Source organism: Streptomyces sp. NPDC004721, from assembly GCF_053601495.1.
This window is the reverse complement of sequence record NZ_JBSGBZ010000057.1, coordinates 1-48,869: the sequence shown is the minus strand read 5'-3', so window position 1 is coordinate 48,869 and position 48,869 is coordinate 1. Positions and strand designations below refer to the sequence as shown.

At 72.5% G+C, this 48,869-nt stretch carries 51 protein-coding genes and 3 pseudogenes; 27 read left to right on the top strand and 27 right to left on the bottom strand.

The window, feature by feature from the left end; translation table 11 throughout:
* Window positions 1-810, top strand: an 810-nt coding sequence (locus ACWEK3_RS34630) for a FadR/GntR family transcriptional regulator (RefSeq protein ID WP_453251469.1), incomplete at its 5' end; no start/stop codon positions are given.
* 245 nt (window positions 811-1,055) lie between these two features.
* A complete protein-coding gene (locus tag ACWEK3_RS34625) occupies window positions 1,056-3,479 on the top strand; it encodes a SpoIIE family protein phosphatase (protein WP_453251468.1) in 2,424 nt (807 codons plus the stop codon).
* Window positions 3,480-3,486: 7 nt separating this feature from the next.
* On the opposite strand, the gene ACWEK3_RS34620 is transcribed toward ACWEK3_RS34625, so the two are convergent.
* Window positions 3,487-4,164 (bottom strand): FadR/GntR family transcriptional regulator, encoded by a 678-nt coding sequence (locus ACWEK3_RS34620; protein WP_450542512.1) that lies wholly within the window; start codon window positions 4,162-4,164, stop codon window positions 3,487-3,489.
* A 275-nt stretch (window positions 4,165-4,439) separates the two neighbouring features.
* Here ACWEK3_RS34620 and ACWEK3_RS34615 point away from each other — a divergent pair, with 275 nt between their 5' ends.
* The 3 genes and pseudogenes from ACWEK3_RS34615 (at window position 4,440) to ACWEK3_RS34605 (ending at window position 6,870) form a co-directional block, all read left to right on the top strand.
* Entirely contained in the window at window positions 4,440-5,453 is a 1,014-nt protein-coding gene (locus tag ACWEK3_RS34615) for an ornithine cyclodeaminase family protein (protein ID WP_450542511.1), read from the top strand.
* A gap of 83 nt (window positions 5,454-5,536) precedes the next feature.
* A pseudogene (locus tag ACWEK3_RS34610) lies at window positions 5,537-6,151 on the top strand (aspartate/glutamate racemase family protein); the annotation flags it as partial.
* Window positions 6,152-6,246: 95 nt separating this feature from the next.
* Window positions 6,247-6,870, top strand: coding sequence for a DedA family protein (locus ACWEK3_RS34605; RefSeq protein ID WP_450542509.1), 624 nt, complete (start codon window positions 6,247-6,249; stop codon window positions 6,868-6,870).
* Window positions 6,871-6,983: 113 nt separating this feature from the next.
* Here ACWEK3_RS34605 and ACWEK3_RS34600 read toward each other — a convergent pair whose 3' ends face one another.
* The 4 genes from ACWEK3_RS34600 to ACWEK3_RS34585 form a co-directional block, all read right to left on the bottom strand.
* Window positions 6,984-7,286, bottom strand: coding sequence for a hypothetical protein (locus ACWEK3_RS34600; RefSeq protein WP_450542507.1), 303 nt, complete (start codon window positions 7,284-7,286; stop codon window positions 6,984-6,986).
* 204 nt (window positions 7,287-7,490) lie between these two features.
* Window positions 7,491-8,711: an ornithine--oxo-acid transaminase gene (gene rocD / locus ACWEK3_RS34595; protein WP_453251467.1), complete on the bottom strand. Its 1,221-nt coding sequence runs from the start codon at window positions 8,709-8,711 to the stop codon at window positions 7,491-7,493.
* Complete coding sequence (gene ddaH, locus ACWEK3_RS34590) at window positions 8,711-9,529, bottom strand: dimethylargininase (protein ID WP_376606687.1); 819 nt, start codon at window positions 9,527-9,529, stop codon at window positions 8,711-8,713. Before ddaH ends, rocD begins: the two co-directional genes overlap by 1 nt.
* Before the next feature lie 121 nt (window positions 9,530-9,650).
* The gene (locus ACWEK3_RS34585; protein ID WP_361414694.1) at window positions 9,651-10,154 is read right to left on the bottom strand and encodes an Lrp/AsnC family transcriptional regulator; all 504 of its coding nucleotides are present in this window, start codon (window positions 10,152-10,154) and stop codon (window positions 9,651-9,653) included.
* Window positions 10,155-10,231: 77 nt separating this feature from the next.
* Here ACWEK3_RS34585 and ACWEK3_RS34580 point away from each other — a divergent pair, with 77 nt between their 5' ends.
* The 4 genes from ACWEK3_RS34580 to ACWEK3_RS34565 are packed head-to-tail and all read left to right on the top strand — an operon-like array spanning window position 10,232 to window position 14,280.
* Window positions 10,232-10,987 (top strand): LytR/AlgR family response regulator transcription factor, encoded by a 756-nt coding sequence (locus ACWEK3_RS34580; protein WP_361414692.1) that lies wholly within the window; start codon window positions 10,232-10,234, stop codon window positions 10,985-10,987.
* 13 nt (window positions 10,988-11,000) lie between these two features.
* Window positions 11,001-11,360, top strand: a complete 360-nt coding sequence (locus ACWEK3_RS34575) for a hypothetical protein (protein WP_361414690.1) — start codon at window positions 11,001-11,003, stop codon at window positions 11,358-11,360.
* 5 nt (window positions 11,361-11,365) lie between these two features.
* A complete protein-coding gene (locus ACWEK3_RS34570) occupies window positions 11,366-13,078 on the top strand; it encodes a sodium/solute symporter (protein ID WP_453251466.1) in 1,713 nt (570 codons plus the stop codon).
* Window positions 13,075-14,280, top strand: coding sequence for a sensor histidine kinase (locus tag ACWEK3_RS34565; protein ID WP_384428149.1), 1,206 nt, complete (start codon window positions 13,075-13,077; stop codon window positions 14,278-14,280). Before ACWEK3_RS34570 ends, ACWEK3_RS34565 begins: the two co-directional genes overlap by 4 nt.
* Window positions 14,281-14,286: 6 nt before the next feature.
* Here the strand turns inward: ACWEK3_RS34565 and ACWEK3_RS34560 are convergent, their stop codons facing one another.
* The 5 genes from ACWEK3_RS34560 to ACWEK3_RS34540 all read right to left on the bottom strand — a co-directional run bounded on the left by ACWEK3_RS34560 (window position 14,287) and on the right by ACWEK3_RS34540 (window position 19,224).
* On the bottom strand, window positions 14,287-14,457 hold the full coding sequence (locus ACWEK3_RS34560; protein ID WP_450542500.1) for a hypothetical protein: 171 nt from the start codon (window positions 14,455-14,457) through the stop codon (window positions 14,287-14,289).
* A 403-nt stretch (window positions 14,458-14,860) separates the two neighbouring features.
* Window positions 14,861-15,811, bottom strand: a complete 951-nt coding sequence (locus tag ACWEK3_RS34555) for a cytochrome c oxidase assembly protein (RefSeq protein WP_390726525.1) — start codon at window positions 15,809-15,811, stop codon at window positions 14,861-14,863.
* Window positions 15,812-15,932: 121 nt separating this feature from the next.
* Window positions 15,933-16,958, bottom strand: a complete 1,026-nt coding sequence (locus ACWEK3_RS34550; RefSeq protein WP_384428144.1) for a 6-phosphofructokinase — start codon at window positions 16,956-16,958, stop codon at window positions 15,933-15,935.
* Between the two features lie 278 nt (window positions 16,959-17,236).
* Complete coding sequence (locus ACWEK3_RS34545) at window positions 17,237-17,965, bottom strand: type 1 glutamine amidotransferase (protein ID WP_376549830.1); 729 nt, start codon at window positions 17,963-17,965, stop codon at window positions 17,237-17,239.
* Between the two features lie 20 nt (window positions 17,966-17,985).
* Window positions 17,986-19,224, bottom strand: a complete 1,239-nt coding sequence (locus tag ACWEK3_RS34540; RefSeq protein WP_450542498.1) for a MurT ligase domain-containing protein — start codon at window positions 19,222-19,224, stop codon at window positions 17,986-17,988.
* A gap of 150 nt (window positions 19,225-19,374) precedes the next feature.
* Between ACWEK3_RS34540 and def the strand changes: the two genes are divergently transcribed.
* Window positions 19,375-19,914: a peptide deformylase gene (gene def, locus ACWEK3_RS34535; RefSeq protein ID WP_376409837.1), complete on the top strand. Its 540-nt coding sequence runs from the start codon at window positions 19,375-19,377 to the stop codon at window positions 19,912-19,914.
* Between the two features lie 90 nt (window positions 19,915-20,004).
* Here the strand turns inward: def and ACWEK3_RS34530 are convergent, their stop codons facing one another.
* The gene (locus tag ACWEK3_RS34530; protein WP_361414673.1) at window positions 20,005-20,649 is read right to left on the bottom strand and encodes a TetR family transcriptional regulator; all 645 of its coding nucleotides are present in this window, start codon (window positions 20,647-20,649) and stop codon (window positions 20,005-20,007) included.
* A 169-nt stretch (window positions 20,650-20,818) separates the two neighbouring features.
* Between ACWEK3_RS34530 and ACWEK3_RS34525 the strand changes: the two genes are divergently transcribed.
* Window positions 20,819-22,045 (top strand): acyl-CoA dehydrogenase family protein, encoded by a 1,227-nt coding sequence (locus ACWEK3_RS34525; protein WP_450542495.1) that lies wholly within the window; start codon window positions 20,819-20,821, stop codon window positions 22,043-22,045.
* Here the strand turns inward: ACWEK3_RS34525 and ACWEK3_RS34520 are convergent.
* The 8 genes and pseudogenes from ACWEK3_RS34520 to ACWEK3_RS34485 form a co-directional block, all read right to left on the bottom strand.
* The gene (locus tag ACWEK3_RS34520; RefSeq protein WP_376549838.1) at window positions 22,042-22,560 is read right to left on the bottom strand and encodes a cupin domain-containing protein; all 519 of its coding nucleotides are present in this window, start codon (window positions 22,558-22,560) and stop codon (window positions 22,042-22,044) included. The two genes, ACWEK3_RS34525 and ACWEK3_RS34520, sit on opposite strands and share 4 nt — an antisense overlap.
* A 7-nt stretch (window positions 22,561-22,567) precedes the next feature.
* Window positions 22,568-23,797, bottom strand: a complete 1,230-nt coding sequence (locus ACWEK3_RS34515; RefSeq protein WP_450542493.1) for a cytochrome P450 — start codon at window positions 23,795-23,797, stop codon at window positions 22,568-22,570.
* Window positions 23,794-24,861 (bottom strand): annotated as a pseudogene (locus tag ACWEK3_RS34510) (type III polyketide synthase); the annotation flags it as partial. The gene ACWEK3_RS34515 and the pseudogene ACWEK3_RS34510, both read right to left, overlap by 4 nt.
* Before the next feature lie 608 nt (window positions 24,862-25,469).
* Window positions 25,470-25,709: a DUF6213 family protein gene (locus tag ACWEK3_RS34505; protein WP_141363213.1), complete on the bottom strand. Its 240-nt coding sequence runs from the start codon at window positions 25,707-25,709 to the stop codon at window positions 25,470-25,472.
* A 25-nt stretch (window positions 25,710-25,734) separates the two neighbouring features.
* Entirely contained in the window at window positions 25,735-27,120 is a 1,386-nt protein-coding gene (locus ACWEK3_RS34500; RefSeq protein ID WP_450542491.1) for an NADP-dependent succinic semialdehyde dehydrogenase, read from the bottom strand.
* A 77-nt stretch (window positions 27,121-27,197) separates the two neighbouring features.
* Window positions 27,198-27,671, bottom strand: coding sequence for an NUDIX domain-containing protein (locus tag ACWEK3_RS34495; RefSeq protein WP_450542489.1), 474 nt, complete (start codon window positions 27,669-27,671; stop codon window positions 27,198-27,200).
* Window positions 27,668-29,206, bottom strand: coding sequence for an ATP-dependent DNA ligase (locus ACWEK3_RS34490; protein WP_450542487.1), 1,539 nt, complete (start codon window positions 29,204-29,206; stop codon window positions 27,668-27,670). Before ACWEK3_RS34490 ends, ACWEK3_RS34495 begins: the two co-directional genes overlap by 4 nt.
* Before the next feature lie 81 nt (window positions 29,207-29,287).
* Window positions 29,288-30,283, bottom strand: a complete 996-nt coding sequence (locus ACWEK3_RS34485; protein WP_450542485.1) for an NAD(P)/FAD-dependent oxidoreductase — start codon at window positions 30,281-30,283, stop codon at window positions 29,288-29,290.
* Between the two features lie 76 nt (window positions 30,284-30,359).
* On the opposite strand from ACWEK3_RS34485, the gene ACWEK3_RS34480 reads away from it, so the two are divergent.
* The 4 genes from ACWEK3_RS34480 (at window position 30,360) to ACWEK3_RS34465 (ending at window position 33,246) form a co-directional block, all read left to right on the top strand.
* Complete coding sequence (locus ACWEK3_RS34480; RefSeq protein WP_361414656.1) at window positions 30,360-30,944, top strand: helix-turn-helix domain-containing protein; 585 nt, start codon at window positions 30,360-30,362, stop codon at window positions 30,942-30,944.
* A gap of 93 nt (window positions 30,945-31,037) precedes the next feature.
* Window positions 31,038-32,015, top strand: a complete 978-nt coding sequence (locus ACWEK3_RS34475; RefSeq protein WP_450542481.1) for an NADPH:quinone oxidoreductase family protein — start codon at window positions 31,038-31,040, stop codon at window positions 32,013-32,015.
* Window positions 32,012-32,152 carry a hypothetical protein gene (locus ACWEK3_RS34470; protein WP_453251472.1) on the top strand — a complete coding sequence of 47 codons (141 nt, stop codon included), beginning with the start codon at window positions 32,012-32,014 and terminating at the stop codon, window positions 32,150-32,152. Before ACWEK3_RS34475 ends, ACWEK3_RS34470 begins: the two co-directional genes overlap by 4 nt.
* On the top strand, window positions 32,149-33,246 hold the full coding sequence (locus tag ACWEK3_RS34465; RefSeq protein ID WP_453251465.1) for an acyl-CoA dehydrogenase family protein: 1,098 nt from the start codon (window positions 32,149-32,151) through the stop codon (window positions 33,244-33,246). Before ACWEK3_RS34470 ends, ACWEK3_RS34465 begins: the two co-directional genes overlap by 4 nt.
* A gap of 15 nt (window positions 33,247-33,261) precedes the next feature.
* On the opposite strand, the gene ACWEK3_RS34460 is transcribed toward ACWEK3_RS34465, so the two are convergent.
* Entirely contained in the window at window positions 33,262-33,456 is a 195-nt protein-coding gene (locus tag ACWEK3_RS34460; protein WP_361414650.1) for a hypothetical protein, read from the bottom strand.
* A 159-nt stretch (window positions 33,457-33,615) separates the two neighbouring features.
* Window positions 33,616-33,975, bottom strand: coding sequence for a DUF779 domain-containing protein (locus tag ACWEK3_RS34455; protein ID WP_361414648.1), 360 nt, complete (start codon window positions 33,973-33,975; stop codon window positions 33,616-33,618).
* A gap of 194 nt (window positions 33,976-34,169) precedes the next feature.
* On the opposite strand from ACWEK3_RS34455, the gene ACWEK3_RS34450 reads away from it, so the two are divergent.
* The 3 genes from ACWEK3_RS34450 (at window position 34,170) to ACWEK3_RS34440 (ending at window position 37,636) form a co-directional block, all read left to right on the top strand.
* Entirely contained in the window at window positions 34,170-36,836 is a 2,667-nt protein-coding gene (locus ACWEK3_RS34450) for a LuxR C-terminal-related transcriptional regulator (RefSeq protein ID WP_453251464.1), read from the top strand.
* 50 nt (window positions 36,837-36,886) lie between these two features.
* Entirely contained in the window at window positions 36,887-37,318 is a 432-nt protein-coding gene (locus tag ACWEK3_RS34445; RefSeq protein WP_450542539.1) for a hypothetical protein, read from the top strand.
* Window positions 37,319-37,438: 120 nt separating this feature from the next.
* On the top strand, window positions 37,439-37,636 hold the full coding sequence (locus tag ACWEK3_RS34440; protein WP_358731557.1) for a hypothetical protein: 198 nt from the start codon (window positions 37,439-37,441) through the stop codon (window positions 37,634-37,636).
* A 1-nt stretch (window position 37,637) separates the two neighbouring features.
* Here ACWEK3_RS34440 and ACWEK3_RS34435 read toward each other — a convergent pair whose 3' ends face one another.
* A complete protein-coding gene (locus ACWEK3_RS34435) occupies window positions 37,638-38,228 on the bottom strand; it encodes a potassium channel family protein (protein ID WP_453251463.1) in 591 nt (196 codons plus the stop codon).
* A 197-nt stretch (window positions 38,229-38,425) separates the two neighbouring features.
* Between ACWEK3_RS34435 and ACWEK3_RS34430 the strand changes: the two genes are divergently transcribed.
* The 7 genes from ACWEK3_RS34430 to ACWEK3_RS34400 all read left to right on the top strand — a co-directional run bounded on the left by ACWEK3_RS34430 (window position 38,426) and on the right by ACWEK3_RS34400 (window position 43,568).
* On the top strand, window positions 38,426-39,088 hold the full coding sequence (locus tag ACWEK3_RS34430) for an HdeD family acid-resistance protein (protein WP_453251462.1): 663 nt from the start codon (window positions 38,426-38,428) through the stop codon (window positions 39,086-39,088).
* 145 nt (window positions 39,089-39,233) lie between these two features.
* Window positions 39,234-40,592, top strand: a complete 1,359-nt coding sequence (locus ACWEK3_RS34425) for a hypothetical protein (RefSeq protein WP_453251461.1) — start codon at window positions 39,234-39,236, stop codon at window positions 40,590-40,592.
* Window positions 40,593-40,739: 147 nt separating this feature from the next.
* Window positions 40,740-41,243: an SHOCT domain-containing protein gene (locus ACWEK3_RS34420; protein ID WP_376409883.1), complete on the top strand. Its 504-nt coding sequence runs from the start codon at window positions 40,740-40,742 to the stop codon at window positions 41,241-41,243.
* A 31-nt stretch (window positions 41,244-41,274) separates the two neighbouring features.
* A complete protein-coding gene (locus ACWEK3_RS34415; RefSeq protein WP_450542467.1) occupies window positions 41,275-41,778 on the top strand; it encodes a DUF7144 family membrane protein in 504 nt (167 codons plus the stop codon).
* 355 nt (window positions 41,779-42,133) lie between these two features.
* Window positions 42,134-42,316, top strand: a complete 183-nt coding sequence (locus tag ACWEK3_RS34410; protein WP_450542466.1) for a hypothetical protein — start codon at window positions 42,134-42,136, stop codon at window positions 42,314-42,316.
* A gap of 131 nt (window positions 42,317-42,447) precedes the next feature.
* Complete coding sequence (locus ACWEK3_RS34405; protein WP_450542464.1) at window positions 42,448-42,627, top strand: hypothetical protein; 180 nt, start codon at window positions 42,448-42,450, stop codon at window positions 42,625-42,627.
* Window positions 42,624-43,568 carry a HesA/MoeB/ThiF family protein gene (locus ACWEK3_RS34400; RefSeq protein WP_453251460.1) on the top strand — a complete coding sequence of 315 codons (945 nt, stop codon included), beginning with the start codon at window positions 42,624-42,626 and terminating at the stop codon, window positions 43,566-43,568. Before ACWEK3_RS34405 ends, ACWEK3_RS34400 begins: the two co-directional genes overlap by 4 nt.
* A 34-nt stretch (window positions 43,569-43,602) precedes the next feature.
* On the opposite strand, the gene ACWEK3_RS34395 is transcribed toward ACWEK3_RS34400, so the two are convergent.
* Complete coding sequence (locus tag ACWEK3_RS34395; RefSeq protein ID WP_450542460.1) at window positions 43,603-44,193, bottom strand: YceI family protein; 591 nt, start codon at window positions 44,191-44,193, stop codon at window positions 43,603-43,605.
* Window positions 44,194-44,361: 168 nt separating this feature from the next.
* On the opposite strand from ACWEK3_RS34395, the gene ACWEK3_RS34390 reads away from it, so the two are divergent.
* The gene (locus tag ACWEK3_RS34390) at window positions 44,362-45,498 is read left to right on the top strand and encodes an enolase C-terminal domain-like protein (RefSeq protein WP_453251459.1); all 1,137 of its coding nucleotides are present in this window, start codon (window positions 44,362-44,364) and stop codon (window positions 45,496-45,498) included.
* A gap of 76 nt (window positions 45,499-45,574) precedes the next feature.
* Here the strand turns inward: ACWEK3_RS34390 and ACWEK3_RS34385 are convergent, their stop codons facing one another.
* On the bottom strand, window positions 45,575-46,243 hold the full coding sequence (locus ACWEK3_RS34385) for an endonuclease (RefSeq protein WP_453251458.1): 669 nt from the start codon (window positions 46,241-46,243) through the stop codon (window positions 45,575-45,577).
* A 977-nt stretch (window positions 46,244-47,220) separates the two neighbouring features.
* Between ACWEK3_RS34385 and ACWEK3_RS34380 the strand changes: the two genes are divergently transcribed.
* Entirely contained in the window at window positions 47,221-47,451 is a 231-nt protein-coding gene (locus ACWEK3_RS34380; protein ID WP_141365842.1) for a response regulator transcription factor, read from the top strand.
* Between the two features lie 354 nt (window positions 47,452-47,805).
* On the opposite strand, the gene ACWEK3_RS34375 is transcribed toward ACWEK3_RS34380, so the two are convergent.
* From ACWEK3_RS34375 to ACWEK3_RS34365, 3 genes and pseudogenes are all read right to left on the bottom strand, one after another.
* Window positions 47,806-48,192 (bottom strand): hypothetical protein, encoded by a 387-nt coding sequence (locus tag ACWEK3_RS34375; RefSeq protein WP_453251471.1) that lies wholly within the window; start codon window positions 48,190-48,192, stop codon window positions 47,806-47,808.
* Window positions 48,192-48,602: pseudogene (locus ACWEK3_RS34370) on the bottom strand (IS110 family transposase); the annotation flags it as partial. The pseudogene ACWEK3_RS34370 and the gene ACWEK3_RS34375, both read right to left, overlap by 1 nt.
* Window positions 48,603-48,730: 128 nt before the next feature.
* Window positions 48,731-48,869: GvpL/GvpF family gas vesicle protein (locus tag ACWEK3_RS34365; protein ID WP_453251470.1), on the bottom strand; the 139-nt coding region annotated here is incomplete at its 5' end.

Here is a 48,869-nt window from a genome sequence, read left to right as displayed (position 1 = left end):
GAGGCATGGGTGGCGGTCGCGCTGCGCCTCGACGTGCCGCTCACCCACGGCCGCATGTACACCTTCCTGCCGATGGCCGAAGGCGGCTGGGCTCTGGGGCTTCCTAGGGTTCTGACGTCGTCGGATGACGGAGAAGGGGGCCGGATGGAAGCGGTGGGGCGCGTGTCGATCGTCGACACCGTGATCAGTGAGCTACGCGCGGAGATCGCCCAGGGCGCGTGGCAGGTCGGCGAACGGATCCCGCCGGAGGGCCAGCTGGCCGAGTCCCTCGGCGTGAGCCGGCTCTCGGTCCGCGAAGCCGTCCGCGTGCTGGTGCACTCCGGACTGCTGAGCACCCGCCAGGGCGCCGGCACCTACGTGACCGCCACCGACGAGGGCCAGATCGCGCTCCGTCGGCACCTCGGCGGCGTGACGGCCGGCGACATCCTCGACGTGCGGCGAGGCCTGGACATCGTCGCGGCCCGGTTGGCCGCCACCGCGCGGACCGAGGAGGACCTCACGGCGCTCCGCCAGGCCATGGACCGGCGCACCGCCGCGGGGCGGGCCGCCGACCTGGACGCGTTCACCGACGCCGACGTCGACTTCCACCTGTGTGTCGCGGAGGCCGCGCACAACCCGCTGCTCCGGGACCTGTACCGGAACATGAGCGACGCCCTGCGGGAGACCGTCAAGGCCGGCCGGTGCATGGACGAGGCCGGCCAGGACCCGTTCCACAGCGCTCTGTTCGAGGCGGTGAGCGCCGGCGACCCGGTCGCCGCGACCAGCGCCGCGCTGGCGATCCTCGAAGGCGGCGACGAAGAGGACGCGTGAGCGCCGCGGCGGCGATCTGAGGGCGGCTCCCGACGGCCCGCTGGACGGCGGCGGCCGGGGCGGCGAGGGGCGTGCACCCCGGCCGGCCCGGCCGTCGCCGTGTGCGGGGCCTGCGGGGCCGACGACCCCGTTCCGGACCAGGGACGCCGGGCGGGCCCGGCGGGGGAGCGGAGGCGCGGGCTGCCCGAAATCGCCGATAATGGGGACGAGCCTGTCGGGCGGCTCGACCGCCAGCGAGGAGCGAGATGAACGGGTTCGACCCCGCCGGCGCCCTTGCCCTCGGCGCCGTGGCAGCCGCCGTGCTCGACGAAGCCGGGACCGTCGTGCGGTGGTCCCGCGCGGCGGCCGACCTCCTGGGCCACCCGGCCGAGCACGTCTGCGGCCGCCCGGTCGGGGAGCTTCTCGCCGATGCCCCCGACGAGCCGCACCACTGCGCGCTCGCGGCGGACGGGTTTCCGGCCGCCGGCCGGACCCTGCTGCGGCACCGCTCAGGCCGTGCCGTGGAGGTCGCCTTCCGGATCGTGCGCCTGGAGGGATCCTCCGAACTGCTGGCCCTGGCCGCCCCCGCGGCCGACGCGACCGAGCGGGAACAGGGCCTGTCGCTGCTGCGCGCGCTCTTCGCCCAGGCCCGGATGGGGGTCACCCTCCGCGATACGGACCTGGCCCTCGTACGGACCAACATCACCCTCGAGACGCTCGGCGGAACTCCCGGCGCCGCCGGCGTGGAGATGAGGGAGGTGGCCAACGCCAGGAACGCCGAAGCCGCGGAGGCGGCCCTGCGCCGGGTGCTGGAGACGGGCACGCCGCTGATCGGGGAGGCGCAGGACGTGTGCTCGCCGCTCCTTCCCGGGCGGCACCGGACGCTCTCCCTGTCCGCCTTCCGGCTGGAGGACGCGCAGGGGGAGCCCGCGGGCGTCGTCACGCTGGTCACCGACATCACCGAGCAGCAGCGGACGCGCGACCACCTGGACCTGCTGCGCGACGCCTCCACCCGCATCGGCGGCTCACTGGACGTCGCGTGCACCGCGCAGGACCTGGTCGACGTCCTCGTCCCCGCGCTCGGAGACCTCGCCTGGGTGGAGCTGGCGGACCCCGTCATCGAGGGGGACGAGCCCGCCAACGTGCTCGGCGGCGCCTGGCTGAGCTGGCGACGGGTCGCGGTCGCCTCGGCCGACGGGACGTGGCCCTCTCGTCTGCTCCAGAAGGGCGCGGCGGCGCCCCGGCAACCGGACATTCCCACCCTGCTCGCGGTCCAGCGCGGCGACGTCGTCGTCGTCGACAGCGAGACGATCAGCGCCATGTTCGGCGAGCCGCAGCTGATCGAGTTGCTGGTGCCGGAGAACGCGCGTTGGCTCGCCGTGGCACCGCTGTTCGCGCGCGGCACGGTGCTCGGAGTCGTCGGGATCAGCCGCAACGAGCAGGGGGAGTCCTTCGACGAGGACGAGGCGGACCTGCTGAAGAAGATCGCGTCCAGGGCCGCGCTCAGCGTCGACAACGCCCGCCGCTACACACGGGAGCACCGTGCCGCCGTCGCGCTCCAAAGGCGCCTCCTCCCTCGCGCGACCACCGCGACCCCGGCCGCCGAGACCATCGGCGTCTACCGGCCCGCGGGCGGCGGAGCGGAGATCAGCGGCGACTGGTTCGACGTCCTCTCGCTGCCCTCGCTGCGGGCCGCGTTCGTCGTCGGCGACGTCATCGGTCACGGCCTGCACGCCACCGCCACCATGGGCCGGCTGCGCACCGCCGTGCAGACCCTGGCCGACCTGGAACTCGACTGCGACGAACTGCTCACCCACCTCGACGACCTGGTGCAGCGACTCGCGGGCGAGGCCGCCCCCGAGAACCGGGACACCGTCGGCGCCACCTGCCTGTACGCCCTCTACGATCCGGTCGCCCGCCGCTGCGCCCTCGCCAGCGCCGGACATCCGATGCCCGTCGTCTCCCCCTGCGACGGCACGGCCCGACCCGTGGACCTCTCTCCCGGCCCGCCCCTGGGCGTCGGCGGGATGCCCTTCGAGACCGCCACGCTCGATCTGGCGCCCGGCAGCGTCCTCGCCCTGTACACCGACGGACTGATCAAGGGCGACGACGGCGACACCGACGCCGGACTGCGACGGCTGACCGACCGCCTCGCCGCCCACTGCCGCCCCGACCGGCCGCTGGACGAGATCGGCCGCGCGCTCCTCGCCGGCCTCGACGACCATCCGCCCAGGGACGACATCACGCTGCTGCTCGTCCGCACCCGCGCGGTCCCCGCGAAGTCCGTCGCCCACTGGGAGTTCCCCGCGGACCCCGCCAGCGTGTCCGACGCCCGGGATGCCACCACCCGCCAGCTGGCCGCGTGGGGGCTCGACGACATCGCCTTCAGCACCGAGCTCGTGGTCAGCGAACTGGTCACCAACGCCGTTCGCTACGCCGGCGGCCCCATCGGACTGCGGCTGATCCACGAGGACGTCCTGGTCTGCGAGGTCAGCGACCCGAGCAACACCCAGCCCCGCCTGCGCCGCGCCCACACCACCGACGAAGGAGGCCGGGGCCTGTTCCTCGTGGCCCAGCTCAGCACCCGCTGGGGCAGCCGCTACAGCCAGCGAGGGAAGACCATCTGGGCCGAGCAGGCGGTCAGCCCTGGCGCGGATCGGCTCATGTTCTCCTCGGTGATACCGATGTGACGCGCCATCAGCGATCCCGGGTCGCCGCCGGGCCGTTCCGCAGCAGGGCCAGTGAGGCGGTGGTGGCCTTGTCGGCGTCGCCTTCGGCGATGGCCGTGGCGAGGGTGTTGTGCCAGGTGTCCCGTCCCTGGGTGAAGACCTTCAGGCAGCGGTCGTCGCGGATGCTGTCGGCCAGTGCCCTGGTGAAGGTCGAGTAGAGCTCGACGAGGAGTTCGTTGTGGGACGCGCGGGCGACGTGGAGGTGGAAGTCGACGTCGGCGGCGACGAAGGCGGCTTCGTCGCCCGCGGTTCCGGCCGCGGCACGCCGGGCGAGCGCGTCGTCGAGGGCGGTGATGTCGTGCTGGGTGCGGCGGGTGGCGGCGAGTCCGGCGGCGCGGATGTCCAGGCCGCGGCGGACTTCGAGGACGTCGCCGTCGTCGGCGTCGTCGAGCCGGCGACGTATCGCCACGTCGGTCGCGTCCCTGGCGGCCACGTAGGTGCCGTCGCCCTGGCGGGTGGTGAGCAGTCCCATCTGGGCCAGGCCGTGGACGGCGGCGCGTATCGACACGCGGCTGAGGCCGAGGCGTTCGGCCAGCTCACCCTCCGACGGCAGCCGCCGGCCGACCTCCCAGTGGCCGCTCTCGATCTGCGCCCGCAATTGCCTGCTCGCGGCTTCGACCAGAGAGACTCGCTCGATCTTCTTCATCCCGCCTCTTCACGAAGTCATCAGATGACTGCTAATTGTGTCACCAGAGGCCTTCAGGTGGCCTCTCAGCAGCCCGGCCCCTCGCGTCCTCCCGGGCTGTCTCGTGCCTGGGCTCCTCTCCGGAGCCCGAGCGTCCCCTGAAGGAGATCGGCTCCATTGCACAGATCGGATTCCCCCACTCCGGACACCGGTGGCTCCGGTTCCGGCGACACGTCCATCAACTCAGCCGGCGCTGCGGCGGTTGATGTACTGCGCATCCCCGCCGAGGTGACGCCGTGACGGACCAGACGGGTACCGGCCGGGCACCCCTGCTGGTGCTGGACCGCGCGCAGGTCGCGAGCCTGCTGGACCTGGGCGAGGTGATGCACGTCGTCGAGCAGGCCCACGCGGCCCTCTCGACCGGCACGGCACGCCAGCCCGACCGGTCCGCGATGGAACTGCCCGGCGGGGCCGGACTGCTGGTGCCGATGGTCGCAGCGGTCGACCCGCTGTCCAGTGCCGGGGTCAAACTCCTCACCGACACCCCGCCCAACGCCGACCGGGGACTGCCGGTCCAGCAGTCGGTGATCACACTCATCGACCCCGACACCGGCACCTGCGAAGCGGTCCTCAACGGCGCCCCGATCACCCTGCTGCGCACCGCGGCGGCGTCGGCCGTCGCCACCCGGCACCTGGCCCGCCAGGGCGCGGGCACCCTCGGCCTGATCGGCGCCGGAGCCCAGGCCCGCGCCCATCTCGCCGCGCTTGCCCGGGTGATGGACATCGACCAGGTGCTGGTGTGGAGCAGGAGCCGCGCCACCGTCGAGGCGTTCGCCGAGCACGCCCGCGGGCAGGGGTACGCGGTCAAGGTCGTCGACGATCCGGAGCAGGTGGTGCGCGCGGCGGAGGTGCTGTGCACGCTGACGCCGTCGCGCAAGCCGGTGGTGCGGGGGGAGTGGTTCGGCCAAGGTCTGCACGTCAACGCGGTCGGCGCGCCGCCGCGGCCGGACCACCGGGAGATCGACACGGCGGGCATCGTGCGCAGCCGTGTCGTGGTCGACAGTTTCTCGGTGTCCTCCCACGAGTCCGGTGAGGTGCTGATCCCGATGAGGGAAGGGGCGATCACCCCGGAGCACTTCCGTACCGAACTCGGCGACGTCATCACCGGCAGGGCCCCCGGACGGCGTTCCGAGGACGACGTCACGCTCTACAACTCGGTCGGGGTCGGCATCCAGGACGTGGTGGCGGCCCGGCTCGTCGTCGACGCCGCCCGACGTCACGGCATCGGCACCGAAGTACACCTGTCCTGACCGGCTGGGGTCCGACGAGAACCCACCCAGGCCCGCAGCCCATCCGGCCCGTTGATCGACGAGCCGGCCGGCGCCGCGGTCACCCCGTCGTCGGACCGGAGTCGGTGGAGGGCAACTTCCTGAGCTACCTGGCCGCCGTCGCCGCGATGGACCGGATCGTCCGCTACGACGAGCCCTACGACGCGGTGATCCAGGCCGGGTTCGGCGAGCACGGCCGTGAGGGCCTCCAGGAACTGCTGGACGTCCCGGTGGTGGACATCACCGAGGCGGCGGCGCAGGTGGCGATGCTGATCGGCCGCACGTACTCGGTGGTCACCACCCTGGACCGGGCCGTGCCGCAGATCCAGGACCGGCTGCCGCTCGCCGGGCTGAACGAGCGGTGCGCCTCGGTGCGGGCCTCCGGGCTGCCGGTGCTGGAGCTGGAGGCGGATCCGGCGCGCGCGGCCGACGCGATCGTGACGGAGGCCCGCAGGGCCGTCGACGAGGACCGGGCGGAGGTGATCTGCCTGGGCTGCGGCGGTATGGCCGGGCTCGACCAGAAGATCAGTGCCGCCACCGGCGTTCCCGTCGTCGACGGCGTCGCCGCCGCGGTCACCCTCGCCGAAGGGCTCGTCCGGCTCGGCCTCAGCACCAGCAAGGTGCGCAGCTACGCACCGCCGAGGCCCAAGACCGTGACGGGCCGGCCGATCGTGCCGTGACGGGGTCGCGGGGCGCCGTCCGAGTTCCGGAAGTACGCGGCGGCGCGTTGCCGTGCCTGCCGGTGACCGCTCGCGCGCCGTCGTACGGTGTGGGCATGGCCCCTCCGCTTCCGGGTCCGCTGGCGCACCTGGCACCGCTGCTCAGCCACTACGGCTACTGGGCCGTCGGCGCCGTGGTCCTGGTGGAGGACTTCGGCGTCCCGGCCCCGGGCGAGACGATCCTGATCGCGGCCGGGGTGTATGCCGGGGCCGGGCAGCTCGACGTCGTGGCCGTGGCCCTGATCGCGTTCGCCGCGGCCGTCGTCGGGGACAACATCGGCTACCTCGTCGGCCATCTCGGCGGACGCCCCTTCGTGCACCGCTGGGGCCGGTACATCTTCCTGACGCCCGAGCGGTTCGCGACGGCCGAGCGGTTCTTCGGCCGGCACGGCGGCAAGGTCGTCGTGGTGGCCCGGTTCATCGAGGGACTGCGCCAGGCCAACGGCATCATCGCCGGCACCACGGGCATGCACTGGCTCCGGTTCCTCGCCTTCAACGCGCTCGGCGCGGCGCTGTGGGTGGGCCTGTGGGTGACCCTCGCCTACGCCGCGGGCACGCACATCGGCACCGTCTACGACGAGATCCGCCGCTACGAGGTGTACGTGCTCGTGGCACTCGGGGTCCTCGTCGTCGCGCTGATCGTGTGGCACCTGCTGCGGCGCAGGCGACGCGAGGACTGACGGCGTCACGCGCGCTGTCCACGAGGCCCACCTGCCGGCCCCTGGACACACGTGCTCCCCACGGGCACGCGCGCTCACCACCGGCACCGGTCTTACGGATGCGGCCGTGGGCGTCAGCGGCCGTCCCGGCCCGTGGGCTCGTTCAGCGAGCCGGTGTCCCGCCCGCCGCCGTAGCGGCGCGGGGCCCGGTGCGCGTGCCGGTGGTGCGTCGCGGCACCGGTCAGGAGGCTCGCGCCCAGGCAGAAGAGCAGGGCGAGGGCGAGGCCCGCGCTGAAGACCTCGAGCGTGTTCATGGTGGCGATGTGGTTGCCGAGCATCGACACCGGGTACTGCGGGCCGCCGGACAGGTTGTCGGCGATGGCCAGGCCGGTGAAGGCGGCCGTCGCCGCGAGGAGGAGCAGGCCGATGAGCAGCATGGGAGTCATCTCCTCGAAGAGTCACTCATCGAAGCGGGTACCCAGCCCGTCGGCGACCAGCCCACGACCGACCAGCCCGGCACCAGCCGGTCCACCACCGGCCAGGCGATCCGGCCGGCGCCCTCGGCTGCGACGGAGCCCGAACCGGGACGCCGCACACCGCCGGAAGGCTCCGGCGGTGTGCGTCCGGCGCCGGTGTGCGCCTCAGTCGGCCAGCACCTTCTCCAGGGAGGCGAGCGCCGAGCGCAGCTCCGCCTCGGTGATGGTCAGCGGCGGCGCCAGCCGGATCGTGGAACCGTGGGTGTCCTTGACCAGGACGCCCTCGCGCATCAGGCGCTCGCTGATCTCCCGCCCGGTGCCGATCGCCGGATCCACGTCCACGCCCGCCCACAGGCCCCGTGAGCGGAAGCCGACGACACCCCGGCCGACCAGCTGGACGAGCCCCTCGTGCAGTACCTTGCCCAGCTCCGCCGCCCGGAGCTGGAACTCGCCCGTCTCCAGGAGCCCGACCACCGCCGTGCCGACCGCCGCGGCCAGCGGGTTGCCGCCGAACGTCGACCCGTGCTCACCGGGCCGCAGCACCCCGAGCACCTCCCGGGACCCGACGACCGCGGACACCGGCACGATGCCGCCGCCGAGGGCCTTGCCCAGCAGCAGGACGTCCGGGACGACGTCCTCGTGCTCGACGGCGAGGGTGCGCCCGGTGCGGCCGAGGCCCGACTGGATCTCGTCCGCGACGAACAGGCAGCCCGCCCGGCGGGTCAGCTCCCGCACGCCGGCGAGGTAGCCGTCGTCGGGGATGAGCACGCCGGCCTCGCCCTGGATCGGCTCGATCAGCACCGCCGCCGTCGTCTCGTCGATCGCGGCCTCCATGGCCGCCAGATCGTTGTACGGGACGATCTTGAAGCCCGGAGTGAACGGCCCGAAGCCCGACCGCGCCGTCTCGTCCGTCGAGAAACTGACGATCGTCGTCGTACGGCCGTGGAAGTTGTCCGCCGCGACCACGATCGTCGCCCGGTCGGCCGGGACGCCCTTGACCTCGTACGCCCACTTGCGGGCGACCTTGATGCCGCTCTCCACCGCCTCGGCGCCGGTGTTCATCGGCAGCACCATGTCCTGCCCCGTCAGCGGCGCCAGCCGCTCGGCGAACTCGGCGAGGCGGTCGTTGTGGAACGCCCGCGAGGTCAGGGTGAGCCGGTCGAGCTGGCGGTGGGCCGCCTCGGTCAGCACGGGATGGCGGTGACCGAAGTTGAGCGCCGAGTAACCGGCCAGCATGTCGAGGTAGCGGCGCCCCTCGACGTCCTCCACCCAGGCGCCCTCGGCGCCGGCCACGACCACGGGCAGCGGGTGGTAGTTGTGCGCGAGGACCGGCTCCTCGGCCTGGATCAGCTCTGCGGAGGTACGGGTACGGGCAGGTGCGGTCATCAGCGGATCTCCTGGGTGCAGCACTTGATTCCCCCGCCGGCCTTGTGGAACTCGGACAGGTCGACGGGGACGGGGACGTAGCCGCGGTCGGCGAGCTGTTCGGCCAGGGCCGTGGCCCCGGGCGAGATGAAGACGTGGTGTCCGTCCGAGACGGAGTTCAGGCCGAAGGACATGGCGTCCTCGCGGGTGGCGATCAGCGCGTCCGGGTACAACCGGGCGAGCACCTCGCGGCTGCCCGGCGAGAACGCGTCCGGGTAGTACGCGATGTTCCCCTCGCCCTCGTCGTCGAGGACGAACAGCGCCGTGTCCAGGTGGTAGAAGTACGGGTCCACCAGGGTCAGGCCGATCACCGGGGCGCCGAGGAACTCCTGCGCCTCCCGATGGGCCTCACGGGTGGTGCGGAAACCGGTGCCGGCGAGGATCCAGCGGCCGGCCGGAACGAAGTCGCCCTCGCCCTCGCACACCGCCTCGGGACGGTAGACGTCGAAGCCGGCCGACTTGAACCACGTGTCGTAGGGAAGGGACTCCGGACGGCGCTCCGGCGCGTGGAAGAGGGAGCCGAAGACGCGGCCGTCCACGACCACCGCCGCGTTGGCGGCGAAGACCATGTCGGGCAGGCCGGGCACGGGCTCCACGGTGTCGACGCTGTGGCCGTGGGCGCGGTAGACGCGCGTCAGCTCGTGCCACTGCGCCTGGGCCAGGGACACGTCCACGGGGACGTCGGGACGCATCCAGGGGTTGATCGCGTACTGCACGGCGAAGTGTCTGGGTTCGCAGACGAGGAAGCGCCGCCGGCGCGGCACACGGGTCTCGGGCACAGAGGGGTCCCTCCGCTTCCTGGGGGTCGACTGGGGTGACTCAAAGGTAGGAAGTGGCGAAGACGGACGACAAGAAACAAAAGCTGCGCGTTCAAGCAGGAATGCTGCGTGTGTCGACGGCTCAGCGCACGTCTGCTGCGTCCGGCGGAGCGGGCTGACTGGCGCCCGCCTCAGGACTGTCCGGCAGCAGGTGGGACAGCACCATCACGCTGATCGTCTTGCGGATGAACGGCTCGGTACGGATGCGTTCCAGCACCTCCTCGAAGTGCTCCACGTCCCGCGCCCGCACGTGCAGCAGCGCGTCCGCGCCGCCCGTCACCGTCATCGCCGCCGTGATCTCCGGATGGTGGCGCACCACCTCGGCCAGCCGCCGCGGCGGGGCCGCGCCCTCGCAGTACACCTCGACGTACGCCTCCGTGCGCCAGCCCAGCGCCGCCGGCTTCACCGTGGCCGTGAACCCGGTGATCACGTCGCTCTCGCGAAGCCGGTCCACGCGCCGCTTGACGGCCGTCGCGGACAGGCCGATGGCGGCGCCGATCTCGGCGAAACTGCTCCGTGCGTTCGCCATCAGAGCGGTGAGGATCTTCCGGTCGAGTTCGTCGAACGGGGCCTGCCTGCTGTTCATGGCGGCACTGTATCCAGCGCGGACGTCGGTGCCCGGCACATGTCACAGCGTGCTTTTCGCCCCTACACTCCACGTTCATGCTGCGCGCCCTCGCCGTCGACGACGAACGCCCCTCGCTCGAGGAACTGCTGTACCTCCTGAACGCCGATCCCCGGATCGCCGGCGTGGAGGGCGCCGGCGACGCGACCGAGGCGTTGCGCCGCATCAACCGGGCGCTGGAGTCCGGCCCGGACGGACCCGACGCGATCGACGTCGTCTTCCTCGACATCCACATGCCGGGCCTCGACGGCCTCGACCTGGCCCGGCTGCTGAACGGGTTCGCCCAGCCGCCGCTGATCGTGTTCGTCACCGCCCACGAGGACTTCGCCGTGCAGGCCTTCGACCTCAAGGCCGTCGACTACGTGCTCAAGCCCGTCCGCACGGAACGCCTCGCCGAGGCCGTCCGCCGCGCCGCCCAACTACGCGGCACCGCCCCGCGAATACCCGTCAGCGAGCCCGATCCCGACCATCTGCCCGTCGAACTCGGCGGGGTGACCCGGTTCGTGGCCGTCGAGGACATCACCCACGTCGAGGCGCACGGCGACTACGCCCGGCTGCACACCGGCAAGGGCAGCCACCTCGTGCGCATCCCGCTGTCCACCCTGGAGGAGCGCTGGCGCTCCCGCGGCTTCGTCCGCATCCACCGCCGGTACCTGGTGGCCCTGCGCCACATCGGTGAACTCCGCCTGGACGCGGGCACCGTGAGCGTCCTGGTCGGCACCGAGGAACTCCAGGTCAGCCGACGGCACGCGCGGGAACTGCGCGAGCTGCTGATACGCCGGACCGCGCGCTAGGGAGCCGTACGCCATGCCGCAGGACCCGACCGAACGCCGTGTCGTCGTCACCGGGCCGCCCCGCCGCACCCGCCGGGCCCCGGTCCACTACCGTCCGCGCACGGAGATCGACGAGCAGACCACCCTCGGCCACACTTACGTCCGCTCCCTGATGCGCAGCCAACTGCGGGCCGCCCTCACGGTGTTCGCGGTGCTCGTGCTTCTTGTCGGCCCCCTGCCGCTGGTGTTCGCCGCGGCCCCCGACGCCCGCCGGCTGAAGTGGGCGGTCCTCGGCTTCGGCCTCTACGCCCCGCTGGTGCTGCTCGCCCGCTGGTACGTGCGCCGCGCCGAGCGCAACGAACGCGACTTCGTACGGCTCGTCGGAGACCGCTGACCGCCGTGAACTCCGCCTACACCGTCCCCGCCGTCGCCCTCGTCGTGGTGGCCACCATCCTCGTCGGCGCCTTCGGCCTGCGCATCTCCCGCACCACCTCCGACTTCTACGTCGCCTCCCGCACCGTGGGCCCGCGCCTGAACGCGGCCGCCATCAGCGGGGAGTACCTCTCCGCGGCCTCGTTCCTGGGCATAGCCGGACTGGTCCTCGTCCAGGGCGCCGACATGCTGTGGTACCCGGTCGGCTACACGGCCGGCTACCTGGTCCTGCTCCTGTTCGTCGCCGCCCCGCTGCGCCGGTCCGGGGCCTACACGCTGCCCGACTTCGCCGAGGCCCGGCTCGCCTCCCAGGGCGTGCGGCGGCTCGCGGGCGCCTTCGTCGTCGGCGTCGGATGGCTGTACCTGCTGCCGCAGCTCCAGGGAGCCGGACTCACCCTGGCGGTACTGACCGGGGCGCCCGCCGCGCTCGGCGCAGTGATCGTCTCCGTCGTCGTGGTGGCCATCGTCGCCGCGGGCGGGATGCGCAGCATCACCTTCGTCCAGGCCTTCCAGTACTGGCTGAAACTGACCGCACTGCTCGTCCCCGCCCTCTTCCTCGTCCTGGCCTGGCATGGCGACGGGGCACCACACCGTGCCTACGACGAGCCGACCGCCTTCCGCGAGCAGCGCACCGTACGCGTCGCGGAAACCCTCGACCTCAGGCTGGAGCGCCCGCTCACCGTCACCGTGACCGGCACCGTCGACCGCCGCGCCCACCACGAGCGGCGGGTGAGCCTGCCGGCCGGGACGCACCGCGTCGAGGGCGGCACCCGGCTCACCTTCGCCCGGGGCGCCGAAGTCCCGGTGGCCGAGCGCGGCGGCAGCGGCGGCATGTCCACCTCACTGGCCGCGGGCCGTGAGGAACGCCCGCTGTACGCCACCTACGGGCTGATCCTCGCCACCTTCCTCGGCACCATGGGCCTGCCGCACGTCGTCGTCCGCTTCTACACCAGCCCGCACGGCGTGGCCGCCCGCCGCACCACGGTGGCCGTGCTCGGCCTGATCGGCGCCTTCTACCTGCTGCCCCCGGTGTACGGCGCCCTCGGCCGCCTCTACGCCCCCGAACTCACCCTCACCGGGAGCGCGGACGCCGCCGTACTGCTGCTGCCCGACCGGGTGATCGGCGGCCTCGGCGGGGACCTGCTGGGCGCGCTGGTCGCGGGCGGCGCGTTCGCGGCGTTCCTGTCGACCGCCTCCGGCCTGACCATGGCGGTGGCCGGGGTGCTCACCCAGGACGTGCTGCCCTCGCGCGGCGTACGCCACTTCCGGCTGGGCACGGTGCTCGCCATGGCCGTACCGCTCGCGGCGAGCGTCCTGGTCGGCGGGCTGCCCGTCGCCGACGCCGTCGGGCTCGCCTTCGCGGTGTCCGCCTCCTCCTTCTGCCCGCTGCTCGTCCTCGGCATCTGGTGGCGGCGGCTCACCCCGCCCGGCGCGGCCGCCGGCATGCTGGCGGGCGGCGGCGCCGCGCTCGTCGCCGTCGCCGTGACCATGGCCGGCTTCCCGGGCACCGGGCCGCTGCACGCGCTGCTCGCCTGGCCCGCCCTGTGGTCGGTGCCGCTGGGCTTCCTCACGATGATGCTGGTGTCCCTGGCCACGCCCGGCCGGGTGCCGGCCGGCACCGCGGCCGTCCTGGCCCGGTTCCACCTGCCGGAGCAGCTGCGGGCGGAGGTGAAGGCATGAGCGGCTTCCTGGCCGGGCTGTGCGTGGCCGCGCTGCCGCTGCTCGCCGCCGGGTACTGGCTCGGCCGGCGCACCGCCCGCCCGCAGACCCTCGGCGGGCTCGGCACCCCCGTGGAGCACGCCACCTTCCAGACCCTGCACGCCGCCTCGCTCGCGGCACCCCCGCTGCGGGCCGGGCTGACGGAGGAGACCGCCCGCAAGTCGGCCCGCCGACTGCGCTCCCTGCTCGGCACCGACGCCCTGTGCCTCACGGACGACGCGCGGGTCCTCGCCTGGGACGGTGTGGGCGGCCACCACCGCACCGAGATCATGGAACGCCTCGCCGGGCCCCTGGAGACCGGCCGCGGCGAGGCCTTCCGGCTCACCTGCCGGACTCCGGACTGCCCGGTGCGCTGGGCCGTCGTCACCCCGCTCACCGTCGACGACCGCGTCCACGGCGCCCTCGTCGCCTGCGCGCCCCGCGAGTCGGCCGTGCTGGCCCGCGCCGCGGCCGAGGTCGCCCGCTGGGTCTCCGTGCAACTGGAGCTCGCGGACCTCGACCGGTCCCGCACCCGGCTCATCGAGGCCGAGATCAAGGCCCTGCGCGCGCAGATCTCCCCGCACTTCATCTTCAACTCGCTCGCGGTGATCGCCTCGTTCGTCCGCACCGACCCCGAGCGGGCGCGGGACCTGCTGCTGGAGTTCGCCGACTTCACCCGCTACTCGTTCCGCAGGCACGGCGACTTCACCACGCTCGCCGACGAACTCCACGCCATCGAGCACTACCTGGCGCTCGTACGGGCCCGATTCGGCGACCGCCTGTCGGTCACCCTCCAGATCGCGCCCGAGGTGCTCCCCATCGCCCTGCCGTTCCTGTGCCTGCAACCGCTGGTGGAGAACGCCGTCAAGCACGGCCTCGAGGGCAAGACCGGCACCTGCCACATCAGGATCACCGCGCGCGACGAGGGCGCCGAGGCGGTGGTCGTCATCGAGGACGACGGCGCCGGCATGGACCCCGGCCTGCTGCGCCGCATCCTCGCGGGAGAGGACAGCCCCTCCGGCGGCATCGGCCTGTCCAACGTCGACGACCGGCTCCGGCAGGTCTACGGCGACGACCACGGACTGGTCATCGAGACCGCGCAGGGCGCGGGCATGAAGATCAGCGCCCGGCTGCCGAAGTACCAGCCGGGCGTCCACTCGGCGACGCGGCTCACCGGGGAGTGACCCTCCTCAGGTGCCGCGGGTGACGACCATGCCCAGCGTGACCAGGCCCAGCACGACCCAGCCGAACCACAGCCAGCCGTTGCCGCCGAGCGCCACCGTGTAGGCCGTCACCGCGACGAGCGCGCCGACGGTGAGCACCCCCATCGCCTTCGTGGAACCGTCCGTGGATTCGTGCATCCCGGCACCCTCCTCATGGTCCGTAACCTCCATGGTGCCCCGATTCGGCCCATCGGCATCCCCCCACGACAAGCCGCTTTCATCCTCACCCCCACCACAAGGCGGCGCCCCGGGCCGGGTAACCCGGGCCCGGCAGCGCCGGGGGCCGTGCGACGACGGTCGGTCGCGGGGCACCGGCGGGGGCGCGGGGAGGCGATGCGGGATGGCCGGCCGGGAGCGAAGGGCCCGACGGGGACCGCCACGGGCGACGGCGGCGAGCGGTGCTCTCGCGGCTGATGGTCCGCTGCGCCGGGCGGCGGGCCGGATGGGGGTACCGGCCCGCACCGCTGGGCCGCGTGGACGCGAACGGTCCGGGGACGCGGCGGTGATGCCGCGCCCCCGGACCGTCCGGATGAGGATGGGCTCAGTTGCCCCGTGCGTTCAGGGACGCCAGGTATGCGTTGTACGCCTCGAGTTCCTTGTCGCCGTCGCGGTCCGCGGCGCGGTCCTTGCGGCGGGCCTGTCGTTGTTCGGATTTGTACCACTGGAAGAGCAGGGCGAGCAGCACCAGGACCGAGGGGATCTCACTGAACGCCCAGGCGATGCCGCCGGCCGCGTTCTGGTCGGTCAGGGCGTCGATGCCGAGCGAGGCGGGCGGGTTCACGAAGGTGTCGACCATGGGCGTGGTCGCCATCATCAGCGCGATGCCGAAGAACGCGTGGAACGGCATGCCCGCGAACAGCTCCAGCATCCGCATGAGGTGACCCGGCCGGTTCGGGCCCGGGTCCACGCCCATGATCGGCCAGAAGAACACCAGGCCCACCGCGAGGAAGTGCACCATCATCGCGATGTGCCCGGCCCTCGAGCCCATCAGGAAGTCGAAGAGCGGAGTGAAGTACAGGGCGTACAGGCTCGCGACGAACATCGGGATGGTGAAGGCGGGGTGCGTGACGACCCGCAGGTACCGGCTGTGCAGCAGGGCCAGCAGCAGCTCACGCGGACCCTTGCGGCCCCTTCCGGCCACCGGCAGCGCGCGCAGCGCCAGCGTGATCGGGCCGCCGAGCAGGATCAGGATCGGCGACAGCATGCTGATGATCATGTGCTGGACCATGTGCACGCTGAACATGACCATGCCGTAGTCGTTCAGCTTGGTGCACATCACCAGGGCCACGGTCAGCACACCGATGACGTACGCCACCGTCCGCCCCACCGGCCAGGCGTCGCCGCGCCGCCGCAGCCGCACCACACCCCAGCCGTACAGGCCGAGCCCCAGCAGGCAGGCGACGAGGAAGAACGGGTCCGCGGACCACTCGAGACCGCGTCCCAGCGTGAACGGCGGCAGATCGTGCATCGTGCCGTGCCCGCTGTGATCCATCCGCCGGCTCCTGATTCGTGGGGATTGTGCGCTGTCTGTCCACAGCTGTCTGTCCGCACCCAGAGTAGAACCGCCCCCGGCCGCGTCCGCGACCGGGGGCGGTGGGGACGCGCGGCGTGTTCTACAGCACGCACTCCGCCTCGGCGTACCGCTCCGCGGGGACCGTCTTGAGGGTCGCCACCGCCTCGGCCAGGGACACCATCACGATGTCCGTGCCGCGCAGCGCCGTCATCCGGCCGAACTCCCCGCGGTGCACCGCCTCCACGGCGTGCCAGCCGAACCGGGTGGCCAGCACCCGGTCGTACGCCGTCGGCGTGCCGCCGCGCTGGACGTGCCCGAGGATCACCGGCCGGGCCTCCTTGCCGAGCCGCTGCTCCAGTTCGAGGGAGAGCTGCCGGGCGACGCCGGCGAACCGCTCGTGGCCGTAGACGTCCTTGCCGCCCTCGTCGAAGTCCATGGTGCCCGCACGGGGCTTGGCGCCCTCCGCGGCCACGACGATCGCGAACCGCTTGCCCGCCGCGAAACGTTCGCCGACCTTCGCCGCCAACTCCTCGATGTCGAAGGGGCGTTCGGGGACGACGATGGCGTGGGCGCCGGCCGCCATGCCGGACTGGAGCGCGATCCAGCCAGTGTGACGGCCCATCACCTCCACGATCAGCACCCGCTGGTGGGACTCGGCGGTGGTCTTCAGCCGGTCCAGGGCCTCGGTGGCGACGGTCACGGCGGTGTCGAAGCCGAAGGTGAGGTCCGTGACCGCGATGTCGTTGTCGATGGTCTTGGGCACGCCGACGATCGGCAGGCCGTTGTCCGACAGCAGCCGGGCCGCCTTGAGCGTGCCCTCACCGCCGATCGGGATGATCGCGTCGAGCCCCAGCTCCTCGACATGGCCCTTGGCCCGCCGCACGCCGTCCCGCAGGTGCTCGGGACGGACCCGGGAGGAGCCGAGGATGGTCCCGCCGCGGGCGAGGATGCCGCTCACCGCGTCGAGATCGAGCTTGAGGTAGTCGCACTCCAGGAGGCCCTTCCAGCCGTCGCGGAAGCCGATGACCTCGTCGCCGTGGTCGACGACGGCACGGTGCACGACGGACCGGATGACGGCGTTCAGGCCGGGACAGTCGCCGCCGGAGGTGAGGACGCCAATGCGCATAGCCCGGATAACCTTCTCAACGTGGGCGTGGGGACCGGACCACACTGTCCGGTCGGTCCCCGCCACCCTAGCGGCACCGGGCGGTCGGGCCGAACCGTGCGTCCGCCTGCTGGACGGGCCCGCTCACCTGTGCGGACACCGTGCCAGACGGGCTCCCGCCGGGGCCGCCCAGGCGGCCTGCGCAGCCTGCGCAACTGTCACTATGCAGGCTGCTGCGCAGCTGTTCCTACGCAGGCTGCTGCGCAACTGTTCCTACGCAGGCTGCTGCGCAACTGTTCCTACGCAGGCTGCTGCGCAGCCGCGATGCGCTCGTTGCGCAGTGCCTCGTACCAGTGGTCCTCGATCGGCGGCAGCGCGTTCACGTCCAGCGCCAGCTTCAGCAGCAGGTCCGCGATCAGCGGGTTGCGGGCCAGTACCGGCCCGTGCATGTACGTGCCGAAGACGGTGTCGTTGTACGCACCCTCCGTGCCGTCGCCCGTGCCGTTGCCCCTGCCCAGGCGGACCTGGGCGAGCGGGCGGGCGGTGGGGCCGAGGTGGGTGACGCCCTGGTGGTTCTCGAACCCGGTCAGCTGGGGCAGGCCGAGCCGCGGGTCGACGTCGCCGAGCACGTCGCCTACGCACCGCTCGCCCTCACCGCGCACCGACACGACGTCGAGCAGGCCGAGCCCCGGCTCACGCTGCCCGAGGTCGTTGACGAACTCGTGGCCGAGGATCTGGTACCCGGCGCAGACGGAGAAGACGATCGCGCCGTTCTCGGCCGCCTTGTGCAGACCGCCGTCGCGGCGCAGCCGCTCCGCCGCCAGCCGCTGCGGCCGGTCCTCGCCGCCGCCGATCAGGTAGATGTCGCCGGAGGTCGGGATCGGCTGGTCGCTGCGCACGTCGAGACGGGCCACGTCCAGGCCGCGCTGGCGGGCCCTGCGCTCCACCACGAGGACGTTGCCCTGGTCGCCGTAGGTGCTCAGCAGGTCCGGGTAGATCCACACCAGCCGCAGTTGGTTGTCGCTCATGAAGTGGTCGTCCTTTGTGGTCAGTTGCCGACGCGGCGGCGCAGGTCCTGGAACGCGGTGTAGTTGGCGATGACCTCGATCCGGCCGGCCGGGGCCTGCTGCACGGCCTGGTCCAGGCTGTCGCAGACCTGGAACTGCTGGCCCGCCACCTCCAGGCGCACCGCGAGGTCCAGCTTCCGGTCCCCGAGCACGAAGAGCGGGTGGCCGGTCAGGCGCGTGTAGTCGACGTCCCACAGCCAGGACGTGTCGGTGCCGTCGGCGCTGCGCGCGTTGACCGACAGGATGACCGGGGTGGGCGGCGGATCGATCAGGGAGAACGTCTCCAGCCAGCCGGCCGGGTTCTTCGCCAGCAGCAGGCGCAGGTCGCGGCCCTGGAACTGGACGACGTCGTAGCGGCCGGCGACCGCCTGCACCTGGTACATCCGCTCCAGGGCGACCTGCGGCGGCACCCCGAAGACGGCGGCGACGGCCGCGGACGAGGCGGCGTTGGCCTTGTTGGCGCGGCCCGGCAGCTGAAGGTGGATCGGCCAGGCCGAGCCGTGCGGGTCGAGGACGTGGTCGCCGGACAGGGCCCAGCTGGGGGTGGGCCGGCGGAAGCCGCACTCGCCGCAGTACCAGTCGTCGCCCGGACGCTGCATCACTCCGCCGCAGGAGGGGCAGGACCAGGCGTCGTCCTTCCACATCTGCCCGGCGGCCACCCAGATCACGTTGGGGGACGAGGACGCGGCCCATACCACCAGCGGGTCGTCGCAGTTGGCGACAAGCACGGCCTTGGAGCCGCTCAGCGCCTCGCGCCAGTTCTCGGCGAGCATCCGGGTCTCGCCGGCCCGGTCGAGCTGGTCGCGGGACAGGTTGAGCAGCGCGATGCACTTGGGAGATGTGTCCCGGGCCACGCCCGCGAGGTACTTCTCGTCGACCTCTATCACGCCGAACTTGGCGTCCGAGCCGCCGGCGAGCGCCGAGGTGATGCCCGCGGGCATGTTCGCGCCGAGCGCGTTGGAGACGACCGGCCCCGCGGCCCGCAGCGCCTCGGCGATGAGCCGGGTGGTCGTCGTCTTGCCGTTGGTCGCCGAGACCAGGATCACGTCCAGGTGCGTGGCGAGCCGGGCGAGCAGATCGGGGTCGAGCTTGAGGGCCACTCGACCGCCGATCACCGAACCGCTGCCGCGTCCCGCGGCACGCGATGCCGCAGCGACCGCCTTGCCCGCGGTCACGGCCAGCTTGGCCCGCGGCGTGAGCGGGTCCGAGTTGCCTGCCATCAGTTCTCGATCCTCCTTGCGTACGCGCCGCGCCCTGAGCCATCCGGCAACGTGGTGTGGAGCTCAGCCTATCGAGATCCGTTGAGCTCCCGAATCCCGGCCCATGCCAGCGCGGCAGGCAGGGGCACATGGAACCGTACCCTTGCCGCCATGCGACATGGCTCGATCCCGGGCGCCCGCGGGCGCGTCCGGCCCCTTTCCCTGCTCGGCAGCCCCGTTCTGCACGCCCCCTGCGAGGAGGTCACCGACTTCGGTCCCGAACTGTTCCAGGTGGTGGAGGACTTGTTCGCGACGATGTACGCGGCGCGCGGCGTGGGCCTCGCCGCGAACCAGATCGGGCTGCCGCTGCGCGTCTTCGTGTACGACTGCCCGGACGACGAGGACGTGCGCCACCTCGGCCATGTGGTCAACCCGCGGCTGGTGGAGGCGGACGGAGTGGAGATCCGCGGTCCGGAGGGCTGCCTGTCCCTGCCGGGCCTGGAGGCGGGGACGGAGCGCTACGACCACGCGGTGGTCGAGGGCTTTTCGGTGACCGGGGAGCCGGTCACCGTGCACGGGACGGGGTTCTTCGCGCGCTGCCTCCAGCACGAGTGCGACCACCTCGACGGCCGGGTGTACGCCGACCGCCTCTCGGGATGGCGGCGCAGCCGGCTGCTGAGGCAGGCCGCGCGGGCACCGTGGGGGCGGTGAACCTCCGCGCGGCCGCGGGCCGTCGGCGGCCGTTCGCGCCCCGCGGCGGAGCCGCCGCACGGTGATGAGCGCCGTGCCCGCGGGCGCGGCTCAGAACCCGGGGCCGCCCATCTTGTCGCCCACCGCCGCCAGCCGTCCCCACAGGAGGTCCGCCAGGCTGCGGACCAGTTCCGCCCGCGAGCACGGCCGTTCGCCCAGCCACCAGTCGCCGGCCGCGTGCATCATGCCGACGATGCCGTGGCCCCACACACGGGCCAGTTGCTGCCCGGCGGGACCCAGGTCGAGCCGCTCCTCGATGACCCGGGCCAGTTCCTCGCCCATGCGGCGCAGCAGCGGGGCGGAGTGCTTGCCGACGTCGAAGCCCTGGTCGGTGCCCTGGCCACCCTCCGCCGGATGCATCAGGAAGCGGTAGACCTGCGGGCGGGCCTCGATGGCCGCGAGGTAGGTGTCCAGCGTCGACTCCACGCGCTCCCGCCGGTCCGCGGGGGCGTCCAGCGCGGCCCGCAGGGAGCCGAGCAGGGCGTCGGTGTGCCGCTGGGCGAGGGCGGCGTACAGCCCTCCCTTGTCGCCGAAGTGGCGGTAGAGGATCGGCTTGGTGATGCCGGCCTCGGCGGCGATGGCGTTCATCGACGCGTGCGGGCCGTCGCGCAGCACCACCCGGTCGGCGGCCTCCAGCAGCTCGCGCCGTCGGCGGTCGGCGGACCGCTGCTGATCGGTCCGCTGCGTGGTGTCCATGAGATCTCCCCACCCGTGCTGGTTCGGTGACGCCTGCGCAAAGTAACACTGACGGGGTCGGATACCTCGAACGGGCTGCCGGGGAATGATCGGAAGTTGACTTTTTCTACTGAGCGGTAACATAGTACCGTTACCGCAAGTAACACGCAGGTGCGCCGCTGGAGGGGACATGGCCGAGTTCACCATGGAGCTCAACGAAGAGCAGAAGGAGGTCCGGGACTGGCTGCACGGCTTCGCGGCCGATGTGATCCGCCCGGCCGCCGCCGAATGGGACGAGCGTGAGGAGACCCCCTGGCCGGTCATCCAGGAGGCAGCCAAGGTCGGCATCTACTCCCTCGACTTCTACGCCCAGCAGTACTTCGACGCCACCGGCCTCGGCATCCCGATGGCCATGGAGGAGCTGTTCTGGGGCGACGCCGGCATCGCCCTGTCCATCGTCGGCACCGGCCTCGCCGCCGTGGGCGTCCTCGCCAACGGCACCGAGGAGCAGATCGGCACCTGGATCCCGCAGATGTACGGCGACCCGAGCGACGTGAAGGTCGCCGCCTTCTGCTCCTCCGAGCCCGACGCCGGCTCCGACGTGGCCTCGATGCGCACCCGCGCGGTGTACGACGAGGCCAAGGACGAATGGGTGATCAACGGCACCAAGACCTGGGCGACCAACGGCGGCATCGCCAACGTGCACGTGGTCGTCGCCTCCGTCGACCCCGAACTCGGCTCCAAGGGCCACGCCTCCTTCATCGTCCCGCCGGGCACACCGGGACTGACGCAGGGCCAGAAGTTCAAGAAGCACGGCATTCGCGCCTCGCACACCGCCGAGGTGGTCCTGGACGGCGTACGCCTTCCCGGGGCCTGCCTGCTCGGCGGCAAGGAGAAGCTCGACGAGCGGCTCGCCCGCGCCCGGGAGAAGGCCCGGAAGGGCGGTGAGAGGGTGAAGAACGCGGCGATGGCCACGTTCGAGGCGTCCCGCCCCGCCGTCGGCGCCATGGCGGTCGGCACCGCCCGGGCCGCCTACGAGGTCGCCCTGGACTACGCCAGGACGCGGGAGCAGTTCGGCCGGCCGATCATCGACAACCAGGGCGTCGCCTTCCAGCTCGCCGACATGCGCACACAGATCGACGCCGCCCGGCTGCTGGTCTGGCGGGCCTCGTGGATGGCGGTCAACGGCAGGCCGTTCGAGGCCGCCGAGGGCTCGATGTCCAAGCTGTTCGCCAGCGAGACCGCGAAGAAGGTCACGGCCCAGGCCATCCAGATCCTCGGCGGCAACGGTTACACCCGGGAGTACCCGGTGGAGCGGATGCACCGCGACGCGGCGATCTACACCATCTTCGAAGGGACCAGCGAGATCCAGCGGCTGGTGATCTCCCGCACGATCTCGGGCATGCCGATCCGCTAGCGGTGCCGCAGCGGCGTCAGTTGGTCGATGTCGTAGCGCCTTCTGAGGGCCTCGATCGCCGTGTGGTCCGGCGGGCCCCCGTTGCCCAGGATCTCCAGCAGTTCCTCGAAGTACCGCTCGTGGTCCGGCGGTGGGGACGCCTGGAAGAACATCTTGGCGGGGGTGTCGGTGGGGTTGGCGAAGGCGTGCGGGCAGCCCGGCGGGACGACGATGACCGTGCCCGGGGTCGCCCGCACCACGCGGTTGCCGGAGGGGGACTCCCACCGCTGCCAGTGGTCGGGGGTCCGGATCCGCGGCTCGAAGGCGAGCACGTCCAGCTCGCCCTCGAGCACGTAGAACAACTCCTCGCTGCGGGTGTGCACATGGGCGCCGACGTCGAAGCCCGGCGGGACCTCCACCTCGAAGGTGGACGCGGTCCGCGAGTGCGAGCCGGTCACCTTGAACGTCACGCGCTGGGCCGGCGCCTCGACGACGCGGCCCTGGCCCGGCGGTACGAGCAGCCCTTCCGTGCTCATCGCCGGCTCACCACGTCACGGGCAGGGCCTCGGGCACCCGGATCAACGCGCCCTTCCTGAAGGGCACGTGCTCCGGGGACACCGCGAGCCGCAGATTCGGCACCCGGTCAAGGAGGGCGTCCACCAGCAGCTCCGCCTCCAGCCGGGCCAACTGGCCGCCCGGACAGTAGTGCGGGCCGAAGCCGAACGCCACATGCGGGTCCGGACTGCGCGTGAGGTCGATCGTCCCGGGGTCGGGGAAGACGTCCGGGTCGCGGTTGGCGGCCAGGTACGACACGTAGACCGCGTCGCCCGCCCGGATCCGCACCCCCTTGATCTCCACGTCCTCCAGGGCGATCCGGGACAGCCCGACCGCGTTGCGGTGCGGGATGTAGCGCAGCAGCTCGTCGATGGCCCGGGGGCGCATCCGCCGGTCCGCGCGCAGCCGGTCGGCCAGCTCGGGACGGGTCAGCAGGATGTGGAACATCTGCCCGCTGTTGCTGGTGACCGCCTCGCCGCCGATCTGGAGGAGGATCGCGAGCCCCACGGCCTCCGCCAGGGCGATCTCACGGCGTGCCACGGCGGTCCCGAGCAGCGAGGCGATGTCCTCCCCGGGGCTGTCCGCGCGGGCGTCGAGGAGCTCGGCGAAGTACGTGCCCATCTCCTCCTTGGCCTGCTCGCTGACGGCGGCGCCGTGCGCGGAGGACAGGATCAGCCGGGTCCAGGCGTGCATCCCCTGCCGGTCCGCGACCGGCACCCCCATCAGCTCGCAGATCACCGCGATCGGGAACGGGCTGAGCACCTCGGCGGTCAGGTCGGCGGGCGGGCCGTTGGCGAGCAGGTCGTCGACCAGTTCGTCCAGCATCCGGCGAGCGCTGTCCCGCACCCGCTCGACACCGGGCGCGGTGAGGGCGGGGGCGACCGCGCGGCGCAGCCGGGTGTGGTCGGGCGGGTCCAGGAAGCCGACCGCGTCGCGGGCCGGGATGAAGTGCGGGGCCAGCCGGGTGATCTGCCGGTCGATGACCGCCTCGCGGCTGAACCGGGGGTCGTTGGTGACCGTCCGCATGTCGTCCATGCGGGTCACCAGCCACGCCCAGCCCTCGCCGTTGGGCAGCTCGATACGGGTGACCGGGCCCTGCTCCATCAGCTCGGAGAGCACCGGGTCGAAGGCCACGCCCGTCAGGTCGAACGCCGGCCAGTGCCAGAGCGGCGGCACCGTCCCGGTGCGTGCCTCCTCGACGAGCGTCTCCTCGGTCATGCCCCGCCCCCGGCCTGCCAGTAGCCGAGCGACATCTCGGCGGTGATGCCGGGACCGAACCCGGCGAGCAGTCCGCGCGCCCGGTCCTCGGTGCCGCCGTCGTCGAACAGCCGGCGCAGCGCGTCCAGGACGACGGCGCTGGCGATGTTGCCGTACTCGGTGAGCGTGGCCCGGCTGAACCGGAACGCGTGCGGCTCGACGTTCAGGAACTTGCTGAGGTCGTCGAGGATGCGCGGGCCGCCTGCGTGGATGACGTAGAAGTCCAGGTCGGACGCGTCCCAGCCGTGCACTCCGGCCAGGTCCCGCAGGGCCGGGGCGAGCGGCTCCATCGTGGTGGGCACCCGCTTGTCCAGCATGAAGTGGAAGCCGGTCGCCCGGACGTCGTAGGCGATCCACTCCTCGGTCTTGGGGATCAGGTACGAGCCGTTGCGCTCCAGCCGGACGCCCGTTCCGCCGGTGCCGCGGACCACGGCCGCGGCGATGCCGTCGCCGAACAGGCCGTTGGAGAGCAGGGAGCCGACGCCGAGGTCGGTGGGCTGGTAGCACAGCGAGCAGAACTCGCAGGCCACGATGAGCGCGTTGGCGTCCGGGTAGGCCGTGCAGAAGTCGTGGGCCCGGTTGATCGCGGCGCCCCCGGCGGCACAGCCCAGCTGGGCTATGGGCAGCTGCCGGGTGGTCGAGTCGAACTCCATCTCGTTGATCAGCCACGCGGTGAGCGAGGGCATCATGAAGCCCGTGCACGACACGTAGATGATGACATCGATGTCCCGGGCCAGGAGCTCGGCGTCGTCGAGAGCCCGCTGGATGACCGCGGGGACCCGGGCCTTCGCCTCCTCCTCGTAGAGCTTGTTGCGCTCCTCGAAGCCGGGGTGCTTGAGGGTCTCCTCGATGGGCTGAACGATGTGCCGGGTCCGCACGCCGGTGTTCTCGATCAGCCGGAGGGCCAGGGGGAGCTGCGGGTGGTCCGCGTGGCGGGACCGCGCGAGCTCCAGCGTCTCCTCCATCGTGATCACGTGCTCTGGAACGGACACCGAGGGTCTGCACAAAGTCGCCATGAGCCGTGCCTGCTTTCGCCTTCCGGAAGGCCGGTTGCCCCCCGGTCAGAGGGTGGTGCACCAGAAGGGTGGCTCATCCACGATCGCCCGAGAGAGCGACGATCTTCTCGCGGAACTACTCCAATCCGGCGACGGCGGACAGGGCCCGGCGGGCTCGCGAGACTCGGTTCGGGAGGACGGGAAACCGGCTCCCGCGGCCGGAAAGCGCCTGTTCACAGCGTTGTGGTCGCGTTCCGTCACGGGCCCCGCGGCCTGCTCCACCCGCCACCCACCACAGGAAGATCGAAGCCGCGCCTCCTGGGCCGTCGGGGGCGGGCGTCGGCGTCAGCCTTCAGGAGTACGGCACCGGGCCCGCACGGAGGCAGCCGCCGTCCATGCCGAGCCTGCGGCGCGGACGCCGCGCAGGCGCACGGCCGGGCTCCGTGTCTCGGGGCGGGGCCGGGCGGTAGTGCTGCGACCGGAAAGGTTCACCGGCTCGCGGGACGGGACGGGAATGGCAACACGGGGGGCTTGGCGGCCGTGCTGAAGCGCCTGCCGGGTCACGGCAGCCGACCGCGTGCCACGTCGAGCCCGTCAGCCCGGTTGGTCCCGCCGGCCCGTCCGTGCCGTCGGTCCGGTCAGCCGGAGGCGGTTCCGCTGCTGTGGGCGATGCAGGCCACGTCGATGCGGTCGGCCAGCTTGGCCAGCTCGATGGTCAGCGCGGCCACCGTATCCTCGTCGAGACCCTCCTGGCCGGCCTCCACCAGCCGCAGCCACCGCCCACCGACCGTGCGCAGCAGCTTGCTCACGTCGGCCGCGGCCACCTGCAAGGTACCGCGGTCGTCGACGATCAGAGGGAGAGTCACTTCGCGGTTCACAAAGGGGATCGTAGCCGTGGAAGGCTCACGCCCCGTGCCACACGGTGGTGATGTTGCAGAACTCGCGGATTCCGTGCCCGGACAGCTCACGTCCGAACCCCGACCGCTTCACACCCCCGAACGGGAACGCGGGGTGCGAGGCGGTCATCCCGTTGAAGTACACCCCGCCCGCCTCCAGGTCCCGTACGAACCGTTCCACCTCGGTCTCGTCCTCGGTCCAGACGTTGGAACTCAGGCCGAAGAGCGAGTCGTTGGCGATGAGCACCGCCTCGTCGAGGTCGGCCGCCCGGTACAGCGTGGCCACCGGACCGAACGCCTCCTCGCGGTGGATGCGCATCTCGCGGGTGATGCCGGACAGCACGGTCGGCGGGTAGTACCAGCCGGGCCGGTCGGGCCGTTCGCCACCGCACATCACATGGGCCCCGCCGCGCCGGGCGTCGTCGACGAGCTCCTCCAGGTCCGCGCGGCCCCGCTCGCTGGACAGCGGCCCGACCTCGGTGTCCTCCTGCAACGGGTCGCCGATCCGCAGCGCCCTCATACCGGCGGTGAAACGCTCGGCGAAGGCGTCGTAGACGTCCGTGTGCACGATGAACCGCTTGGCGGCGATGCAGGACTGGCCGTTGTTCTGCACGCGCGCGGTCACCGCGACCCCGGCGGCCCGGTCGATGTCGGCGGACGGCATCACGATGAACGGGTCGCTGCCGCCCAGCTCCAGCACCGTCTTCTTGATCATCTCCCCGGCGGTGGACGCCACCGCCCGCCCGGCCGGCTCGCTGCCGGTCAGGGTGGCCGCCTTCACACGCTCGTCGCGCAGGATGTCGTCGACCGCTCCGGAGCCGATGAGCAGGGTCTGGAAACAGCCCTCGGCGAAGCCCGCCCGGTGGAACAGGTCCTCCAGGTACAGGGCCGTCTGCGGCACGTTGGAGGCGTGCTTGAGCAGGCCGACGTTGCCGGCCATCAGGGCGGGCGCGGCGAAGCGGACCACCTGCCACAGCGGGAAGTTCCAGGGCATGACGGCCAGCACCGGTCCGAGCGGCCGGTAGCGGACCAGGGCGCGGGAGGCCCCGGAGTCCTTCACGTCCGACTCGGCGGGCCGCTCGTCGGCGAGCAGTTCCTCGGCGTGCTCGGCGTACCAGCGCATCGCCTTGGCGCACTTCGCGGCCTCCGCGCGCGCCTGCTTGACCGGCTTGCCCATCTCCGTGGTCATGACACGGGCGATCTCCTCCCGGTCCTCGTCGAGGAGGGCGGCGGCCCTGTTCATCAGCCGTGCCCGCTCGGCGAAGGCCGTCGTCCGGTACGTACGGAACGTGGCCTGCGCGAGCTGGAGCCGGCGCTCGATCTCCTCCTCGCCCATGGCCTCGTACGTCTTGAGCGTCTCGCCGTTGGCCGGGTTCACCGTGGCGATGGACATGGCTGACCTCCCCGGGGAGCGGGCTGTGCTTCGACCTTCCCGCGCCGCGGTGCCGATCGCAACGCGTGAGGTCCTCGTCAGAGCGAGTGCTCGGCCAGGCGGTCGAGAAACGCGGTCTGGGCCGTGACGATCACCTCGCGGGCCCGGTCCAGACCGAGCCAGGCCACCCGGTCGAGCTCCGGGAACTCCTGGGCGCGTCCGGACCGCGGCGGCCACTCCATGGTGAACGTGCCGGGGACGATCGCCGCCGGGTCGAGGTCGCCCTCGATCGCCCAGGCGGTGACGGTCTTGCCGTTCGTCTGCCGGACTTCGCCCAGCGGCACGGCCTCCCCGTCCGGCGGCGGCAGCCCCAGCTCCTCCCGGAACTCGCGGCGGGCCGCCTCCCACGCGGGTTCCTCCGGGTCGTACTCGCCCTTCGGCACCGTCCACGCCCCCGCCTCCCGCCGGGCGAAGAAGGGGCCGCCCATGTGTCCGAGGAGCACCTCCAGGCCGTCGCCGGAGCGCCGGTACAGCAGCAGGCCGGCACTGCGCCGACCCCGCCGGGCGCTCATGGCGCGACCTCCGGGTGCGCGGCCAGCAGCGTCGCGACGCTGTCCGCGTCCTCGGGCCGCTTGTCCTCGCGGTAGCGCACGACCCGGGCGAAGCGGAGGGTGACGCCCGCGGGGTAGCGGGTGGACCGCTGCAGGCCGTCGTAGGCGATCTCGACGACGAGTTCGGGACGTACGGTCACCACCCAGCCGTCGTCCTCGACGGCGAGCCGGCCCAGCCGCTCGGTCTGCCAGGCCAGCATGGCGTCCGTCATCCCCTTGAACGTCTTGCCGAGCATCGCGAAGCCGCCGTCGGCGGTGCGTGCGCCCAGGTGCAGGTTGGAGAGTTTGCCGGTGCGGCGGCCGTGGCCCCACTCGGCGGCCAGGATCACCAGGTCCAGGGTGTGCACGGGCTTCACCTTGAGCCAGGACGCGCCTCGCCGGCCCGCGCTGTAGCCGGCGTCGAGGGCCTTGACGACCACGCCCTCGTGGCCGCGCCGCAGTGTCTCGGCCAGGAACCGTTCGGCCTCGCCCACATCGTCCGGTCCGGACACCAGGGTGCGCCTGACCCGCATCGGCTCCGGCACCAGACGGGCCAGCTCGGCGTGGCGCTCGGTCAGCGGCAGGTCGAGCAGGTCGCGGTCGCCGACCGACAGCGCGTCGAAGAAGACGGGGGAGACGGGGACGGCCTCGGCGGCCGTGGCCACGTCGACGCGCGAGCCCACGCGTCCGGCGGTCTCCTGGAACGAGCGCGGCCGCCCGTCCGCCCCGAAGGAGATGACCTCGCCGTCCAGGATGAACCGCTCGCCGTTCAATTCCCTTGCGACCGCCGTCAGTTCCGGAAGCCGGTCGGTGATGTCGTCCAGGGTGCGGGTGTGCACCCGTACGGTGTCGCCGTCCCGGTGGACCTGGACCCGGATGCCGTCGAGTTTCTCCTCGACGGCGCACGCGCCGAGCCTTTCGACCGCCTCGGCCACGGAGGAGGCGCTGTGCGCCAGCATCGGCAGGACCGGGCGGCCGACGGTGAGCCGGAAGCGCTCCAGCGCCGGTGGGCCGTCCGCGAGCAGGGCCTGGGCCACCGTCTGCAACGATCCGGCCAGCATCACCGCCCGCCGCACGTCCACCGGGGGCGCGCCCGTCGCCCCGGCCAGCGCCTCGACGGCGATGGCGTCCAGCGCCCCCTGCCGGACCTCGCCGGTGAGCAGCCCCAGCAGGAACCGCTGTTCGTCCTCGGTCGCCGCGGCCATCAACTCACCGACGATCCGGGAGCGTTCCGCCTGGGATCCGGTGCCGGAGACCTTGCCGAGCTCGCTCAGCCGGGCGTCCACCTCGCGCACGGTGAGAGACGCCTCGGCGGCCGGGGCGACCCGGCGGCCGAGCACCTTCCAGCCCACCCCGAGCCGCCCCTGCGGCAGCCGGCCCGCCAGATAAGGAATGACGACCGGCACATCCTCCGCCCCCGCCTCCCGGAACAACTCCGCAAGCAGAACGATCTTCCGGGACCGAGCCGAGGCGGCAGCAACCTCCCGCGAAACCCGAGCCAACCGCGCGAGCAACATGCAGCCATGGTGCAACGCGGGACGCCGTCCTACACCCGGACGTCGCCTTGCGCGTGGGCGCCGCCTGCACCCGGGCGCCCCCTACACCCGGGCCGTGCTCCCCGCCGCCACCGCCGCGTCGAGGTCGGTGAACAGCAACTCGCCGTTGATTGCGGCGCCGGCGCGGTAGCCGCGGCTGGCTGCGTTGATCACCTGTTCGGCGAAGCCGCTCGCGTTTCCGGCCGACCACAGGCCCGGGACGGTTGTCAGGCCCCGTTCGTCGATCACCGGGAAGGCGCCGAACGGCGTCTCGCGGAGTTCGGCGCCCAGTTGCTGGAGGAGGTCGGTCTGCGGCAGCGCGCGCGGCGCGACGAAGAGCGCCTCGCGGGCGTGCGTCGTGCCGTCGGCAAGGCGGACCCCGGTCAGCCGGTCCGCCTCGACGACGATCCCGGCCACCTCGCCGGGCACCACGTGGACGCCGGCCGCGGCCAGTCGGCGCAGGTCGTCGTCGTTCAGCTCGTCCTCGGCGACCCGGTGCAGGAAGAGCGTCACGTCCTTGGACCACTGGGTCACCATCAGCGCCTGGTGGACGCTCAGCGGGGTCGTGGCGAGCACGCCGAAGGCCTGGTCGCGCACCTCCCAGCCGTGGCAGTACGGGCAGTGCAGGACGTCGCGGCCGAAGCGTTCGGCGAGGCCCGGGACCGCCGGGAGCTCGTCCTTCAGGCCGGTGGCGACGACCATCTGCCGGGCGTGGACCGTACGCCCGCCGGCCAGCGTCACGTCGAACTCGCCGTCGGCGTCCCGGACGGCCTCCACCGCCCGGTCCCGGACCAGTTCGACCCCGTACCGCTCGATCTCCTCGCGGCCGGCGGCGAGGAACCGCTCCGGGGACATACCGTCCCGGGACAGGAAGCCCTGCATGTGCGCGGACGGCGCGTTGCGCGGCTCGCCCGCGTCGACGACCAGCGTGCGCCGCCGGGCTCGGCCGAGGACCAGCGCGGCGGACAGGCCCGCCGCGCCGCCTCCGACGACGACGGCCTCGTACTTCTCGGCCGGCTCCGTCTTCTCACTCTTCTCGGTCATGGTGACCACCTCCATCGAGAAGGTCGCCGGTCCAGTGCCGGACTGACAAACGCATTTGCTGGTTCGGCAAGCGAGGCAGCAGTATCGAGGCATGAGCATCGAGGACGTTCTGGCCGATGTGGGCCCCCGGCTGCGCCGGATACGCAAGGAACGGGAGGTCACCCTCGCCGCCCTCGCGGAGGCGACCGGGATCTCCGTCAGCACCCTGTCGCGCCTGGAGGCGGGCCTGCGCAAGCCGAGTCTGGAGCTGCTGCTCCCGATCGCCCAGGCCCATCGGATGCCGCTGGACGAACTGGTCGGAGCCCCTCCGGTGCGCGATCCGCGGGTTCGGGCCGAGCCGATCGTGCGCGGCGGCCGCACCCACTGGCCGCTGACCCGGCAGCCGGGCGGCCTTCAGGCGTTCAAGGTGCTGGAACCGCGGCGCAGGCTCGAACCGGACCCGCGGACCCACGAGGGCTACGAGTGGCTGTACGTGCTGTCCGGCAGGCTGCGGCTGGTGCTCGGCGGGCACGACGTGGTGCTCACGGCCGGGGAGGCGGCGGAGTTCGACACGCGCGTACCGCACTGGTTCGGGTCGACGGGGGAGGGGCCGGTGGAGTTCCTGAGCCTGTTCGGGCCGCAGGGCGAGCGCATGCACGTACGGGCGCGGCCGGCGCGCGGTGGCGAGGACGGCTGACCACGGGGTGTTCCCGGATAGGCAAGCGACTGCTTAGTATGCGATCGACCCCGGTCAGACGACGCGACGACGCGGTCCCCCTGGAGGCGGCGCATGCAGGCATGGCGAGTGCACGACAACGGCGAGCCGGGCAAGGTGATGCGGCTGGAGGAGACCGAGCCGCCCGTCCCGGGCGAGGGCCGGATCCTGCTCAAGGTGAGTGCCGCCAACATCAACTTCCCTGACGCGCTGCTGTGCCGCGGCCAGTACCAGATCATGCCGCCGCTGCCCTTCACCCCGGGCGTGGAGATCTGTGGCGAGACGGAGGACGGCCGCCGGGTGATCGCCAACCCGGAGCTGCCGCACGGCGGTTTCGCCGAGTACGCGGTCGCCGCCACCGACGCCGTACTGCCCGCCCCCGACGCGCTGGACGACGCCGAGGCGGCCGCCCTGCACATCGGCTACCAGACGGGCTGGTTCGGCCTGCACCGCCGGGCGCGCCTGGAGGCCGGCGAGACCCTGCTCGTCCACGCCGCCGCCGGAGGCGTCGGCAGCGCGGCCGTGCAGCTCGGCAAGGCGGCCGGCGCCCGGGTCATCGGTGTCGCCGGCGGTGCCGGGAAGGCCGCCGTGGCCCGCGAGCTGGGCTGCGACGTGGTGATCGACCGGCACACCGAGGACGTCGTCGCCGCCGTGAAGGAGGCCACCGGCGGCCGGGGCGCGGACGTGGTCTACGACCCGGTCGGCGGCACTGCCTACGCCCAGTCCGCCAAGGCCGTCGCCTTCGAGGGCCGGATCCTCGTCGTCGGCTTCGCCGGCGGGACCATCCCCAGCCCGGCGCTGAACCACGCACTCGTCAAGAACTACTCGATCGTCGGCCTGCACTGGGGCCTGTACAACACCAAGAACCCCGAGCTGGTCCGGCACTGCCACGAGCAGCTCACCGACCTGGCCGCCCGGGGCGCGATCAAACCGCTGGTGAGCGAGCGGGTGCCGCTGGCCGGGGCCGCGGCCGCCGTCCAGCGGGTGGCCGACGGAGCCACCACCGGCCGCGTCGCCGTGGTGCCCGCCCTGGAGAACGGAGTCGCCGCATGACCGACGCCGACGAACTGCGCTGCCGCACCGGCGAGTTGCTGGCCGCGCACCCGCCGGCCACCACCGAGCGCGTCCTCGGACTGCCCGCCGAGCCGCGCACCGACAAGGACGTCGCCTGGAAGGACCTCGCCCGATGAGCACCACGAGCGCCGAACCCGACCTGCTGTACTCGGAGGAGGAAGAGGCGCTGCGCGCCGCCGTCCGGGACCTGCTCACCGACCACTGCGCCCCGGCGGACGTGATCGCGCGCGCCGAGACGGACGCCTCGCACGACCTCGCGCTGTGGAAGACGCTCGCCGACGGAATGGGCCTGGCCGGTCTGCTGGTGCCCGAGGAGCACGGCGGCCAGGGCGCCACACACCGCGAAGCGGCCGTAGTCCTGGAGGAGTTGGGCCGCGCGGTGGCTCCCGTCCCGTACCTCACCAGCGCCGTGGTCGCCACCGAGGCGCTGCTGGCCTGCACGGGTGACGACCGCGCCGGGCTCCTGTCCCGTCTGGCGTCCGGTCGTGCGATCGGCGCCCTCGCGGTCGGGCTGCACACCGCGCCGGGCGCCTTCAGGACCGTACGGCTGGAATCCGGGCTGCTGCACGGGGAGTTGACGGGCATCGCGGACGCGGCGGTCGCCGACGTGCTGCTCGTGCCCGCGGAGGACGGCGCGCTCTACGCCGTCGACGCGGACGACGCCACCATCACCCCGCAGGTGTCGCTGGACCTGACCCGGCCGCTCGCGGCCGTCTCCTTCGACGCCGTACGGGGCCGCCGGCTGGGCGACGCCGGGCCCGCCGTGCACCGGGCGCTGCGGGCCGGCGCCGGACTGCTCGCCTCCGAACAACTCGGCCTCGTCGACTGGACGTTGACCGAGACCGTGCGCTACCTGAAGGAGCGCACTCAGTTCAACCGGCCCGTCGGCGGCTTCCAGGCGCTCAAGCACCGGCTCGCCCAGCTGTGGCTGGAGGTCGCCGGCCTCCGCGCCGCCGCCCGGTCCGCGGCCGACGCGCTCGCCAGGGAGGAGGGCGCCGACGTGGCGGTCGCCGTCGCCCAGGCCTACGCGGGGCCCGTCGCCGTCCACGCGGCCGAGGAGGCGCTGCAACTGCACGGCGGCATCGGCATGACCTGGGAGCATCCGGTCCACCTGTACCTGAAGCGGGCCAAGGCGGACTCGATCGCGTACGGCACCGCGGGCGCCCACCGCGAGGCGCTGGCCCGGCTGGTCGGCCTCGAAGCGCCCTGACCCGCGAGCCGGGCGTCAGGGGTGCAGGCTGCCGACGATCTGCGCTGTGGCGATCAGGCCCTCGTGAATGGTGGGCGCCATGCTCGTACCCGCCAGGAAGAAGCCGAGCAGGACGCAGACCAGGGCGTGCGAGAACTTCAGCGCGCAGTTGCGCACGAAGATCACCGCAAGGAGCAGAAGCAGCAGCACCACAGAGATGGAAATGGCCATCGTCGTCCTCCTCCGCCACGCCCACTTCGCGGCTTTCGGCCGCAAGTGTGGCGTAGCGGAGGGTCAGGCCGTGCGGGAGACGCGTCCTCCGAACGAGTGGTTCTGCCGCCGTACTGGAACCGCGCCCCGCGTTCCGGAACGTGATGTCCCGTGCGGGGCTCAGGCCTCGATGACACGGGAGCGGATGAGGAAGCGCACTCCCTCGGGTGCCTCCAGGGAGAAACCGCTGCCCCGTCCGGGCACCACGTCGACGATGAGCCGGGTGTGGCTCCACACTTCGTACTGGCTGCGCGACATCCAGAACGGAACCGGCCGGTCCACCCCCTCGACCTCCAGTTCCGCCAGCAGCACGTCCGAGCCCCCGGTACGGAACTCGCCGTCCGGATAGCACATCGGCGCGCTTCCGTCGCAGCAGCCGCCGGACTGGTGGAACATCAGCGGCCCGTGCGCCTCGCTCAGCCGCCGCACCAGGCCGGCCGCCGCGGGGGTGAACTCCACACGCGGGATCTCCTCGTACATCGTCGCCGTCCTTCGCCGCCCCGGAAGAAGAAGCCGGACCCAGACAAGCAGCACGGAGGTTGCGACAAGGTTGCACGGCACGCGTTCCCGGGGGCCTGCCCTACGACGTCGGGCCGCCGTGCCCCCTCGCGACGCGCGCGTACGGGCGATCACTGAGATCCTGAGCGGGAGAAGCGCTGCCCATGACATGACCGGTGGTGGTGAGCGCGGTGTCCGAACGCGGCGACAACAGTCCCGGGCCGACGGCCGCGGGCCTTGATCCCCTGGGGGACCCGTTCCTCCGAACCCGGTTCGCCGTGCCAGTACCGCCGGCCACGTTCCTGCGCCGGCAGCGCCTGCTCGATCACCTGGACCAGGCACTGGCCACACCGCTGACCATGGTCAACGGCGGCGCGGGTGCGGGCAAGACGCTGCTGGTCGCCGACTGGGCCGCCCACCTGGAACGGCCGGTGGCCTGGCTCACCGCGGGCACCACCGACCAGGCACCCGGAGTCTTCTGGGCCTACCTGCTGGAGGCCCTGCGCGCGTGCGGGGCGCACGAGATCCGCGACGTCGGCCGCCCGGCCGAGGCCGGAGTGGTGAACCACGGCCTGCTCGCCCGGCTCGCCGCGCGGCTGAACGGCCGCGACCGACCCGTGGTCGTCGTCCTCGACGAGTACGACCGGGTGACCGCACCGGAGATCGCCGATCAGCTCGGTTTCGTCCTGCACCACGCCGGACAGGGCATGCACCTGGTCCTCGTCACCCGCACCGAACCGACGCTGCCCCTGCACCGCTACCGCGCGGACGGCACGTTGACCGAGATCAGGGACGCGGAACTGGCCTTCACCCCGGAAGAGGCGGGGACCCTGCTGGAACTGCACGGGCTGCGGCTCGGCCGCGACGCGGCCCGCGCGCTCGTCGAGCGCACCCGGGGCTGGGCGGCGGGCCTGCGGCTGTGCGCCCTGGCCGCGCGGCAGAGCTGCGACCCGGAGACCTACCTCAAGGAGTTCGAGGCCGGACAGAGCACGATCGCCGACTTCCTGCTGGCCGAGGTGCTCAAGAGACAGCCGGCCCCGACCCAGGACCTGCTGCTGCGGGTCAGCGTCCTGGACCGGTTCTGCCCCGACCTGGCCAACGCGCTCGCCGGGCGCCGGGACGCCGAACCCATCCTGGCCGAGCTGCACCGGGCGAACGCGTTCGTGGAGCACCTCGGCCATTCCTGGTACCGCCTCCACCCGCTCTTCGCGGAGATCCTCGCGGCGCACCTGCGGGTGCGGTTCCCCAACCTGGAGACCGAACTGCACCGCAGGGCCGCCGAGTGGCTGCGGCACACCGGGCCGCTGCCCGAGACGCTCGCCCACGGCGCCGCGGCCGGCGACTGGCGGTTCACCGCCCGCGCCCTGGTGGACGACCTCGCGATCGGGGAGTTCTTCACCGGCCTGCGCTCCGGGGACCTGGGCGAGCTGTTCTCGCGGATGACCCCCGAGACCACCGGCCCCGAGGCCGACCTCGTCCGCGCGGCGCGCGAGCTGTCCGACGGCGACCTCGGCCACGCCCGCCCGCACCTGGAGCACGCCCGTCGAGAACTGGCCCGCGCCGGTGCCGACATGGCGGCGGCCCGGCTCAGCTTCGCCCTCCTGGACATTCTCGCCGCCCGGCTGACCGGCGCCCCGGGCCGGGCCGAACACGCCGCCCGGACGGCGCGGGAGCTGCAACAGGACCTCCCCGCCGAACTCCTGGACAAGCACCCCGAACTCGCCGCCCTGCTGCAGACCCACCTGGGCGCCGCCCGCCTGTGGGCGGGACGCTTCGAGGACGCCAGGGCCGCGCTGTCCGCCGCGGCGGCCGGCTCCGACGGGGCCACGGCGCTGCCCCGGGAGGAGTCCCTGAGCCAGCTCGCGCTCATCGACTACCTGACCGGCTGGCCCACGCGCGCGGAACGCAAGGCCCTGGCGGCACTCGCCGACGCGGAACGGTTCAGCCTGACCGAGCCGACCGGCTCCGGACTCGGCCACCTGGTGCTGGCCGCGGTGGCCGTCGACCGTGACGAACTGGGGGAGGCCCAGGCCCTGCTGGACCGGGCGACGGCCCCGCAGCCGGTGCCGTGGGATCCCGTGGCGGCCGCCGGCCTGGTCATCGCGCGGGCACGGCTCCAACTGGCCCGCGGAGAGGCCGGGGCCGCCCTGGAGACCGCCGATTCGGCCGTCCCCGCCGCCGTGGCCTCACCCTGGGCCGAAGCCCACACCGCGCTCGTCGTCTCCGCGGCCCACCTCGCCGAGGGCCGCCCCGAGCTGGCCGTGAAGGTGCTGGAGGACGCCGTGGGCCACGACGCCGCCTGCACGGTGGCGGCCGCCCGCGCCCACCTCGCCGCCGGTGACCCGGGCACCGCCCTGGACCTGCTCGACGCGCTTCCCGCCGGGCAGCGCAGCGGTCCCGCCGTCACGGTCCGGGCCCTGCTCGTGCGTGCCGAGGCCACCGGCAGGCAGGGCGACCACGCCACCGCGCGCCGGCTGGCGACCCGCGCGCTGCTGGAGGCCCGCAACGAGCGACTGCGGCGCCCCTTCCACGAGGCCGGACCGTGGTTGCGCCGCCTGCTGGACACGGACGCGTTCCCCCGGCCACCGGCCCGCCCGGGTCCCCCGCCCGGGACCGAGCCGGGGACGGACCGCCCGCCCGCCCTGGTCGTCGACCGGCTCAGCGGCCGCGAGCGGGACGTGCTCCAGCGGCTCGCGCTGATGATGACGACCGAGGAGATCGCCGCGGACCTGTTCGTGTCGGTCAACACCGTCAAGACCCACCTCAAGAGCGTGTACCGCAAGCTCGGCGTCAACCGGCGCAACGAAGCGGTGCACCGGGCCCGCGACCTGCGCCTGCTGTGAACCGCCTGCCACGGGCCCACACCGACTACACCGGCGGGGTGTACGGGTCCATGCTCGCCGCCTCCGTGGTGGTCGGCGCCGGGGTACCGGAATACTTCCCGCGGCTGCGACTGGCGCTGTTGCTGGTGCTCACCGGTCTGGTGTTCTGGCTCGGGCACGTGCACGCCCAGCTGTTCGGGGCCCGCCTGGCCCAGCGCCACCCGGATCGCGGCACCGTCCTGCACGTGTGCCGCGACGAGTGGCCGATCGCCCAGGCGGCCCTGCCGCCCGCCCTCGCGCTGACCGTCAGCCCGCTGTTCGGCCTGGACCTGGCGGGCGGGCTGTGGCTGGCGCTCTCCGTGGCCGTGGCCGGCCAGGTGGGCTGGTCGGCGGCCGCGGCGCGCCGGGCCGGCGCCTCGTGGGGCCTGGTCGCGGGCACGGCAGCGGTCAACCTGGTGATCGGGCTGCTGATTCTCGTGTTCAAGGTCGTCCTCACTCACTGACACGGGACGCACCCACCTGCCGTATCACCTGCGCCGGGTGAGGCCCGGGCGCCCCGGCCGGGCGGACCCTCGGACAGGGGGCGTGGTACGCCCGTCCCCAGGCCACCGTGGGAGCGGCTGATGCGCTACGAGATCCGCGTCGACGGGCATATGTCGGAGACGCTGACCAAGGCATTCCCGGAGCTGGACCACGTGGTGATGTCCGGTCAGACCGTCCTGTTCGGCCCCGTCGTGGACGAGGCGCACCTGTACGGGCTGCTGGCCCGCTGCCAGTCACTGGGCCTGCGGGTCCTGGAGATGCGCCGCATCCCGGAGTGAGCTACCCGGGCGGCCGGTCGCGGTGCTGCTGGCGCAGACCCGCCTGGATCGCACCCGTCAGCACGCGCGCCGCGACACCCACGAGCAGCAGTCCGCCGGTCATCTGGAGCATGGCCAGCACCCGCCCCGTCTGCGACCGCGCCGTGATGTCGCCGTATCCGACGGTGGTGAACGTGGTCAGCGTGAAGTACAGGGCGTCCGTCCTGGTCAGCGGCTCGGTGAAGGAGCCGGGGTCGGAGTGGTCCAGGAGGTGGTAGGCGCCGGCGAACAGCAGCAGGAAGAGCGGAAGCGTGATCGCCAGCGCCTCCACGGCCTTCAGCCGGGGGTAAGGCGAGCGGGTGATGGCCCACACCTCCCACGCGAAGAACAGCGCGACACCGACCAGCCCCAGCCCGAGCAGGATCACCGTCGTGGCCGAGGCCCGGCCGTCCAGCGGCAGCAGGTAGTACGCCGTCACCAGACCGGCTGTGACGAGCACCGAGCGAGCGAGCACCAGGACGGCCGCCGACCGGGGCACATGCTGCTCCCGGTCCCGCGGCGGCGGGCGCTTCCCCGCGGTGTCCGGGGTGCGAGGAGCTGCCGAGTCGCTCATCTCGTGTCCCTCCGGTTCCGCTGTCCGGGAAACGCGCGCACAGGCATCCAGATCAACGCGGCAGCGCGGGGGACGGATCACCCCCCATGGGTGACCCGTGGGACACCCACCCGCGGGACGCTGGCGTACGGGTCCCCGCACACCGTCCCGTCGGCGGTCCGGCAGCGACCTGCAACCGATCCCCGCGAGGAGGAGCCATGACCGTGTCGCGTGGTTCGGCATCGCATGCCGGAACGGAGCACAGGCCCGGCGGGACGGGCCCCCACCCGGCCGGGGACCCCGCCGACATGCTGGCGGGCCTCGGCAGTTCGTGGTCCTGGCTCCTGGGCTCGGCGCTGGCGACGCTGGTGCCGGGGATCATCGTGCTCGCCTGGCCGAACGAGACCCTGCACGTCCTGGCGATCGTGATCGGGCTGTACCTGCTCGTGACCGGCGCGTTCCGGTTCGTCGCCGCGTTCTCCCGGGAGGAGCACGGCGAGCGCCTGCCGCGGCTGCTGGTCGCGGTGCTGTTCGTCCTCGCCGGGGTGCTGTGCCTGAGGCACCCGTTGCAGACGATCGCCGCGCTCTCGCTGATCGTCGGGATCGTCTGGCTGCTGTCCGGCATGCTCACCGCCTACACGGCGCTCGGCTTCCGGAGCCTGCCCCACCGCGGCGTCCTCCTCGGCGCGGCGGCCCTCGGCATTGTCGCGGGCATCGTGGTGCTGGCGCTGCCCACGCAGTCGGCCCTGGTGCTGACCCGGCTGCTCGGCCTGTGGCTCGTGCTGCTCGGCCTGGTCGAACTGGGCGTCGCCTTCGCCTGGCGGTCGGCGCTGCGCAGGGCCGCCACGGGGACCCCGTCGGGGCCCGCGGCCACGGTCTGAGCCCCCTCGTACGCCGCCCGCCGCGCCGGTCCGGGGGAGCACGCCCGCCGTCCAGCCCCCGTCCGGGCGGTCCCCGTACGAGCGGTTCACGCCGTGCGCACGCCGTGTGGCGCGCTGCCCCGCACGCGACGACCAAGGAGGATCCATGGCCCCCGCCGACGCCCCCGTCCCGCCGGCCCCGGGGAGCGCCGGGGAGCCCCGGCGCTCCCTGACCCCCGCGGAGTACGCCGAGTACGAACGGCTCCGCCGGACCGCCGCGGTCAAGCACCGGAGGATGCGCCGGGCGGGCGCCACGGTCCTGCTGGTGGTGACGCTGGTGTTCGCCCCCCTGGCCATCGTCGCGGCCTGGGTGCACGACACGGTCGCCGACACGGACCGCTACGTCCAGACCGTCACACCCCTGGCCCGCGAACCGGCCGTGCAGAACGCCGTGACCGACCGGCTGACCAAGCGCGTCGTCGACAACATCGACGTGAACGCGGTGACAGCGGCGCTGACCGACGCCCTCAGGAAGTCCGGGGCTCCGCCGCGCGTCGTCGAAAGCTCCACCGTGCTGACCGGCCCGCTGCGCAGCGCCGTCACCGACGTGGTGCACCGTGTCGTCAAGCGCGTCATCACCAGCGACGCATTCGAAGAGGTCTGGGTGACCGCCAACAGGCGGGCGCAGATGGCGCTGATGAACGTCCTCACCGGAAGCCAGAAGGGAGCCGTACGGGCCCAGGGCGACACCGTGCAACTGGACATCGGGGTCGTCGTCGACCAGGTCAAGCACGAGCTGGAGCGCGCCGGCTTCCGGAAGGCCTCGGTCATACCCGCACCCGACCGTTCGATCACGCTGTTCAGGACCGAGAAGCTGAGCAAGGCCCAGGACGCCATGCGGCTGCTCGACATCGTCGGCGTCTGGCTGCCCGTCGTGACCATCGTGCTCGCCGCGCTGACCGTGTGGACGGCTCCGTCGCACCGGCTGATGTTGCAGGTCACGGCCGTCGGCGTGGGCGTGATGATGATCGTCCTGCTCATCGCCCTGGCCGTGGCCCGCCGGGTCTACCTCGGCTCCGTCCCTCCGACCACACTGCCCCCGGACGCCGCCGCGGTCATCTACGACACCCTGGTGCGGTTCCTCCGCGACAGCGCGCGCACCCTCCTGGTCGTCGCCGTGATCACGGCGCTGGCCGCCTACCTGTACGGCCCGGGACGCGCCGCTCGCGGGGTGCGGACGCTGGCCCGGCGGAGCACCGGCGCCGCCGGCGAGGCACTCGGCCGTGCCGGAGTGCACACCGGCACGGCCGGACACTGGCTGGACGCCCACCGGAAGTGGACCACTGGCGTCGTCATCGCGGCCGGCGCGCTCGCCCTGGTGCTCTGGAACAACCCCACGGTCGCGGTCGTCGCACTCGTCCTGTGCGTCGTCCTCGCCGTCCTGATCCTCCTGGCCGTCCTCGCCTCCGCCACGGGTCCCGCCGACTCCGCGGGATCCGGCGGCGTACGCCCCGCGACGTCCTGAGCCCCCGAGCCCCAGGGCAGCGCGGCGAGGCACCACGGTGGAGTTGCACGGTCACCCGCATCGGGTGAGGCGCCCACGCCTTGCCGTGCGCACGCTGACAGAGGGCAGACAGCGCACCCGGGCACAGGCCCGGGACGGAGAAGAGAAATGAGCACGCAGATGAACCTCGCGTACGACTACCCGCTGCTGAGCGCCTTCTGGACGATGCTCTGGTTCTTCCTGTGGATCATGTGGTTCGTCCTGCTCTTCCGGGTCATCCTCGACATCTTCCGCGACGACGGCCTGAACGGCTGGGCCAAGGCCGGGTGGCTGGTGTTCTGCATCGTGCTGCCGTTCCTCGGCGTCCTCGTCTACGTCATCGCCCGCGGCAAGAGCATGGGCCGCCGGGAGATCGCACAGGCGCGGGAGCAGCAGGAGGCCTTCAACGCCTACATCCGGCAGACCGCGGCAGGCGGCGGGGGCGGGTCCAAGGTCGACGAACTCGCCCGGCTGTCCGACCTGCGCGCCCGTGGAGACATCACCGACGAGGAGTTCGCCCGGGCCAAGGAGATGATCCTGACCAGCGGCGTCCCCGAGGGGCGCGCCACCTCCGTGACCTCCACCCCCGAGAGCCCCGACAGCTCCGTCAGCTCCACTCCCGGCCGTCGATGAACACGCCGGACGAGACGAAACGAGGGAGAAGATGACCGCGACCCACACCGCACGGCCGCATCCGGCGAAGCAGGCATGGGCCACCGGCCTGACGGCCTTCGCCGCCGTCATGCTGATGATCGCCGGAGTGCTCGACATCTTCCGCGGGATCATGGGCATCGCCCAGGACGACGTCTTCGTCACCACGCGCAACTACGTCTTCCAGTACGACCTCACAGGCTGGGGCTGGATCCACCTCGTCCTCGGGGTGCTCGCCGTGATCGTCAGCATCGGGCTGTTCCAGACGGCGATGTGGGCGCGCGTGGCCGGTGTGACGATCGCCGGGCTGATCATCCTCGCCAACTTCCTGTCCCTGCCGTACTACCCGGTCTGGGCGGTCGTGATGATCGCGTTCTCCGGGTTCATCATCTGGGCCCTGTGCGTGCTGCGGCCCGAGGAGTCCCCGGCCTCTCCCACCACCGCCGCGTCCTCCACACCCGCCACCTCCTCCACTCCCTCCTCCACCACCGGAACCGCCCCGCCCCGCAACCCGTGAGGGGCCGGGCGAGCCGACCGCCGCGGCTCGGGCGAGCACATCGCCCGCGCCGCGCCGACGCGCGCCGGGAGACGCCGGGCCCGCCAGTGCCCCGGAGCGGCGGAAGAGGGCTTCGACAGGCGATCGTGTCGGGAGTGGGCCCTGGGTGGAGGGTGTGCCTCACCCCTGTGGGGTGTGTCCGCTGCGAGCCCGAGGAGGTGAACGGGATGAGAGTCCCAGCTCCCATTCCGTCGCACCCGAGGCGTCCGGCGGGCACCGTACCGCCGCCTGACGGCCTGCCTCGACTCGAGGTGCCGCGCGGCGATCGTGGTCGCCGCCGGTGCGCCTGAGGGTGCCGATCAGGCGGAGGTGCCTCATGACGGTCACCATCACGCTGCCCCGGCTCTCTGTGCCCGCCGTGACCGAGCGCGGTCTGCGGCTTCTGCTGCCGGCCGCCGAACCGGCGCTCCTCGCCCTGGCCGACCTCTGCGGTGTCGGAACGGCGGTACGCCTGCTGGGGCTCGGCATCAAGCTCGTCCGGTCGCCCACGCAGGACTGATCCGGCCTGGGAGCGGACCGACCAGCCGTACGCTGCCGGTCGCTCCGCTCCCGGGATGCGGCGCCCATACCGGCGCGTAGCGTGGAAAGGGCGATGCAGGAACCTCAAGAGACCAGGCGGGAGGGATTCTCGTGGGTACAGCACCGGAGACCCTGCAGAAGGCCGAACTGACGGAGGAGCAGAAACGCGCCAGTGAGCGTCAGTGGTTCCTCGATGCCGACACCGGCGAGCTGAAGCCGGAGGAGGGTTCCGACCGCGACGAGCAGACCGGGTCCGGCCCGGTTCGCGTGGCTCGCTGGACCTTCGATTGACCGCTCCGCCCGAGGACCGCGTCTGGGCGCGCCACCACCGGCGTACGGGAGCGGTGCTGATCGTCGGCGCGGGAGCGGTCGGCGGATTCCTCGCCGAGGAACTCGCCCGGATCGGATTCAGCCCGCTGCGGCTGGTCGACCCCGACACGCTCGCGGTGGAGAACCTGATCCGCCACCCACTCGGTGCCCCCGCCCTGGGCCGGCCCAAAGCCCTGGCACTGGCAGCGAAGATCCGTCGTGACTTCCCCTCCTGCGACGCCACCGGCCATCACGCGGACTTCCTCGCGTTGCCCGCGGACGAGCAGCGGTCGCTGGTGGGCGGCGCGGACGTGGTGGTGGCGGCGACCGACTCCGCCGTGTGCCAGCGCCACGTCAACCGCGTGGCCCTCGCGGTCGGCAGGCCCGCGGTGTATCCGGCGGTCTGGGTGGACCCCAGGATCCGTGACGCCGAGGTCGGCGAGATCCTGTGGGTGCTCCCCGGCAGGCGCACACCCTGTTACGAGTGCGCGGTGGCCTTCCGGCAGGGGACCGCCGACACCCAGGCGGCTCGCGGTGCCCGGGTGGACATCCAGCTCGTCGCCCTGGCCACGGCCCAGGTCGTGACCGCGCTGGCACACCCCGACGACGACCGCTCGGCGATCCTCGATCATCAGCGCAACGCCATCTACCTGCACGGGCTGACGCCCACCTCGCCCGGTGTCCGGGCCACCTTCCCCACCACGGGGCTGAGCAGCCGGAACGTCCGGGTCCCCTTCCCGTCCCGGCCCTGCGCCGCCTGCCACGGCTGGCGCCATGTGACCTCCTCCCCGGCATTGGCCGCCGAGGGAACGGGCGCGCGGCCCGGCGAGGACGGGGGACGCAGCTGGCCCGTCTTCGCCGCCGTCGTGCTGTGCATCGTGGTCCTGTTCATTGTTTCGGTCGTCCACGGCAAGCCCATGTAGGGCCGGCGACGCCGAGAGTGCGCGTGTTGGCCCTTTATGGCTGCTCGGCGGCAGACCCGGGACCGGGGGGCGGTTCGAGTCCGGTCACCGCGTACTCGATCCGGACGTCGTCGGCCAGTTTCAGCGCACCCAGGAACGCGCTGTACGGCTTGATCCCCCAGGTGGACTGGGTGACGACAGCCCAGCCGCACACCATTCCGTCCCCGTCGCCGCCCCCGTGCACGGTCACCGGATGGCTCCGGCCCTTGATCGTGAGTTCTCCCGTGATCTCGAAGGACTCCGGCGTTCCCGTGACGTTCGTGGAGCGGAAGGCGATGACGGGGTGCTGCGCGGTGTGCAGCAGGCCCTCGCCCTCCAGCAGGCGTTTGATCTCCGCCTTGTCGGCGTCGGTGAGGGGCTTGAGCCCTCCCGTTCCCTCCCGGACCGCCAACGATCCCGCCTCGACCGTCACGGTCACCGACGACTTCCCGGGATCACCCGTGACGACCACCGCCTCCCCGGACCACCGGGTGGCTTCGAGCGTGAGATCGTGCCCCGCCTTCCGCCCGAGCCCCGCGCGGCTGGTCCTGATCAGCAGCCGACCGGTCGGCGATCCGAATCCGTACGTTCCCTCACTCAGCACCACAATTCCGACTGTAGACGACGAGGCTCGAGTGTTTCCGGCCGGGCGTTTCCGGCCGAGCGCGCGGCCGCGGAGAGGACCGCTGAGAGCCGAATCGCACCCCTCACCCTTCGGGTGGCGCCGTGGCCTTTGCGGTGCAGAGCCGGGGGTACTCGGTCGGCCAGTGGACAGATGCGACGCCGAGGAGCATCGGTGACCGTGACCGGGAAGCAGGCCGTGGACCGGCTGGACAGTGCCGTCTACACGGTTCCGACCGACGGGCCCGAAGCGGACGGGACGTTCGCCTGGGACAGCACCACCCTCGTCCTCGCCACCGTCCGCTGCGGCGACGTCACCGGGCTCGGCTACACCTACGCCCCCGCGGCGACAGCGCGCGTCGTCGACGACCTGCTCGCCGACGTGGTCACCGGCACCAGCATCCTCGACGTGCCGTACCTGAACGAGGCCATGCAACGCGCCGTACGCAACGCCGGTCTGCCCGGCATCGCGGCACTGGCCGTCTCCGCCGTCGACATCGCCCTGTGGGACGCCAAGGCCCGTATGCTCGGCCTCCCCCTCGTCCAGCTCATCGGCGCGACGCGCGAGGACGTGCCCGTGTACGGCAGCGGAGGCTTCACCACCTATGACGACCCTCAGCAGGACCGGCAACTACGGGGCTGGGTCGAGGAGGAGGGCATTCCCCGCGTCAAGATCAAGATCGGGGAGTCCTGGGGACAGCGCGAAAGCCGTGACCGGCGGCGTGTGGCGCGGGCCCGCGCCGGCATCGGCGATGCGGCCGACCTGTACGTGGATGCCAACGGCGGCTACAGCGCCAAGCAAGCCGTGCGGGTGGCCGCCGCGCTCGCCGACGAGGGAGTGACGTGGTTCGAGGAACCCGTCTCCTCCGACCACCTCGACACGCTCGCCGCCCTACGCGGTCGGATCACTCCCGAGGTCACGGCGGGGGAGTACGGCTACGCGCTCCCGTACTTCGCTCATATGCTGGCCGCCGGCGCCGTCGACTGTCTCCAGGCCGATGTGACCCGATGCGGCGGCGTCACCGTCTGGCTACGCGTCGCCGCCCTCGCCCAGGCCCACGGCCTGGACATCTCCGGCCACTGCGCACCGCACGCCCACGCCCATGTCGCCGCCGCCGTCCCCAACCTGCGGCACCTGGAGTGGTTCCACGACCACGTTCGTATCGAACGGCTCCTCTTCGACGGCGTGCTGGACCCCGCGGGAGGTGCCCTTACGGTCGGCCGTGGCGGAGAGCCCGGCCTGGGACTGGCCCTCAACGCCGAGCGAGCGCGCCCGTTCCGCGTGCACTGACGTCGTCGGCAGCCCGATGGCGACGAGCGCGACGACGATCCGGATCAGCGGCTCAGGGGTAACGCGGGCCGGCCCACTACGCGGCCTTCGCCCGGGCGAGGACGTCGTCGGCGAGCGGTTTGTCCAGGGCGGCATGGACCAGTCCGTCGGTGAACCGGGCCAGTTCGCGCCTGCTCACCAGGTGCGCGAGGTGCTCGGGCGAGGTGGGCAGACCGAGCCGCTCGGCACCGTCCTGCGCCTTGCGGTCGACATACGGCGCGAACTCCGGCCAGACCGTCTGGACGGCGCGCAGGAAGATGTCGACACCGGTGGGCCCGAGCCCGGGTATGTCCTGAAGCGCCTTCTTCGGGTCGGCTTCCTCGCGCAGCTCGCGCAGATCGCCGCCGTACCGTTCCAGCAGCAGTTCCGCGCCCTTGCCCAGCAGGGTGGCGGTCCGCTCGTCGTACCGTCGGTACCCGCCCTCGCCGAGCGCGTCCACGCGCTGCTGCCACGATGCCCTCGCCATCGAGCGCGCGTTGCGCAGTCCCGCCTCGAAGAGCGCCCGGGCGGCGGCCACCGCGGTGTCCGCCCTGATCCGGGCGCTGAGCAGGACGGCCAAAACGAGTGTCTGGTAGAGCGGACCGGGAGTGTTCCGCAACCTGACCCCCGCCTGGGCCAGGTACGTGGATCCCTGCCGGTCGAGCAGCGCCCGCACGACCGCCTTCTCGATGCGGTCGGGGGAGTTCTTCCTGGTCGTGGAGCTCATGACGCTCTACCTTTCTGCCGGGCCTGCCCCAGCCATTCGTAGGGTTTGCCGGCTCTCCAGGACGTCGGTGGGCGCGTCGGGCTTGGGGCAGGACAGCATGGCGCAGGTGACGAAGCCGCCGCTGCCGAGGAACAGCGACTCTCGGCCGCAGGCCGGGCATGAGCCCTGCACCTTGGGCAAGCGGTCGGCTTGCGCTTCGTGGCGGTTGTTGTCGGCGAGGTCGTCGCCGAGGGTGGCGGCGAGGTCGTTGTTGCGGCGGCGCAGGTCGTCGTCGCCCGTCAGCTCGCCGGAGGGTGATCGGTTGGGCGTCGCCGGCTGGTTGGGCCTGGCCGCCGTGGATCTCCTTGCGTAGGAGGCCGAACGCCTCCGCGAAGGCGGCCCCGGCGAGGTGGCGGGGCACGCGAGCGTGGTAAGCGAAGCGGAGCCCGGACGGACCGGTGTCCGGACTGCCAGGACGCGTGTCCTCGGATCCTGTCCGGTCAGTGTCCGGCAAGGTCAGGGCGCATCCGGTCTCGCCGACGACGGGCGGGCCGAGGATGAGCCCGCCCATGTCCGGAAGGGCGTCCCGTCGGCCTTGAAACGGTACGGATGGGCCCAGTCCCGCCCACAGCGCGGACAGACACGTTCAGCTGGCATGAACAGCACGGTACTCGGATCCAAGTGCACGCTTTCCAGCCGTGTTGGTGGGGTGGTGAGCCTCGTACGGAGCCGTTCACCTGCGTTCATGGCTGACCGGGTCCCGCGACTAGCCTCGCCCACAGTCCGGTCTGAACGGCCCTGTACGGGGCTGAATCAGACGGGAACCGAGACGGCCCGGCCGGTGACTGGGCCCGGCTGCCTGCGTTCAAACCATCCCGCCTTTCCCTGTGACGCGCCTGTGACAGTCGGCGGACACGGCCATGACGTCCGGCGAGCAACCTGAAGAAACAAGGGCAAATCGCCCTAAATGGTCAAATCCCTCGCCGGAGGACAACACCATGAGCGCCACCCTCGCCATTCCGCACATCGAAGCCCCCGCCCCTGCGCTGGCTCCGCGCGAGCGCGAGACGCTCCGGCACATCGCCGCTGGCCGCACCTACCTCCAGACCGCCCGCCACATGGGCCTCTCCACCCACACTGTGGACGCCTACCTGCGCCGTATCCGGGCCAAGCTCAACATCACCAACACCGCCGAACTGACCCGCGTGGCCATCGCTCTGGGCCTGTGACCCAGGGGGCCGCGACCGGCTCCCCGTCGACCCGCCCACGCCGGCGGCGGTGGGGGTGCTGGCGCAGTCCGCGGACCGGACGCCGGACGTCGCCGCAGCTTCTAAGCGCAGGTCGGAGGGCATCACGATGTGAAGGTCACGGCGGTCTTGAAATCCGTCGTGGCGCGAGTCACCGTGGCTTCAAATCCCACACCCACCGCGCCTGTGAACGGCCCCTGACCGGGTGAAACGGCCAGGGGCCGTTGTCTTGCGCGATGTCTGCCAGCCACCGCGGCTCCCCGCGCGTCCCCGCACGATCGGGCACGCAGGGGGCACACGCGCCCCTCTCCTGCCCTTGCAGCGCCCTGACGGAGATCAGGGCGACGCGGTAGCGGAAGGGGCGCCGCAAGCGCCCACCCCTCGGAACACCAGCCCCTCGAATGGTTCGGCTCGGCCCTGCCGTTCGGCCGCTGGTTTGAAGGAGGCGGCGTTCTCTGAGACCGTTCCGGCGACGAAGTTCAGCATCCACCCCTTCTTCTCCAGTCCCCAAGCGTTGTTGGCGGCGAACGAGCGCTGCGTCGTCTCGCGCCAGCCGCGGTTCTTCAGCCCGGTGACGACCTTGGCGACGGCCTTCGGATCCGGCTTGGTGCCGGCCTGCACGACGGCACCCACCTCGCAGGAACTGAGCAGCTCCTTCTCGGCGACGAAGCGCGGTGGCGCGAAGTCCCCGGCGGCGACCGCCGCCCGGATGTCGTCCTGCACCGCGTAGCCAGGTCGGCGACGATCTGTGCGGCGGTGTCCTCGCCGGGCAGTGCGGCCTGCTGGGCCTGGACCGCTTCCACGGCTGTGGCGGCCATGCTGTCCGCGTCGCGGACACCTCGATTGACGAGCCAGGCCGTCAGGCGAGCCTAGCCGCGTCGGCGGAGTTGGGTTGGGGTCTGGTAGCCGGTCAGCAGCACCAGTGCGCCCTTGCGGGCCGAGTAGTCGAAGGCCCGCTCCAGGGCGGGGAACATGCCGGTGAGCACGTCGCGAAGCCGGTTGACCGTCCGCAGCCGGTCGGTGACCAGGTCGGTGCGGTGGGCGGTCAGTAATGCGAGGTCGGCGGCCAGCTGCGCGGGCACGTCGAGGGTGGCGAAGTCCCGCCGGTGACGGGCGGTTTCGGCGATGACGTATCGGGGTTGCCGGGGCGGTCGGCCTTGGACAGCCGGCGGTGCGGGGTGATGCACGCCTGGTCGACTGCTGTCCATGGCCCCTTGGGGATCGACCAGGACTTGAGCACCCCGTCGACCTCCAGCACACCTCACCCCGCTCCTGTGTCGGCTCCGGCCGTGGTGCTCGCGGGTTGTTCGGCGGGGCCGGGTTCGACGAAGCTGTACGGCGGCAGGGGGCCGTTGACGCGTAGTTCGAGGTGGGGCAGGTCCTTGCGGGCCTGTTCGACG

What these genes read in the sequence shown, in the direction of transcription:
- def (WP_376409837.1), top strand. Translation starts at nt 19,375, where the DNA reads ATGCGACATGGCTCGATCCCGGGCGCCCGCGGGCGCGTCCGGCCCCTT.
- ACWEK3_RS34485 (WP_450542485.1), bottom strand. Translation starts at nt 30,283, where the DNA reads ATGGAGGTGGTCACCATGACCGAGAAGAGTGAGAAGACGGAGCCGGCC.
- ACWEK3_RS34475 (WP_450542481.1), top strand. Translation starts at nt 31,038, where the DNA reads ATGCAGGCATGGCGAGTGCACGACAACGGCGAGCCGGGCAAGGTGATG.
- ACWEK3_RS34620 (WP_450542512.1), bottom strand. Translation starts at nt 4,164, where the DNA reads ATGAAGAAGATCGAGCGAGTCTCTCTGGTCGAAGCCGCGAGCAGGCAA.
- ACWEK3_RS34420 (WP_376409883.1), top strand. Translation starts at nt 40,740, where the DNA reads ATGAGCACGCAGATGAACCTCGCGTACGACTACCCGCTGCTGAGCGCC.
- ACWEK3_RS34585 (WP_361414694.1), bottom strand. Translation starts at nt 10,154, where the DNA reads ATGAACAGCAGGCAGGCCCCGTTCGACGAACTCGACCGGAAGATCCTC.
- ACWEK3_RS34550 (WP_384428144.1), bottom strand. Translation starts at nt 16,958, where the DNA reads ATGCGCATTGGCGTCCTCACCTCCGGCGGCGACTGTCCCGGCCTGAAC.
- ACWEK3_RS34490 (WP_450542487.1), bottom strand. Translation starts at nt 29,206, where the DNA reads ATGTTGCTCGCGCGGTTGGCTCGGGTTTCGCGGGAGGTTGCTGCCGCC.
- ACWEK3_RS34435 (WP_453251463.1), bottom strand. Translation starts at nt 38,228, where the DNA reads ATGAGCGACTCGGCAGCTCCTCGCACCCCGGACACCGCGGGGAAGCGC.
- ACWEK3_RS34605 (WP_450542509.1), top strand. Translation starts at nt 6,247, where the DNA reads ATGGCCCCTCCGCTTCCGGGTCCGCTGGCGCACCTGGCACCGCTGCTC.
- ACWEK3_RS34545 (WP_376549830.1), bottom strand. Translation starts at nt 17,965, where the DNA reads ATGAGCGACAACCAACTGCGGCTGGTGTGGATCTACCCGGACCTGCTG.
- ACWEK3_RS34455 (WP_361414648.1), bottom strand. Translation starts at nt 33,975, where the DNA reads ATGTACGAGGAGATCCCGCGTGTGGAGTTCACCCCCGCGGCGGCCGGC.
- ACWEK3_RS34415 (WP_450542467.1), top strand. Translation starts at nt 41,275, where the DNA reads ATGACCGCGACCCACACCGCACGGCCGCATCCGGCGAAGCAGGCATGG.
- ACWEK3_RS34430 (WP_453251462.1), top strand. Translation starts at nt 38,426, where the DNA reads ATGACCGTGTCGCGTGGTTCGGCATCGCATGCCGGAACGGAGCACAGG.
- ACWEK3_RS34470 (WP_453251472.1), top strand. Translation starts at nt 32,012, where the DNA reads ATGACCGACGCCGACGAACTGCGCTGCCGCACCGGCGAGTTGCTGGCC.
- ACWEK3_RS34515 (WP_450542493.1), bottom strand. Translation starts at nt 23,797, where the DNA reads ATGACCGAGGAGACGCTCGTCGAGGAGGCACGCACCGGGACGGTGCCG.
- rocD (WP_453251467.1), bottom strand. Translation starts at nt 8,711, where the DNA reads ATGACCGCACCTGCCCGTACCCGTACCTCCGCAGAGCTGATCCAGGCC.
- ACWEK3_RS34520 (WP_376549838.1), bottom strand. Translation starts at nt 22,560, where the DNA reads ATGAGCACGGAAGGGCTGCTCGTACCGCCGGGCCAGGGCCGCGTCGTC.
- ACWEK3_RS34555 (WP_390726525.1), bottom strand. Translation starts at nt 15,811, where the DNA reads ATGGATCACAGCGGGCACGGCACGATGCACGATCTGCCGCCGTTCACG.
- ACWEK3_RS34625 (WP_453251468.1), top strand. Translation starts at nt 1,056, where the DNA reads ATGAACGGGTTCGACCCCGCCGGCGCCCTTGCCCTCGGCGCCGTGGCA.
- ACWEK3_RS34500 (WP_450542491.1), bottom strand. Translation starts at nt 27,120, where the DNA reads ATGTCCATCGCCACGGTGAACCCGGCCAACGGCGAGACGCTCAAGACG.
- ACWEK3_RS34525 (WP_450542495.1), top strand. Translation starts at nt 20,819, where the DNA reads ATGGCCGAGTTCACCATGGAGCTCAACGAAGAGCAGAAGGAGGTCCGG.
- ACWEK3_RS34445 (WP_450542539.1), top strand. Translation starts at nt 36,887, where the DNA reads ATGCTCGCCGCCTCCGTGGTGGTCGGCGCCGGGGTACCGGAATACTTC.
- ACWEK3_RS34575 (WP_361414690.1), top strand. Translation starts at nt 11,001, where the DNA reads ATGCCGCAGGACCCGACCGAACGCCGTGTCGTCGTCACCGGGCCGCCC.
- ACWEK3_RS34380 (WP_141365842.1), top strand. Translation starts at nt 47,221, where the DNA reads ATGAGCGCCACCCTCGCCATTCCGCACATCGAAGCCCCCGCCCCTGCG.
- ACWEK3_RS34560 (WP_450542500.1), bottom strand. Translation starts at nt 14,457, where the DNA reads ATGCACGAATCCACGGACGGTTCCACGAAGGCGATGGGGGTGCTCACC.
- ACWEK3_RS34440 (WP_358731557.1), top strand. Translation starts at nt 37,439, where the DNA reads ATGCGCTACGAGATCCGCGTCGACGGGCATATGTCGGAGACGCTGACC.
- ACWEK3_RS34480 (WP_361414656.1), top strand. Translation starts at nt 30,360, where the DNA reads ATGAGCATCGAGGACGTTCTGGCCGATGTGGGCCCCCGGCTGCGCCGG.
- ACWEK3_RS34580 (WP_361414692.1), top strand. Translation starts at nt 10,232, where the DNA reads ATGCTGCGCGCCCTCGCCGTCGACGACGAACGCCCCTCGCTCGAGGAA.
- ACWEK3_RS34385 (WP_453251458.1), bottom strand. Translation starts at nt 46,243, where the DNA reads ATGAGCTCCACGACCAGGAAGAACTCCCCCGACCGCATCGAGAAGGCG.
- ACWEK3_RS34390 (WP_453251459.1), top strand. Translation starts at nt 44,362, where the DNA reads ATGCGACGCCGAGGAGCATCGGTGACCGTGACCGGGAAGCAGGCCGTG.
- ACWEK3_RS34410 (WP_450542466.1), top strand. Translation starts at nt 42,134, where the DNA reads ATGACGGTCACCATCACGCTGCCCCGGCTCTCTGTGCCCGCCGTGACC.
- ACWEK3_RS34565 (WP_384428149.1), top strand. Translation starts at nt 13,075, where the DNA reads ATGAGCGGCTTCCTGGCCGGGCTGTGCGTGGCCGCGCTGCCGCTGCTC.
- ACWEK3_RS34600 (WP_450542507.1), bottom strand. Translation starts at nt 7,286, where the DNA reads ATGCTGCTCATCGGCCTGCTCCTCCTCGCGGCGACGGCCGCCTTCACC.
- ACWEK3_RS34460 (WP_361414650.1), bottom strand. Translation starts at nt 33,456, where the DNA reads ATGGCCATTTCCATCTCTGTGGTGCTGCTGCTTCTGCTCCTTGCGGTG.
- ACWEK3_RS34495 (WP_450542489.1), bottom strand. Translation starts at nt 27,671, where the DNA reads ATGAGCGCCCGGCGGGGTCGGCGCAGTGCCGGCCTGCTGCTGTACCGG.
- ACWEK3_RS34540 (WP_450542498.1), bottom strand. Translation starts at nt 19,224, where the DNA reads ATGGCAGGCAACTCGGACCCGCTCACGCCGCGGGCCAAGCTGGCCGTG.
- ACWEK3_RS34465 (WP_453251465.1), top strand. Translation starts at nt 32,149, where the DNA reads ATGAGCACCACGAGCGCCGAACCCGACCTGCTGTACTCGGAGGAGGAA.
- ACWEK3_RS34530 (WP_361414673.1), bottom strand. Translation starts at nt 20,649, where the DNA reads ATGGACACCACGCAGCGGACCGATCAGCAGCGGTCCGCCGACCGCCGA.
- ACWEK3_RS34425 (WP_453251461.1), top strand. Translation starts at nt 39,234, where the DNA reads ATGGCCCCCGCCGACGCCCCCGTCCCGCCGGCCCCGGGGAGCGCCGGG.